56 protein-coding genes and 2 tRNA genes (1 of these 58 running past the window's edge) are annotated in these 57,671 nt (G+C 64.4%); 30 read left to right on the forward strand and 28 right to left on the reverse strand.

All coding sequences use genetic code 11. The annotated features are described in order from the left end of the window. The 3 genes from ACFI9K_RS21935 to ACFI9K_RS21945 form a co-directional block, all read left to right on the forward strand. Positions 1 to 453 (forward strand): phosphatase PAP2 family protein (locus ACFI9K_RS21935; protein WP_462665461.1); only part of this gene is annotated, 453 nt, incomplete at its 5' end. Further along, on the forward strand, positions 450 to 1,142 hold the full coding sequence (locus tag ACFI9K_RS21940; protein WP_462665462.1) for a DedA family protein: 693 nt from the start codon (positions 450 to 452) through the stop codon (positions 1,140 to 1,142). The genes ACFI9K_RS21935 and ACFI9K_RS21940, both read left to right, overlap by 4 nt. 115 nt (positions 1,143 to 1,257) lie before the next feature. Further along, positions 1,258 to 2,115, forward strand: a complete 858-nt coding sequence (locus ACFI9K_RS21945; RefSeq protein ID WP_462665463.1) for a ZIP family metal transporter — start codon at positions 1,258 to 1,260, stop codon at positions 2,113 to 2,115. 274 nt (positions 2,116 to 2,389) lie between these two features. On the opposite strand, the gene ACFI9K_RS21950 is transcribed toward ACFI9K_RS21945, so the two are convergent. The 7 genes from ACFI9K_RS21950 to ACFI9K_RS21980 form a co-directional block, all read right to left on the reverse strand. Beyond that, a tRNA-Leu gene (locus ACFI9K_RS21950) sits at positions 2,390 to 2,466 on the reverse strand. Positions 2,467 to 2,510: 44 nt separating this feature from the next. After that, a complete protein-coding gene (locus ACFI9K_RS21955; RefSeq protein WP_462665464.1) occupies positions 2,511 to 3,962 on the reverse strand; it encodes a short-chain fatty acid transporter in 1,452 nt (483 codons plus the stop codon). 116 nt (positions 3,963 to 4,078) lie between these two features. After that, complete coding sequence (locus ACFI9K_RS21960; RefSeq protein ID WP_032391668.1) at positions 4,079 to 5,023, reverse strand: Ppx/GppA phosphatase family protein; 945 nt, start codon at positions 5,021 to 5,023, stop codon at positions 4,079 to 4,081. After that, positions 5,020 to 5,550: a DUF501 domain-containing protein gene (locus ACFI9K_RS21965; protein WP_462665465.1), complete on the reverse strand. Its 531-nt coding sequence runs from the start codon at positions 5,548 to 5,550 to the stop codon at positions 5,020 to 5,022. The genes ACFI9K_RS21960 and ACFI9K_RS21965 overlap by 4 nt, the downstream gene beginning before the upstream one ends. Next, positions 5,547 to 6,254 (reverse strand): FtsB family cell division protein, encoded by a 708-nt coding sequence (locus ACFI9K_RS21970; RefSeq protein ID WP_462665466.1) that lies wholly within the window; start codon positions 6,252 to 6,254, stop codon positions 5,547 to 5,549. The genes ACFI9K_RS21965 and ACFI9K_RS21970 overlap by 4 nt, the downstream gene beginning before the upstream one ends. 36 nt (positions 6,255 to 6,290) lie before the next feature. Next, positions 6,291 to 7,577, reverse strand: a complete 1,287-nt coding sequence (gene eno / locus ACFI9K_RS21975) for a phosphopyruvate hydratase (RefSeq protein ID WP_462665467.1) — start codon at positions 7,575 to 7,577, stop codon at positions 6,291 to 6,293. Positions 7,578 to 7,664: 87 nt separating this feature from the next. Continuing rightward, entirely contained in the window at positions 7,665 to 8,387 is a 723-nt protein-coding gene (locus ACFI9K_RS21980; protein ID WP_462665468.1) for a lytic transglycosylase domain-containing protein, read from the reverse strand. 175 nt (positions 8,388 to 8,562) lie between these two features. Here ACFI9K_RS21980 and efeU point away from each other — a divergent pair, with 175 nt between their 5' ends. The 6 genes from efeU (at position 8,563) to ACFI9K_RS22010 (ending at position 15,209) form a co-directional block, all read left to right on the forward strand. After that, positions 8,563 to 9,444 (forward strand): iron uptake transporter permease EfeU, encoded by an 882-nt coding sequence (efeU, locus tag ACFI9K_RS21985; RefSeq protein WP_462665469.1) that lies wholly within the window; start codon positions 8,563 to 8,565, stop codon positions 9,442 to 9,444. A gap of 14 nt (positions 9,445 to 9,458) precedes the next feature. Continuing rightward, positions 9,459 to 10,598, forward strand: coding sequence for an iron uptake system protein EfeO (gene efeO / locus ACFI9K_RS21990; RefSeq protein ID WP_462665470.1), 1,140 nt, complete (start codon positions 9,459 to 9,461; stop codon positions 10,596 to 10,598). Then, a complete protein-coding gene (gene efeB, locus ACFI9K_RS21995) occupies positions 10,579 to 11,829 on the forward strand; it encodes an iron uptake transporter deferrochelatase/peroxidase subunit (RefSeq protein WP_462665471.1) in 1,251 nt (416 codons plus the stop codon). The genes efeO and efeB overlap by 20 nt, the downstream gene beginning before the upstream one ends. A 370-nt stretch (positions 11,830 to 12,199) precedes the next feature. Continuing rightward, entirely contained in the window at positions 12,200 to 13,930 is a 1,731-nt protein-coding gene (locus ACFI9K_RS22000; RefSeq protein WP_462665553.1) for a DEAD/DEAH box helicase, read from the forward strand. Position 13,931: 1 nt separating this feature from the next. Beyond that, positions 13,932 to 14,465 carry an SWIM zinc finger family protein gene (locus tag ACFI9K_RS22005; protein WP_462665472.1) on the forward strand — a complete coding sequence of 178 codons (534 nt, stop codon included), beginning with the start codon at positions 13,932 to 13,934 and terminating at the stop codon, positions 14,463 to 14,465. 102 nt (positions 14,466 to 14,567) lie between these two features. Then, positions 14,568 to 15,209: a dihydrofolate reductase family protein gene (locus ACFI9K_RS22010; RefSeq protein WP_462665473.1), complete on the forward strand. Its 642-nt coding sequence runs from the start codon at positions 14,568 to 14,570 to the stop codon at positions 15,207 to 15,209. Positions 15,210 to 15,224: 15 nt separating this feature from the next. On the opposite strand, the gene ACFI9K_RS22015 is transcribed toward ACFI9K_RS22010, so the two are convergent. The 4 genes from ACFI9K_RS22015 to ACFI9K_RS22030 form a co-directional block, all read right to left on the reverse strand. Continuing rightward, positions 15,225 to 15,575, reverse strand: coding sequence for a hypothetical protein (locus tag ACFI9K_RS22015; protein ID WP_462665474.1), 351 nt, complete (start codon positions 15,573 to 15,575; stop codon positions 15,225 to 15,227). Positions 15,576 to 15,718: 143 nt separating this feature from the next. Further along, the gene (locus tag ACFI9K_RS22020) at positions 15,719 to 16,633 is read right to left on the reverse strand and encodes a nucleoside triphosphate pyrophosphohydrolase (RefSeq protein WP_462665475.1); all 915 of its coding nucleotides are present in this window, start codon (positions 16,631 to 16,633) and stop codon (positions 15,719 to 15,721) included. Positions 16,634 to 16,635: 2 nt separating this feature from the next. Next, positions 16,636 to 20,214: a transcription-repair coupling factor gene (gene mfd, locus ACFI9K_RS22025; protein WP_462665554.1), complete on the reverse strand. Its 3,579-nt coding sequence runs from the start codon at positions 20,212 to 20,214 to the stop codon at positions 16,636 to 16,638. A 215-nt stretch (positions 20,215 to 20,429) separates the two neighbouring features. Then, positions 20,430 to 20,696, reverse strand: a complete 267-nt coding sequence (locus ACFI9K_RS22030) for a hypothetical protein (RefSeq protein ID WP_462665476.1) — start codon at positions 20,694 to 20,696, stop codon at positions 20,430 to 20,432. Here ACFI9K_RS22030 and ACFI9K_RS22035 point away from each other — a divergent pair. Continuing rightward, on the forward strand, positions 20,671 to 20,919 hold the full coding sequence (locus tag ACFI9K_RS22035) for an alpha/beta fold hydrolase (protein WP_462665477.1): 249 nt from the start codon (positions 20,671 to 20,673) through the stop codon (positions 20,917 to 20,919). The two genes, ACFI9K_RS22030 and ACFI9K_RS22035, sit on opposite strands and share 26 nt — an antisense overlap. Before the next feature lies 1 nt (position 20,920). Here the strand turns inward: ACFI9K_RS22035 and ACFI9K_RS22040 are convergent, their stop codons facing one another. Both ACFI9K_RS22040 and ACFI9K_RS22045 read right to left on the reverse strand, forming a co-directional pair. After that, positions 20,921 to 21,565 (reverse strand): ScbR family autoregulator-binding transcription factor, encoded by a 645-nt coding sequence (locus tag ACFI9K_RS22040; RefSeq protein ID WP_462665478.1) that lies wholly within the window; start codon positions 21,563 to 21,565, stop codon positions 20,921 to 20,923. 187 nt (positions 21,566 to 21,752) lie between these two features. Next, positions 21,753 to 22,385: a TetR/AcrR family transcriptional regulator gene (locus tag ACFI9K_RS22045; protein WP_462665479.1), complete on the reverse strand. Its 633-nt coding sequence runs from the start codon at positions 22,383 to 22,385 to the stop codon at positions 21,753 to 21,755. A 243-nt stretch (positions 22,386 to 22,628) separates the two neighbouring features. On the opposite strand from ACFI9K_RS22045, the gene ACFI9K_RS22050 reads away from it, so the two are divergent. From ACFI9K_RS22050 to ACFI9K_RS22090, 9 genes are all read left to right on the forward strand, one after another. Then, positions 22,629 to 22,699 (forward strand) — tRNA-Gln (locus ACFI9K_RS22050). A gap of 53 nt (positions 22,700 to 22,752) precedes the next feature. Beyond that, on the forward strand, positions 22,753 to 24,222 hold the full coding sequence (gene glmU, locus ACFI9K_RS22055; protein WP_462665480.1) for a bifunctional UDP-N-acetylglucosamine diphosphorylase/glucosamine-1-phosphate N-acetyltransferase GlmU: 1,470 nt from the start codon (positions 22,753 to 22,755) through the stop codon (positions 24,220 to 24,222). Then, positions 24,222 to 25,205 (forward strand): ribose-phosphate diphosphokinase, encoded by a 984-nt coding sequence (locus ACFI9K_RS22060; protein WP_222092415.1) that lies wholly within the window; start codon positions 24,222 to 24,224, stop codon positions 25,203 to 25,205. Before glmU ends, ACFI9K_RS22060 begins: the two co-directional genes overlap by 1 nt. A 148-nt stretch (positions 25,206 to 25,353) precedes the next feature. Further along, positions 25,354 to 25,986 (forward strand): hypothetical protein, encoded by a 633-nt coding sequence (locus ACFI9K_RS22065; protein WP_230592568.1) that lies wholly within the window; start codon positions 25,354 to 25,356, stop codon positions 25,984 to 25,986. Between the two features lie 18 nt (positions 25,987 to 26,004). Continuing rightward, positions 26,005 to 27,201, forward strand: a complete 1,197-nt coding sequence (locus ACFI9K_RS22070; RefSeq protein WP_462665481.1) for a sensor histidine kinase — start codon at positions 26,005 to 26,007, stop codon at positions 27,199 to 27,201. Continuing rightward, positions 27,198 to 27,860, forward strand: a complete 663-nt coding sequence (locus tag ACFI9K_RS22075; RefSeq protein WP_462665482.1) for a response regulator — start codon at positions 27,198 to 27,200, stop codon at positions 27,858 to 27,860. The genes ACFI9K_RS22070 and ACFI9K_RS22075 overlap by 4 nt, the downstream gene beginning before the upstream one ends. Positions 27,861 to 27,941: 81 nt before the next feature. Next, the gene (locus ACFI9K_RS22080; protein WP_462665483.1) at positions 27,942 to 28,697 is read left to right on the forward strand and encodes an ABC transporter ATP-binding protein; all 756 of its coding nucleotides are present in this window, start codon (positions 27,942 to 27,944) and stop codon (positions 28,695 to 28,697) included. Then, positions 28,694 to 30,079: an ABC transporter permease gene (locus ACFI9K_RS22085; protein WP_462665484.1), complete on the forward strand. Its 1,386-nt coding sequence runs from the start codon at positions 28,694 to 28,696 to the stop codon at positions 30,077 to 30,079. Before ACFI9K_RS22080 ends, ACFI9K_RS22085 begins: the two co-directional genes overlap by 4 nt. A gap of 188 nt (positions 30,080 to 30,267) precedes the next feature. Then, positions 30,268 to 31,125, forward strand: coding sequence for a DUF559 domain-containing protein (locus ACFI9K_RS22090; protein ID WP_462665485.1), 858 nt, complete (start codon positions 30,268 to 30,270; stop codon positions 31,123 to 31,125). Positions 31,126 to 31,223: 98 nt separating this feature from the next. Here the strand turns inward: ACFI9K_RS22090 and egtD are convergent, their stop codons facing one another. The 4 genes from egtD to egtA are packed head-to-tail and all read right to left on the reverse strand — an operon-like array spanning position 31,224 to position 35,493. Then, positions 31,224 to 32,189, reverse strand: a complete 966-nt coding sequence (gene egtD / locus ACFI9K_RS22095) for an L-histidine N(alpha)-methyltransferase (protein ID WP_462665486.1) — start codon at positions 32,187 to 32,189, stop codon at positions 31,224 to 31,226. After that, a complete protein-coding gene (gene egtC / locus ACFI9K_RS22100; RefSeq protein ID WP_462665487.1) occupies positions 32,186 to 32,935 on the reverse strand; it encodes an ergothioneine biosynthesis protein EgtC in 750 nt (249 codons plus the stop codon). The genes egtD and egtC overlap by 4 nt, the downstream gene beginning before the upstream one ends. After that, entirely contained in the window at positions 32,936 to 34,240 is a 1,305-nt protein-coding gene (egtB, locus tag ACFI9K_RS22105; RefSeq protein WP_462665488.1) for an ergothioneine biosynthesis protein EgtB, read from the reverse strand. Then, on the reverse strand, positions 34,237 to 35,493 hold the full coding sequence (gene egtA / locus ACFI9K_RS22110) for an ergothioneine biosynthesis glutamate--cysteine ligase EgtA (RefSeq protein ID WP_462665489.1): 1,257 nt from the start codon (positions 35,491 to 35,493) through the stop codon (positions 34,237 to 34,239). The genes egtB and egtA overlap by 4 nt, the downstream gene beginning before the upstream one ends. Before the next feature lie 145 nt (positions 35,494 to 35,638). On the opposite strand from egtA, the gene ACFI9K_RS22115 reads away from it, so the two are divergent. After that, positions 35,639 to 36,808 (forward strand): aminotransferase class V-fold PLP-dependent enzyme, encoded by a 1,170-nt coding sequence (locus ACFI9K_RS22115; RefSeq protein WP_462665490.1) that lies wholly within the window; start codon positions 35,639 to 35,641, stop codon positions 36,806 to 36,808. On the opposite strand, the gene ACFI9K_RS22120 is transcribed toward ACFI9K_RS22115, so the two are convergent. Further along, the gene (locus ACFI9K_RS22120) at positions 36,751 to 37,692 is read right to left on the reverse strand and encodes a DMT family transporter (RefSeq protein ID WP_462665491.1); all 942 of its coding nucleotides are present in this window, start codon (positions 37,690 to 37,692) and stop codon (positions 36,751 to 36,753) included. The two genes, ACFI9K_RS22115 and ACFI9K_RS22120, sit on opposite strands and share 58 nt — an antisense overlap. A gap of 74 nt (positions 37,693 to 37,766) precedes the next feature. Between ACFI9K_RS22120 and ACFI9K_RS22125 the strand changes: the two genes are divergently transcribed. The 3 genes from ACFI9K_RS22125 (at position 37,767) to pth (ending at position 39,912) form a co-directional block, all read left to right on the forward strand. Beyond that, positions 37,767 to 38,348, forward strand: coding sequence for a TetR/AcrR family transcriptional regulator (locus tag ACFI9K_RS22125; protein WP_462665492.1), 582 nt, complete (start codon positions 37,767 to 37,769; stop codon positions 38,346 to 38,348). A gap of 210 nt (positions 38,349 to 38,558) precedes the next feature. Then, positions 38,559 to 39,233 carry a 50S ribosomal protein L25/general stress protein Ctc gene (locus ACFI9K_RS22130; RefSeq protein WP_462665493.1) on the forward strand — a complete coding sequence of 225 codons (675 nt, stop codon included), beginning with the start codon at positions 38,559 to 38,561 and terminating at the stop codon, positions 39,231 to 39,233. A 91-nt stretch (positions 39,234 to 39,324) separates the two neighbouring features. Beyond that, a complete protein-coding gene (pth, locus tag ACFI9K_RS22135; protein ID WP_462665494.1) occupies positions 39,325 to 39,912 on the forward strand; it encodes an aminoacyl-tRNA hydrolase in 588 nt (195 codons plus the stop codon). A 91-nt stretch (positions 39,913 to 40,003) separates the two neighbouring features. On the opposite strand, the gene ACFI9K_RS22140 is transcribed toward pth, so the two are convergent. Then, the gene (locus ACFI9K_RS22140) at positions 40,004 to 41,638 is read right to left on the reverse strand and encodes a fatty acyl-AMP ligase (protein ID WP_462665495.1); all 1,635 of its coding nucleotides are present in this window, start codon (positions 41,636 to 41,638) and stop codon (positions 40,004 to 40,006) included. A gap of 217 nt (positions 41,639 to 41,855) precedes the next feature. Between ACFI9K_RS22140 and ACFI9K_RS22145 the strand changes: the two genes are divergently transcribed. Continuing rightward, positions 41,856 to 43,490, forward strand: coding sequence for a peptide chain release factor 3 (locus tag ACFI9K_RS22145; RefSeq protein WP_462665555.1), 1,635 nt, complete (start codon positions 41,856 to 41,858; stop codon positions 43,488 to 43,490). Positions 43,491 to 43,527: 37 nt separating this feature from the next. Then, entirely contained in the window at positions 43,528 to 44,181 is a 654-nt protein-coding gene (gene pnuC / locus ACFI9K_RS22150) for a nicotinamide riboside transporter PnuC (RefSeq protein WP_462665496.1), read from the forward strand. 163 nt (positions 44,182 to 44,344) lie between these two features. On the opposite strand, the gene ACFI9K_RS22155 is transcribed toward pnuC, so the two are convergent. Then, a complete protein-coding gene (locus tag ACFI9K_RS22155; protein ID WP_462665497.1) occupies positions 44,345 to 44,569 on the reverse strand; it encodes a hypothetical protein in 225 nt (74 codons plus the stop codon). Between the two features lie 70 nt (positions 44,570 to 44,639). On the opposite strand from ACFI9K_RS22155, the gene ACFI9K_RS22160 reads away from it, so the two are divergent. Then, complete coding sequence (locus ACFI9K_RS22160; protein ID WP_397520745.1) at positions 44,640 to 44,993, forward strand: hypothetical protein; 354 nt, start codon at positions 44,640 to 44,642, stop codon at positions 44,991 to 44,993. 10 nt (positions 44,994 to 45,003) lie between these two features. Here ACFI9K_RS22160 and ACFI9K_RS22165 read toward each other — a convergent pair whose 3' ends face one another. From ACFI9K_RS22165 to ACFI9K_RS22180, 4 genes are all read right to left on the reverse strand, one after another. Next, positions 45,004 to 46,002, reverse strand: a complete 999-nt coding sequence (locus tag ACFI9K_RS22165) for an enoyl-CoA hydratase/isomerase family protein (RefSeq protein ID WP_462665498.1) — start codon at positions 46,000 to 46,002, stop codon at positions 45,004 to 45,006. Between the two features lie 47 nt (positions 46,003 to 46,049). Then, positions 46,050 to 46,733 (reverse strand): DUF4166 domain-containing protein, encoded by a 684-nt coding sequence (locus ACFI9K_RS22170; protein WP_462665499.1) that lies wholly within the window; start codon positions 46,731 to 46,733, stop codon positions 46,050 to 46,052. A 109-nt stretch (positions 46,734 to 46,842) separates the two neighbouring features. After that, a complete protein-coding gene (locus tag ACFI9K_RS22175) occupies positions 46,843 to 48,639 on the reverse strand; it encodes an ABC-F family ATP-binding cassette domain-containing protein (protein ID WP_462665500.1) in 1,797 nt (598 codons plus the stop codon). Further along, the gene (locus ACFI9K_RS22180; protein ID WP_462665501.1) at positions 48,639 to 49,574 is read right to left on the reverse strand and encodes a 4-(cytidine 5'-diphospho)-2-C-methyl-D-erythritol kinase; all 936 of its coding nucleotides are present in this window, start codon (positions 49,572 to 49,574) and stop codon (positions 48,639 to 48,641) included. Before ACFI9K_RS22180 ends, ACFI9K_RS22175 begins: the two co-directional genes overlap by 1 nt. A 204-nt stretch (positions 49,575 to 49,778) precedes the next feature. On the opposite strand from ACFI9K_RS22180, the gene ACFI9K_RS22185 reads away from it, so the two are divergent. The 3 genes from ACFI9K_RS22185 to ACFI9K_RS22195 are packed head-to-tail and all read left to right on the forward strand — an operon-like array spanning position 49,779 to position 52,201. Continuing rightward, on the forward strand, positions 49,779 to 50,768 hold the full coding sequence (locus ACFI9K_RS22185; RefSeq protein WP_462665502.1) for a helix-turn-helix transcriptional regulator: 990 nt from the start codon (positions 49,779 to 49,781) through the stop codon (positions 50,766 to 50,768). A 12-nt stretch (positions 50,769 to 50,780) separates the two neighbouring features. Beyond that, on the forward strand, positions 50,781 to 51,653 hold the full coding sequence (locus tag ACFI9K_RS22190) for a DNA/RNA non-specific endonuclease (RefSeq protein WP_462665503.1): 873 nt from the start codon (positions 50,781 to 50,783) through the stop codon (positions 51,651 to 51,653). Positions 51,654 to 51,697: 44 nt separating this feature from the next. Further along, positions 51,698 to 52,201, forward strand: a complete 504-nt coding sequence (locus tag ACFI9K_RS22195; RefSeq protein ID WP_462665504.1) for a hypothetical protein — start codon at positions 51,698 to 51,700, stop codon at positions 52,199 to 52,201. Positions 52,202 to 52,204: 3 nt separating this feature from the next. Here ACFI9K_RS22195 and rsmA read toward each other — a convergent pair whose 3' ends face one another. The 3 genes from rsmA to ACFI9K_RS22210 form a co-directional block, all read right to left on the reverse strand. Then, positions 52,205 to 53,107, reverse strand: coding sequence for a 16S rRNA (adenine(1518)-N(6)/adenine(1519)-N(6))-dimethyltransferase RsmA (gene rsmA, locus ACFI9K_RS22200; RefSeq protein ID WP_462665556.1), 903 nt, complete (start codon positions 53,105 to 53,107; stop codon positions 52,205 to 52,207). Then, entirely contained in the window at positions 53,100 to 54,227 is a 1,128-nt protein-coding gene (locus ACFI9K_RS22205; protein ID WP_462665505.1) for a transglycosylase family protein, read from the reverse strand. Before ACFI9K_RS22205 ends, rsmA begins: the two co-directional genes overlap by 8 nt. A gap of 102 nt (positions 54,228 to 54,329) precedes the next feature. Continuing rightward, positions 54,330 to 55,157 carry a TatD family hydrolase gene (locus tag ACFI9K_RS22210; protein WP_462665506.1) on the reverse strand — a complete coding sequence of 276 codons (828 nt, stop codon included), beginning with the start codon at positions 55,155 to 55,157 and terminating at the stop codon, positions 54,330 to 54,332. A gap of 21 nt (positions 55,158 to 55,178) precedes the next feature. Here ACFI9K_RS22210 and metG point away from each other — a divergent pair, with 21 nt between their 5' ends. Beyond that, positions 55,179 to 56,723, forward strand: coding sequence for a methionine--tRNA ligase (metG, locus tag ACFI9K_RS22215; protein WP_462665507.1), 1,545 nt, complete (start codon positions 55,179 to 55,181; stop codon positions 56,721 to 56,723). A gap of 71 nt (positions 56,724 to 56,794) precedes the next feature. Here metG and ACFI9K_RS22220 read toward each other — a convergent pair whose 3' ends face one another. Then, positions 56,795 to 57,671: the 3' portion of a WS/DGAT/MGAT family O-acyltransferase gene (locus ACFI9K_RS22220; protein ID WP_462665508.1), read on the reverse strand. 503 nt of this gene lie beyond the right edge of the window; the window shows 877 of its 1,380 coding nt (coding positions 504-1,380); the start codon falls outside the window, past its right edge; it ends in the stop codon at positions 56,795 to 56,797.

Consider the following 57,671-nt stretch of genomic DNA (forward strand, 5'->3'; position numbering starts at 1 on the left):
CTGGTGTGGAGAACCAAACGCTACGGCCCGGCGCTGGTGATGCTGGCGACCGTCGGCTCGGCATCGATGCTGTGCACGATCGTGAAACTGGTCGTCGGACGCGAGCGGCCGCCGCAGTCGATCCAGCTGATGCTCGAAACCGATTTCTCCTTCCCGTCGGGTCACGTCACCGGGACCGCTGCCCTGGCGATGATGCTCGCCCTCCTCGCAGGCACGCGGCGATCGAGGGCGGTACGGACACTGTTCCTCGGAATCGCCGTCGCGATCGCCGTTGCCGTTGCGTGCACACGGATCTATCTCGGTGTCCACTGGCTCACCGACGTTGTCGCCGGCGCGCTCCTCGCAGCCTGCGCAGTCACCCTCGGCAGCTACGCACTGCACCGGCTCGACACAGGCGGCGGCGCCACCGATGCGACGCCACCTCGCCTGCTCATGAACAGGATCTCGCTGTGACGTCGGGATTGACCGGCGGCGTCCTCGACCCGGGCACGCTCGTCGCGACATTCGGGTTGATCGGGCTGCTCGTCGCCTTGTTCGTCGAGACAGGTCTGCTGATCGGGTTCTTTCTCCCCGGCGACTCTCTGCTCTTCACCGCCGGAGTGCTCGTGGCGCAGGTCGACCCATTCGTTCCATTGTGGGTGATCCTGGTGTCCGCGCCGATTTCAGCCGTACTCGGCGATCAATGTGGCTACCTGATCGGCCGCGCCGCCGGCCCTGCTGTCTTCGATCGACCCGGTGCCAAACGGCTCGGCCCTGCGCAACTCGCCCGCGCGCAGTCGTTCTTCGACACCTACGGTGCACGCACTGTCGTACTCGCAAGGTTCGTGCCCGTCGTCCGGACACTCGCACCCGTCATGGCCGGCGCGTCGGGCATGAGATACCGAACGTTCCTCGTCTACAACATCATCGGAGGGATCGTCTGGGGTGTCGGCGTACCGATGCTCGGCTACCTACTCGGTGGAATCCCGTTCGTGCGCAACCACATCGAGGTCATTCTCATCGGGGTTGTCGTCCTGTCGATACTCCCGATCGCCGTCAACTACCTGCGCTCCCGTTCCAGAGCACGCAGAACAACACCTCGGCACGGGCACCGCCCCGACCCGGATGCGGGCGTTCACCGACCCACACTGAACGAAGGATGACCGCGCACCTCGACAGACCGGGCCGACTCGAGCACCGTTGTTGGTGGACATGTCCGCCGTCGAACGTCCTCGATCTACACCTGCTGCCCCGACGTCCAACAGAAAAGTGACACTCATGACCTCGCTCGACATAGCTGTACTCGGGGCTGTTGCCGGGTTCACCATTTTCCTCGGATTGCCGCTGGGTCGGTTGCGTAACGTGCCGGTAGAGGTGCGGGCATTGCTCAACGCCGTCGCAACCGGCGTGCTGGTATTCCTACTGTGGGATGTTCTGGCACACGCCGCCGAGCCGGTGGAGGCGGCGTTGACCGCCGCTGCGGTGGACGGCACGGGGAGCTGGTGGCGGTTCGGCGGCCTCGCCGTCGTCGTCGCCGCAGGCGTCACGGTCGGGCTGATGGCCCTGGTCTATTACGAACGGTGGATGTCTCGGCCTCGAACTGCCCTGCACGAGCGTGTGCCAGGTCCGGGGGCCGCTGCACTCACCGAGATGACCGATCGACATCTCGATGGGGTGAGTGCTGCCCGTCGATTGGCGCTGCTGATCGCCGTCGGTATCGGTTTGCACAACTTTTCGGAAGGTCTGGCGATCGGGCAGTCCGCTGCCAGCGGGGACATCAGTCTTGCGGTGTTACTCATCGTCGGCTTCGGTCTGCACAACGCGACAGAAGGATTCGGGATCGTAGCGCCGATGGCCGGTCAGTCCAACCGTCCGAGTTGGCCGTTCCTCGCCGCACTCGGATTGATCGGCGGCGGACCGACTCTCGTCGGAACTCTGATCGGACAGTCCTTCGTCAACGACGCCGTCTCCGTCGGATTCCTCGGACTCGCAGCAGGGTCGATTCTGTACGTCGTGATCCAGTTGCTCGCTATTGCGCGCACCCTTGGCCACCGTGAGCTGACCTGCTGGGGCCTGTTGCTGGGACTGTTTCTCGGGTTTGCCACCGACTTCGTCATCGTCGCGGCCGGAGCGTGACCGCCCCACCGGCCCCACGGAGGGCACCTACGCTTGGTGTAAGCCGACGGGAGGGACCGAGTTGTGACAGTGTCGTGACACCGCACGAAACCGAAGCGTCACCTCAAGCCCCTGACCTGCATAGATGCAAATGGATCCGAGAGAAATGACGCAAATCAGCGGATCTGAAATCCGCTGTCTCGGCTGTCCACTCAAATCCGTGGAAGACCGCGCAAGTCCACGCTACCACCGAAAAGCACTGTCCCGGTGCAGAAATCTGGATCCATATGGACTCTGGTGCCCCCAGTCGGACTCGAACCGACACTGTGCGAATTTTAAGTCCGCTGCCTCTGCCAATTGGGCTATAGGGGCCACCGCTGGAGGTTCGCTCCAGCGGTGACGATCATATCGGGCTGCTACTGGGCGGGGATGACCGGCGGCACGAAGTCGAAGGTCATGCCGAGGAGCCACACGAGCAGCAGGACCACCGGGAAGTGAAAAATGAACTGCAGGAACGTGAATCCGATGAGATCTCGTGCTCGCAGCCCCAGAACGGCCAGCAGCGGCAGCATGAAGAACGGGTTGATCAGGTTCGGCAGCGCCTCGGCGACGTTGTAGATCTGGACGGTCCAGCCCAGGTTCATCTGCACGTCCGTCGCCGACTGCATCACGTACGGCGCTTCGACCAGCCATTTGCCGCCGCCGGAGGGGACGAACAAGCCCAATACGACGGTGTAGATCGCGATGACCACAGCGAATCCGCCGCCGCTGCCGATGTCGGTGAAGAAGTTGGCGAGATGCTCGGAGATCGTGACGCCTCCCCTGCCCTCCGCTTTGGTCAGCATGGCGGCCATCGCGGCGTACAGCGGAAACTGCACCAGGATGCCTGCAGTGGCGGGGACTGCCTTGCTGACCGAATCGAGGAAGCGCCGCGGGGTGCCGTGCAACACGAGCCCGAGCATCAGGAACACCAGCAGGTACCCGTTCAGGCTACTGACCACGGACAGCACCGGCAGTGTCAACAACTGAGACACAAGCCATCCCAGCGTCATTGCGCCCACAAAGAGCGGAAGAATGCGACTGTATTCGAGCCACTCCCCCGGTCGACTACGCGGAGCAGGCTCCGACACAGTGTCGTCGAGATCGACATCCATGTCGGCGGCAGTCTTGATCGCTGCACCCTTGGGGGCAGACACGTGGGCGATGACGACTGTCAGCACGATGATGATCGCGCACATCAGCAACGACTGCCACGTAAAGATGGTCGTTCCGAAATCGAGTACACCGGTGACCGAAAGAAGTGTCGCCGGAAGCGATTTCGCAGTAGCTTGGAGCTGAGCAGCCGAGGACGACATTCCCAGCGCCCAGACGGCTCCCAGTCCCATGAATGCCGCAGCCCCGAGTGCTCGGTAGTCGGTTCGCAGATCATCACGGCGCGCGATGGCTCGGGCCAGCAGACCGGCGAACACCAAGCTCAAGCCCCAGTTGAGGAACGAGACCGAGCAAGACAGCAGCGCAACGAAACTGACTGCGCTACTGGAACTCTTGGGCACCTGCGCCAATCGGGTGATCAATCTGGCGACCGGCGGCGAAGTGGCCACGACGTAGCCGGTGAGAACGACCATCGCCATCTGCAGCGTGAAGGCAGTCAAGTCCCAGAACCCGTTACCGAATGCGTCGACCACATTCTGTGGAGACGAGCCGTTGGCAAAGGCAGCAACGGCAACGACCACCACGCCGACGAGAGCGAAGATGTACGCGTCGGGAAACCACTTCTCGGTTCCCTTGGCGAGCGCTTGCGCTACGCGCGCCAGACCTTTCTCGGCCGGGGCCTGCTCGGCGGGTGCCTGCTCGGCGGGTGACGTCATCGGTGGTCCTCACCTCGAAGGGAGCCGTGACGTGGGCCACAGCACCTGTAAGGCTTCACCGAAAGGTGTAGCGATGCAACCTACATCGCCGCAGACCGCATCTGCAGAATTGCAGATCAGATCTTGATCGACATCGCGATGCCGTCGAGGATGTCGTGCTCACTGACCGTCAACGAGCTCACGGCACCGCGTCGCTCGAACTCTTCGGCGAGCACGCTGCATACGATTGCTCCGCCGCCGATGACGTCGACCCGTCCGGGGTGCATGGGGCCCAATGCACTTCGCTGCGTGTGGGTCATGCCGATGAGTCGCTCGCACACCTCGAAGAGCTGATCGAACGGCACCCGCGAGAGGTGCACCGCGTCCGCGTCGTACTCGGGTAGTTCCTTGGCGATGGCCGCGATGGTCGTCATCGTGCCGGCGACACCCACCCAGCTCGACGCGTCGCCGATCGACACGTCCTCGAACGCCTCCGCCAACTTCTCGCGGGCGTACTCACGCGCACCGTTGATCTCGTCTGCGGTGGGAGGATCCGAATGCAGGAACCGCTCGGTCAACCGGACGCAGCCGATGTTCGCCGAGAACGCTGCCTTCACGCCTTTGGCATCGCCCAGTACCAGCTCGGTGGAACCGCCACCCAGATCGACGACCAGGAAAGGCCCTGCAGCAGAGTCGAGTTCACCGACCGCACCGGCGAAGGACAGCCGCGCTTCTTCGTCGCCGGTGATCACCTCGGCCTCGGCCCCGGGAATGACCTTGCCGAGTACCTCACGCACCATCGAGAAGAAGTCCTCTCGATTGGATGCGTCACGGGTGGCGGAGGTGGCGACCATGCGCACCGCGGTGGCTCCGGTCTTGCGAATGATCTCCGCGTACTCCACCAACGCAACACGGGTGCGCTCGATGGCCTCGGGCACGAAGGCTCCGGTCGCGTCGACGCCTTGCCCGAGCCGCACCACGCGCATCTCACGGGCGACGTCGGCGAGCGACTTGCCGTTGTTGTCGGCGACGAGCAGGCGGATGGAGTTGGTGCCGCAATCGATTGCTGCAACCCTGGTCATGATTTCTCCGCACGTAGTTCATCGATGGTCGGCCAATCGGCCGGAATAGCTTTGCCGCGCAACGAATTCTCGGCTGCCAGCGCAACCGACTCGTCGCCGAGCGGGTTGACGCCCGGGCCCTTGGCCAACGAATGGGCGATCAGCACGTGCAGGCACTTGACCCGATCGGGCATGCCGCCGCCGGTGAAGTCCGTTCCGAGAGATTCGATCTCGTTGCGCTCGGCCAGATAGGACTCGTGCGCACGCAGGTAGGCGGTAGCCAGTTCGGGATCGGTACCGAGACGTTCGGTCATCTCCCGCATGACTCCGGCCGATTCCTGTCGACTGGCCTCGGCCGTGAGCCGCGGGTCGGTCAAATAGAACAGGGTGGGAAACGGCGTACCGTCGGGCAGCTTCGGGGCAGTTTTCACCACACCCGGCCTGCCGTCCGGAGATCGATACGCGATCTCGAGTACGCCACGCGGTTCACGTCCGAGCTGCGATGCGACCGCATCGAGATCTTCCTGCGAGACTGCCGAGGAATTCACCCGACGGGTCCTCCTTCTGGTTCTGGCACCGGCGGGGCCGGAGCGGGTTCTGGCTGTACGACGGGCATCGGTGCCGACGTCGGCTCCGCAGGCTCGTCCGATCCCTGCGGCTGAACCGCGGTGTTCCACAGGTCCGAGTACCACGGCCCCGTCGGTGTGGTGTCGTCTGCGAGTTGCTCCGGGGTCTTTCCGTAGTCGCCGGGCAACTGCACCTGGTACGGCGTTTCCCCCGGCATGACGAATCGCAGGCGCTCACGGGCGTCGGCTGCGATGCGGGATGGCTCGTCGAGCTGAGATTTCTGGGTCTGGAGTGTGCGTACGTCGTTCTCCAGTGCGGCGCGCTCGGCCATCACGGACTCGAGCTCGCTGCGTTGCGAGAAGTAGGTGCGCAGCGGAACCGCGAGAGTCAACGCCAGTGCGCACACCACGACACCGAGGACAACTGCTCGGCCGGTGGACAGACCGAAGAACGTCCGCTCGGGCATTTTGGGCCTACGAACGCCCACTCGCCGGGGAGCGGCTTTCCCGCCGACGACCGCGTCGCGCACCTGCTCCGACGGCTCCGGCGGGGTGGCTTGCCGACCGGAGGCGTCCTCGTCTCGAGAGACGCCCCCGGCCTTCGGCCGACCCGAAGAGGAGGAGCGGCCACGGGGTCGGGGATCACGTCCACCTGGACTGGTCCCGGACCTTCCGCGCCGTGCCATCATTGCTCTCCACTTCGTGCGATACGTGCCTGCGTGCTATCCCTCGTAATTGAACCGGGGGAAAGCCAGCTCGCCGGCGTAACGCGCCGCGTCGCCCAGAGCTTCTTCGATTCGCAGCAACTGGTTGTACTTGGCCACGCGCTCGCTTCGAGCGGGGGCACCGGTCTTGATCTGGCCGCTGCCGACGGCAACTGCCAGGTCAGCGATGGTGGTGTCCTCGGTCTCGCCGGACCGGTGGCTCATCATGGTCTTGTAGCCGTTGCGGTGCGCAAGATCGACTGCGTCGAGCGTCTCGGTCAGCGTGCCGATCTGATTGACCTTGACCAACAGCGCGTTGGCCGCGCCCTTGACGATGCCGTCTTCGAGACGCTCGGGGTTGGTGACGAACAGGTCGTCGCCGACGAGCTGAACCTTGTCGCCGATCGACTCGGTGAGCGCAACCCAGCCGTCCCAGTCGTTCTCGTCGAGCGGATCCTCGATGGAAACCAGCGGGTAGGCGTCGACGAGCTCGCCGTAGAAGGCCGACATCTCCTCGGCGGACTTGGTCTCACGCTCGAAGGCGTAGCCGGTGCCCGCGGTGTAGAACTCGGTGGCTGCCACGTCGAGCGCGAGCGCGACGTCCTGGCCGGGCTTGAGGCCGGTCTTACCGATGGCCTCGAGGATCAGGTCGAGAGCTGCCTTGGTGCCGGCGAGATCGGGAGCGAAGCCGCCCTCATCACCGAGTCCGGTGGACAGGCCCTTGGCCTTGAGCACCGACTTCAGTGAGTGGTAGACCTCGGCACCCCAACGCAGCGACTCCTTGAAGTTGGCCGCGCCGATCGGAGCGATCATGAATTCCTGCACGTCGACGCCACTGTCTGCGTGTGCGCCGCCGTTGATGATGTTCATCATCGGCACGGGGAGGATGTGTGCGTTCGGGCCGCCGAGGTAGCGGAAGAGCTCGAGTCCGGTGGACTCCGCAGCGGCCTTCGCGACAGCGAGCGACACACCCAGCAGGGAGTTCGCGCCGAGACGAGACTTGTCGGGGGTGCCGTCGAGATCCAGCAGAGCCTGGTCGACCGTGCGCTGCTCGATGGCGTCGAGGCCGATGACCGCGGGTGCGATCTCGTCGAGCACCGCGTTCACGGCCTTCTCGACGCCCTTGCCGCCGTAGCGGTCTCCGCCGTCACGAAGCTCGACGGCCTCGTGCTCACCGGTGGATGCGCCGGAGGGGACGGCTGCACGGGTCAACGTCCCGTCGTCCAATGCGACCTCGACCTCAACCGTGGGGTTGCCACGGGAATCGAGGATCTCGCGAGCTCCGACCTGCTCAATGATGGCCACGAATGCTTCTCCTAGTAACGGGGACCGGCGGACTGTGCCGGGTGCAAGACTAGCCGCTCCCCCGGCCACCCCGCGATGCACGGAGTTCTACGGCCTGGTGCCCACCGAGTACGCGGCTGCTCGATCGCGCACGTCGCGGAGATACTGACCTGAGAGGTTGTAGGCCATCAACGCACTCTCCCATCCCCGAGCCGTACGCAGATCACCGCCGCGGGCGCAGAGATAACGCGCTGCCGTCAGAGCAGCGTCGTCGATGTTGTCCGGATCTGCGATGCCGTCGCCGTTGGCGTCGACTCCCCACTTCTTCCACGTCTCCGGGATGAACTGCATCGGTCCCATCGCACGATCGAACTCGGCATCGCCGTCCATCGCCCCGCCGTCGGTGTCCGGGATCTCGGCGACTCCCGGTCCGCCGTCGAGCGGAATGCCGCGAATCGGCGGCGTGACGAGACCGTCCGGTTGTACGGAAGATCCCTGGTAGGTGCCGTGCCGACTCTCGATGTAGCCGATACCTGCCAGCGTCGTCCACGCAATTCCGCAGTCCGCATCCGTCTCGGCCATGATCGCGGCGGCGTGCCCGTACGACGCGAGAGCCGTCACCGATATGCCCAACGCTTCGGTCTGCGGTTCGGCCCAGGCAATGAGCAGATCAGCCGTCCGGCCGGGGGCATTGAAGTCGATGATCGGCACTTCGGTTCCCGGGCCCGGCGGGATTCCTTCCGGGATCTCGCGTTGAGGCTCGCCCGCGCTGCACGCCGTGACGGCAAGGAGGACCGACGCGGTGGCGAGCACGCAGATTCGTGAGATCACCTCACCATCCTGCACACGGAAGGTAATAGAAAGCTAAAGGCCGATAAAATCCCTGCTCTCCGTGCATTCTCCCCGGGTTGCAGGGTGTATGTTTCTGTCAACCTTCACGCATGAGGGTCGCCTACCCTTCGCGAGGCAAGGCGTACCAATGTTCGATGCAACAGGAGCACCATCCGTGTCCGTACTGGCTGCCGCAGGATCTGCGCCATCGATCGCCACCCAGATGTTCGGCAGCGGTCTGATCGGTCTCCGCGAGGGGCTCGAAACGGGAATCGTCGTCATGATTCTCGTGGCGTTCCTCGTCAAAGCGCATCGGCGCGACGCTTTGAAATGGGTGTGGCTGGGAGTGGGCCTCGCCGTCGCCATGGTTGCGGCGATCTTCTTCGTCATCCACTACGGCACCTCCACGGTCACCGGACTGACCGCCGAAATCATCGCGGGCGCGGCCTCACTGGTCGCCGTGCTCATCGTGACCGCCATGGTGCTCTGGATGCGCACCGCCGCGAAGAACATCTCCGGCGAACTGCGGGCGAACATGGAGAAAGCACTGACCGTCGGTCCTGCTGCAGTGCTCACGCTCTCGTTCTTCGCCGTCGGACGTGAAGGCGTCGAGACCGCACTGCTCATGGTCGGCTACGCCGAGAACACCAACGGCAGCCTCTGGCCGCTGCTCGGTCTCCTGCTCGGCATCGTCGTCGCCGCAATATTGACGGTGTTCCTGTACTTCGGTGCCGTCCGCATCAACTTCGCCGTGTTCTTCAAGTACACCGGCATCTTCCTCATCGTGGTTGCCGCCGGAATCCTCGCCTACGGCATCCGAGCGCTGCAGATCGGCGGAGTTCTGCCCGGCGGCAGCGCTGTCGCCTTCGACATCAGCGCTCACTTCGACGCCTCGAGTTGGTACGGCACCGTGCTCGGCGGCATCTTCAACTTCCGCCCCGAACCCACTGTGTTCCAAGCGATCGCCTGGGTGCTCTACATCGTCGTCGTGTTGTTCCTCTTCCTCCGCCCGGTCCGCGTTCCCGCGGCTCCCGAGCCCGTACTGCAGAACTCCTGAAAGGCACCACCATCATGCGTCGTTCCACCTACGCTCTGGCCGCGGTCGCGGTTCTGCCCGTAGTACTTGCCGGATGCACCGAGAAGTCCTCCACCGAGGCCGCTGCGGGCGATATCGCCGTCACCGCAACCGAGTCCTCCTGCGACGTGAGCGCAACCGAGGGCACCACCGGTAACTCGACCTTCCAGATCACCAACAACGGCAGCAAGGTCACCGAGTTCTACGTCTACGGCGAGGGCGACCGCGTCATGGGTGAGGTCGAGAACATCGGCCCCGGCCTGACGCGTCAGCTCATCGTCGCGCTGCCCGACCCCGGCATCTACCAAACTGCTTGCAAGGCAGGCATGGTGGGCGACGGCATCCGCGCCGACTACGTCGTCACCGGCGACTCTGTCCGCACCGCGGGTGAGGACGGGCTCCTCACCGAGGCCGCGTCCGGCTACAAGCGGTACGTCGTCAGCCAGATCGACGCATTGCAGGAGACCACGGCATCGTTCGTCGCCGCCGTCAAGAGCGGCGACGTCGCCGCCGCCAAGACCCAGTTTCCCATCGCGCGTAGCTATTACGAGCGCATCGAGCCCGTGGCCGAGAGCTTCCCCGACGATCTAGATCCGCGCATCGACCTGCGTGAGCCCGACGTCGAGCCCGGTGCCGAGTGGACCGGATTCCACCGCATCGAGAAAGACCTGTGGGCGCAGGGATTGCAGCCGGACACCAATGCGATGGCCGATCAGCTCGAGGCCGACATCACCGAACTCGCAGACAAGATCAAGGCCGACGATTTCACCATCGACCCCATCCAGGTTGCCGGTGGCGCACAGGGATTGCTCGACGAGGTCGCCAAGACCAAGATCAGCGGTGAAGAGGACTTCTTCTCGCACACCGACCTGTGGGATTTTCAGGCCAACGTCGACGGCTCGCAGGCAGCCATCGCCGCAGTGCGTCCCATCCTCGACGAGCGCAACGCCGAATTGGGCACCGCGATCGACGCACGCTTCGCAGAACTCGACGCCGAACTCGCCAAGTACCGCAGCGGCGACGGCTTCGTCTTCTACGACACCGTCACCGAACCCCAGCGCCAGGAACTCTCGAACAAGATCGACGCGTTGTCCGCCGAAGTGAGTCAGGTGCAGGGTGTCGTTGCCGGACAGTAAGACCGGGCACTTCTCCCGGCGGCGCCTCTTCGGTGCCGTCGGGACCGGTGCTGCACTCGTCGGAGCCGGAGCCCTGGCGGGGCATGCGACCGCCTCCGGAGCCGAGGCCCCCGCGTCGGACGTCGTCGAATTTCGCGGCGACCACCAAGCCGGGATCGTCACCCCGGCGCAGGATCGTATGCACTTCGTCGCATTCGACATCACCACCGACTCTCGCGACGATTTCATTGCGCTGCTGAAGAAGTGGACGCTGATGGCCGAGCGACTCACCAAGGGTGAGGAGACGTTCGACGGTGGCGCGGTCGACGGTGGTCAGTACAACCCGCCGTCGGATACCGGCGAAGCACTCGGCCTGGCGGCGTCGTCGCTGACGTTGACGATCGGATTCGGTCCGTCGATGTTCGACCGATTCGATCTGGCCGCGAAAAAGCCTGCATCGCTTGCCGATCTACAGCATTTTCCGGCCGACAACCTCGATCCTCGACGCTCCGGCGGCGACCTCTGCATCCAGGCCTGCGCCGACGATCCCCAGGTGGCCGTCCACGCGATTCGCAATCTCGCTCGCGTCGGGTTCGGCACTGTCTCGGTGAAATGGTCGCAACTGGGCTTCGGACGCACGTCGTCCACCTCGACCACCCAGGCAACACCGCGAAACCTGTTCGGTTTCAAGGACGGAACGGCCAACCTCAAGGCCGAGGATCCGTCGATGCTGGACGAGAACGTGTGGGTTGCTTCCGATGACGATCAGGACTGGATGGCCGGCGGTTCCTACCTCGTGGCACGCCGCATCCGCATGCTCATCGAATCGTGGGACCGCACCACGCTGAAAGAACAAGAGCGAGTGATCGGGCGCAGCAAGGGAACCGGCGCACCGCTCGGCCAGAAGGACGAATTCGACGCACTCGATTTCGAGTCACAGGGCCCCGAAGGCACCTTCATCGACAAGACCGCACACGTGCGTCTGGCGTCGAAAGAAAACCTCGGCGGCGTTCAACTCCTACGTCGGGGATACAACTTCACCGACGGCTCCGACGGCTTCGGACACCTCGACGCCGGACTGTTCTTCATCGCCTACTGCCGCGATCCGCTGACCCAATTCGTCCCGATGCAATTGGCACTGTCCCGCAAGGACGCACTGAACGAATACATCCAACACGTCGGCTCTGCGGTGTTCGCCTGCCCACCCGGCGTCGGAGAATCCGAATACTGGGGTTCGACCCTGTTCGAGTAGGCCCGCCCGACCACCCCCGCCCGCGTCAATGGAGCGCCCCCCTGGTTGGGATCAATGCGCCTCTGTTGCACTCTGACCGACTGAAACCCACATTGATCCCGAACCGAGGGACGAGGGCGGTTGTCTGGACGCAAGCTGGTCGGCCCCGAGTCCAGCCGAGAACACCACACTTTCAGAATGTCAACTTTCGAGTGAAGGTCACAAATTCCGTTATTTGACAACAATTTTCGGAAGTTTTTCGAGTTTGACAGAATTGCGCGGTCTGCTTAAGTTCTAGCGGTTCGGATTCGTCGCCGACTGCTTCTCGAAGGGATTCATGCCCCTCCCCCAGACTGCCGATACTCACGCGACCTACCTCGTCGATCGTCACATGTTTGCCCTGTGGACCTGGACGTCCGGCACAGTCGGAGCTCCACCGCCCGTCGGCGATGCCCAGATCATCCCGCTGGTGGTTCCGACATCGGACCTTTCCGGTTTCGAGGTATCCGACGTCGCCTGCGCACTCATCGAGTCCAATCGACTGGCCGACGTCGCCGTCGACTCTCCCGGTTCCACGGTCGATGTGTGGCGGACGCTCCTGGCGGGCGGCGATTGTGCCGTGCCGATCGCCGGTCATGCGATTCCCGACGCCACCGGTAGAGCGGTGACGTCGGCACAGCACGCCGTAGCCGTTTTTCGTCGTACGACGGCCGCTGCCGCCGAACTGCACACCGCGCTGGACGCCGAACTTCGGCCCTACCAGGTGCGCGGCGTGAGTTGGCTCCGGGAGACCGTCGCAGCACACGGCGGTGCGGTCCTCGCCGACGAGATGGGGCTCGGCAAGACGCTGCAGGCGATCGGCTACCTCGTCGGGCGCGCGGACGAGGGCCCACAGGTGGTGGTGAGCCCCACGTCCTTGGTCGGAAACTGGGCACACGAGATCGCTCGATTCGCACCGGACCTGTCCGCGGTGATCTGGCGCGGCGGGCCTGTGCCGGACGTGGGCGAGAGAACGATAGTCCTCACCGGCTATCCGACGTTGCGCATGCACGGTACACAACTCGCTGATCATCGTTGGGCTACAGCAGTGTTCGACGAGGCCCAGGTGCTCAAGAATCCGCGCACCCAGATCGCGAAGGCCGCACGAGTCATCGATTCCGACGCGACCATTGCGATGACCGGGACGCCCGTCGAGAATCATCTCGAGGAATTCTGGGCGTTGCTCAATCTCGTCGCACCACACTTGTTCGGGAACAAGACGCAGTTCCGGCGTCGATTCATCAAGCCGATAGCGGACGGATCCGGTGCCGCCGCTGTTCGGCTACGCGCGGCCACCGAACCGGTTGTCCTGATGCGAAAGAAGTCTCAGGTCGCCGGATCTCTTCCGCCGAAGATCCACGCCGATCTGATCTGCGATCTCACCGAGGAACAGCAGCGGCTGTACGACCGAGTCCTCGATCAAGCGATCGACGACGGTTTCGGTGATGGCGTACAGCGCCAGGCCCGAGTGCTGGCGGCGCTGACAGCTCTCAAACAGGTCTGCAATCACCCGGCCCTGATCACCGGTGATACCGAAGAGCTGTCCGGGCGGTCGGGCAAACTCGATCTGTGCACCGACATCGTGGCCAACAATCTCGACACCGATTCGCCCACACTGATTTTCACCCAATACAGGAAAACCGGCGAGCTTCTCGTCCGGCACTTCGATGAGCAGTTCGAGAAGTCGGTACCGTTCTTCCACGGTGGATTGAATCAGGAACAACGTGCGGAGATGGTCCGTCGCTTCCAGACCGACGACGGACCGGGGGTGCTGATCCTCAGCCTGAAAGCCGGCGGCACCGGACTCACACTGACTCGCGCGGCCGACGTCATTCATTTCGACCGGTGGTGGAATCCAGCCGCCGAGGCGCAGGCCTCGGATCGAGTCCATCGCATCGGGCAGACCCGCACCGTCACCATCACCACGCTGACCACCGACACCACCATCGAGGAGCACATCGCAGCCATGCACTCGCGGAAATCGACGCTGTCCGATGTCGCCGACATGTCCGGCGTTGCCGAACTGGCCAAAATGAACGACGACCGACTCGTCGAAACCCTGCGCCGCAAGCGAACTCGCTGACATGGCAGACGACGACTTCGGCTACACAGCATGGGGCCGCGATTGGGTCCGGCTCGCCCAGCCGCTGCGGGTGACCCGCCCCGACCCACGGCTGCCGCGCGCCCGCGCGCTCGCCAAGGGCGGAAAAGTGGAGGTGACGATCGGTGCCGGCAGTATCCGAGGAACCGTCGCACACGGGCGTACAACTCCCGAGGTGTCGATCGACGTGGCACCGATTTCCGAACTGGCTTCGAGCACCATCGGAGTCCATTCTCGGACCGTGCTCACCGACGAGATGTACCGCGCCTGCACCGAACTGGGTCATTCACCCGTACCGGTGCTGACCCGTGTCGAGTGCACGTGCCCCGACAACTCCGGTCGATGTATTCATGTCCTCGCCGTCTTCTACTACATGGCACGGCGTATCGACGACGAGCCACGCCTCGCCCTCGATGTCCTCACCACGTCCGACAGCGGCGACGAATCCGCGGCAGTCCCGCAGCGGTGGACTGCACTCGACGCGCTCGATCCGGCCGAGTACTTCGCAGTTCGATAATCGACGACATGAGACATCGGACTGATTCCATGCAGCGATGAGTTTGCGCTTACGGTTCGGTCTACACGTCGTACATCGTCGTCATCGATACAGGGAGCACACATGGCACAGCTCGTTCGGGTACAGAACTTCACCATCTCGAGCGATGGGGTTGCTGCGGGGACCGACCAGAGCCTCGAGAACCCATTCGGGCTCGATCATCTGGCACTGATGAAGTGGTTCTTCGGCACCGCCAGCTTTCCTGGAAACGCCGGTTCGAGCGGTAACCGCGGTCTCGACGACTACTTCGCCCGCGACTTCGCCAACAACATCGGTGCCGAAATCATGGGCCGACACAAGTTCGGACCACAACGCGGACCGTGGGCCGACCATGAATGGCAGGGCTGGTGGGGCGAGGAGCCGCCGTTCCACACTCCCGTCTTCGTACTCACCCACCACCAGCGGCCATCGATCACCCTGTCCGACACAACATTCCACTTCGTCGACGGTGAACCCGCCGAGGTGCTGAAGCAAGCAAAGAATGCAGCCGACGGCAAGGACGTGCGCCTCGGCGGTGGCGTCACCAGCATTCGAGAATTCCTCGACGCCGATCTCGTCGACACCATGCACATCGCTGTCGCGCCCATCGAGTTCGGTTCCGGCCTGAAGCTGTGGGATTCGCCCGACGAGTTGAACGACAGATTCGAGCACGAGACCGTCCCCAGCACCAGTGGTGTGACTCATCACCTGTTCTGGCGCAAGTAGCAGCAAGCTCTCGGTTCAGGGCGTGAAGGCGATGGATGCCGCGAACAGAAACAGTGGGCCGAGCGCAACGAGCGCGAGAAGTACGAGAGTCCCGAGGATGGCTCGAACCGAACTCGATCGACGCATCCCGAGGACCGTCGTGACGAAGCTGGCGAACCACGCCAGCACGGCGAAACCCGCCCCGAACCGCAACGCGGTCCGCGCCGAAGGGTCGTAGTCGTAACCCATCAAATAATCAGTCGCTACGGGACTGTCGAGTACCGCGAAGCCGGCGACGCCCGCCACCAGTAACATCACGACGCCGAGTGCCGTCCAACCGCCGGTCCATGTCTTGTCGGATTCGCGTTCGATCAGGTTCGTTGTCATGACCGTTAGCCTGGCCGACCGGGCACCACGCTGACATGAGTAGCGCTACTCATGTCAGCTGAGCAATCCCCCGCCGCGTGGATGGCGCACTGCATACGTCTCGGCGGTGCAATGGTTCATTGACGCGTTCGGGTGGAACGGAACTAGCCCCGCAGACCCCAGTGCTCGATCCAATCCAGCGCAGACATCTCTCCCGGCGCGATGCCGGCATTGCGGGCCGATGCTTCCGCGTTGCGGATCAGGGATGCAAAATCCAGTACCCGACGCCGCAGCGCGTCCTCGGCACTTTCCCCACCGTGTGAGTGATCGACCCCGATGTGTACGACGCGGAGGCCGTCGGGGACAAGTTCGTCGGGTAGGCCCGCCTTGGTGGCTCGTCCGATCACCTTCTGGGCCAGTGCGAGCGACGGCTGCGACAGCGCGATCCCGTCGATGCACGATCCCCGCGCCTTCTCCGAGGCCTTCTGCTCTTCCCAGGCCCGCTCCTGCTCGACGATGTCGATCGGTCCGCCGTCCTGGCGAGTGAGGTGCGGGCTGCGGTGGGTCAATTTGGCGACCAGTCCCGCGGCGACGTCGTCGATGTCGAACGCGTTCTCAGCGGCGTTCTGCGCGATTCGGGAGTGAAAGAGCACCTGCAGCAACAAGTCTCCGAGTTCCTCGCGGAGATCGTTCAGGTTTCCTGCGGCGATGGCGTCGAGGAGTTCGTAGGTCTCTTCCAACAGGTAGCCGCGCAGCGACTCGTGGGTCTGCTGAGCCTCCCAGCCACCGACGGTGTGCAATCGATCCATCAGGTGCACCGCTGCGATGATGTCGTCACCGGGCAACTTCTCGGCGGCGATGATGCGTTCTCCGCGAGCAATCCGGTCCTGGACGTCGGGGTTCAACCGATCGGTGCTGACCAGGACGGGGTCGACGGCGTCGGGCGCAGCGGTACCGGAAAACAGCCACCGCACCCGCACCGGTACCTCTTCGGTGAATTGCACCGCACCACCGAGGAATTCGACAGCATCGACGGGTACCTGGGTCGGACGAACGGGGTCGAGCAGAACTACCGTCACCGCTACACCCCCACTGTTTGCTCCAACAAGACGGACCGAGATGGCTTCCCGTCCAAGGATAGGATGAGATCGGCGATGAACTGCACCAATTCGACGTCGCGTACGCGCGCCGCCCCTACGCCGCCGCCCTCGACCCGCGGTAGCGGCAACTGCACCACGCCGGTGGTGGCCCGGTAGGTGGCGCTGGGATAGAGCCGCTTGAGGCGAATCTGCTTGGAGTCGGGCAGATCCATCGGAGCCAATTTGACCTGAGTTCCGGCCACATTGACGTCGGTCAAACCGTACTCCTTGGCGATCAGCCTCAACTTCGCAATCGAAACCAGACGACCGACCTCCTCCGGAAGCGGGCCGTACCGATCGACGAGTTCGTCGATGACGGCGTCGATACCGGCCGAATCGGCTGCCGCAGCAAGTTTTCGGTAGCCCTCGAGACGCAGCCGGTCGCTGGTGACGTAATCGGGTGGGATGTTCGCATCGACGGGCAGGTCGATACGCACTTCCTTGGGTGCCTCGTCCGTGGTGATCGGCTTGCCGTCGGCAGCAGCCCGGTAAGCCTCGACGGCTTCGCCCACGAGCCGCACGTACAGGTCGAATCCGACGCCGGCGACGTGTCCGGACTGCTCCGCACCCAGAACGTTTCCGGCACCGCGGATCTCGAGGTCTTTCATCGCGACGGCCATACCGGCACCGAGGTCCGAGTTCTGCGAGATGGTCGCCAGACGGTCGTAGGCGGTCTCGGTGAGCGGCTTCTCCGGTGGATACAGGAAGTAGGCGTAACCACGCTCACGGCTACGCCCCACGCGACCGCGCAGCTGGTGCAACTGCGACAAGCCGAGCGAATCGGATCGTTCGACGATCAGCGTGTTGGCATTGGAGATGTCGAGACCGGTCTCGATGATGGTGGTGCACACCAGCACGTCGGTCTCACGTTGCCAGAACCCTTGCACGGTCCGTTCGAGTGTCTCCTCGTTCATCTGACCGTGCGCGGTCGCCACCCGTGCCTCGGGAACGAGATCGCGAATCTTCTTCGCGGCCTTGTCGATCGAGCTCACTCGGTTGTGCACGAAGAACACCTGGCCGTCGCGCAGCAGCTCACGCCGGATGGCCGCCGCAACCTGCTTGTCGTTGTACGCCCCGACGTACGTGAGCACCGGGTGCCGCTCTTCGGGCGGGGTGAGGATGGTCGACATCTCGCGGATGCCGGCCAGGCTCATCTCCAGCGTTCGCGGAATCGGGGTGGCGGACATGGTGAGTACGTCCACGTGCGTTCGGAGCGACTTGATGTGCTCCTTGTGCTCGACGCCGAAGCGCTGTTCCTCGTCGACGATGACCAGACCCAGGTCCTTCCAGGCGACTCCGGTCTGCAGCAACCTGTGCGTGCCGACGACGATATCGACCGTGCCGTCGGCCAACCCGGCCATGACCTCTTTGGATTCGGACCCGTGCGTGAAGCGAGAGAGTCCCTTGACCGTCACCGGGAACGACGCCATGCGCGCGGTGAAGGTCTGCAGATGCTGTTGCGCCAGAAGGGTTGTCGGAACGAGGACGGCAACCTGCTTGCCATCCTGAACCGCCTTGAACGCCGCACGTACTGCGATCTCGGTCTTGCCGTATCCGACGTCGCCGAGAATGACGCGGTCCATCGGAACCGCCTTCTCCATGTCGGCCTTGACGTCGGTGATGGCGGTCATCTGGTCGACCGTCTCGGTGAATCCGAACGCATCTTCCATCTCGAGTTGCCACGGGGTGTCGGGTCCGAAGGCGTGTCCGGGTGCGGCTTGCCGAGCCGCGTACAGCTGCACCAGCTCGCCGGCGATCTCGCGAACTGCCTTGCGCGCCTTGCGTTTGGTGTTGGCCCAGTCGGATCCACCGAGCTTGCTCAGTGCCGGCAGCTCGCCGCCGACGTAGCGCGAGAGCTGATCGAGTGAGTCCATCGGTACGAAGAGGCGATCTCCGGGATGGCCGCGCTTGCTCGGTGCGTACTCGACGACGAGGTATTCGCGTCGGGCACCGCCGATGGTGCGCTCGACCATTTCGACGAACCGGCCGATGCCGTGCTGATCGTGCACGACGCTGTCGCCGGCGACCAGTGCGAGCGGATCGACCTGATTGCGACGCTTCGCCGGGAGTTTGCGGCCCTCCCCCGCCGCAGCGACGCGGTTGCCGGTCAGATCACCTTCGGTGACGACGACGAGCTTGGCATCGGGGAATACCAGGCCGTCGTGCAGCGATCCGCAGAGGACATTGACGACGTCCGAGACCGGAACGGCACCGGAATCGAGTTGCGCTGCTGGAACTTCGGCCTCTGCGAGGCGTTCGATGATGCGGGCGGCGGTGCCGGCACCGGCGACGGAAATGACGGCCAGTCCCCCGGTGGCGATATGCGCACGCAGTGTCGCGAACAAGGCCGTCAGCGCTTCCTCGGACCCTCGCACCTCCGGGACCGAATCGACGGCGAGTTCTACTTCTTCACCGTTTCCGGACGCCAGCGGGCTGATGGTCCACCACGGCCGACCGTGCACCTGAGCCGACTCGCGAACCTGCCGCAGAGACCGATACGCCGAGGCACCGAGATCGAGGGACGCACCTTCGAGGCTGGACGTGTCGAGGGTCGACGTGTCCAGTGGCGCAGCTCCGCCGATCGACGCGGCCGTCCACGACGCTTCCAGGAACTCCTGTCCCGTGCGGACCAGATCCGTTGCGCGCGTGCGGATTCGCTCGGGGTCGCAGAGCAGTACGTGGGTTCCTGCCGGGAGCGTATCGGCGAGCAGTTGCAATTCGCCCGGCTGCAGCAGCGGAAGCAGCGCTTCCATTCCCTCCACGGGCACTCCGGCGGACAGCTTGTCCAGCATCTCCACCAGTGCGGTATCACCGGCGTTGTCCGCCGCGAGCACCGCAGCTCGGTCGCGGACCTCCTGGGTGAGAAGCAGCTCCCGGCATGGCGGCGCGATGACGAGTTCGACCTCGTGGTCGGGCAGTGACCGCTGGTCGGAGACGGCGAAAGCACGAAGCTCGGTGATCTCGTCGCCCCAGAACTCCACGCGGACCGGGTGATCTGCCGTCGGCGAGAAGAGGTCGAGAATGCCGCCGCGGACGGCGAACTCGCCGCGCTTGCCCACCATGTCCACACGCAGGTAGCCGAATTCGACGAGACGATGGATCAGCCCGTCGAAGTCGATGTCCAGCCCGACCTTCAGCGTCACGGGCTCGATCTCACCGAGGCCCGGTGCCATCGGCTGTACCAGCGAACGCACGGTGGTGACGATGACGCGTATCGGGTCGCCGTAATCGGCGTCGTCGGGGCGAGCCAGCCTGCGGAGCACGTCGAGGCGCTTGCCGACGGTATCGGCGCTGGGCGAGAGGCGTTCGTGCGGCAGTGTCTCCCAGGACGGGAACATCACGACACCGTCGCCGAGTATCTGGCCGAGTTCGTTCGTCAGATCGTCCGCTTCACGTCCTGTGGCGGTGACGATCAGGAGCTGGGTGTGCTGCGCGATGGCAGCGGCGACGAAGGGCCGGACCGAGTGGGGCCCGATGAGAGTGTGCTCGGCGGTGCCGATCGCGTCGGCAACGGCCACCATCGACGAATCCGTCAGCGCGACGCTGGCCAGACCCGACAGTTGCAGCGCCGCGTCGGGAACGATCGGGGCGGGCCCGGATGGCGAAACGACAGGCAGAGAATCGGAAGACAACAGCAATGCTCCTACAAGCGAGTCGAGGCGACGGCTGCGCATGCACAGTCACTGGCAAGTCTATGGGAGTACGCCGACACCCCGGCGGGCGGGAGACACGCGGCTCAGCTCAGAGCTGCGTCGAGCATCGCTGCAAGTGACTCGCCGGCAGCAGCCGAGTCGTAGTCCGCGTCGTGCAGGCATTCGCTGACGATCGCGTCGATCGCGCCGCCGGTGATGATGGCGAGGGTTCGTGAATCGACATCGTCCGTCCCACGTGCACGGACGGATGCGTCGATGATGTCGGCCAGAGGCCGCCATCGCTGCTCCGGCGTGTGTCCGGGCGTGGAGTACCCCAGCGCCTCGATGAGTCTGAAACTGCCGCAGCCCACTCGGATCACCGAGGAACGCCTCGCGGCACTGGACGTGCCGCTACTGGCCGTTATCGCGGGAAAGTCCGTGATGCACGATGCCGAAGACGCCGTTGCCACGGCAGAACGGGCGCTTCCCGACGGCACAGTGCGGCTCTATCCCGACGCCTCGCACGCCGTCAACGGCGAATATCCGGATCTTCTGCGACGCGATATAGCGGACTTCGTTGCGAGCAACTCGTGAATTACGGGCCGAAGCGAATGACCCGACGAGCCGCGAACTCGCGGAAATAGTCCAGCTTGTTGCCCGGAACCAACGCCGGCAGCAGGTAATACCAGAGGCGCTCCATGCGAGAAGGCAGCTCTTCGGTGGTGGAGGTGGCGACCGCAACCATGTGGACACCGGTGAGGATCTCGAGCACGAGCGAACCGATGGTCTTCGAGTCCGAGTTGGGGTCGATGTCGCCCTGCGCGATGGCCTTGGCGGCAAGTCTGTCGAACGACTCGCTCCACCCGGCCATGACGTTGCCCTCGGTGCCCCGGTAGTCACCGATCTGATGGCTCAGGCGCAGCATGGCCGAGACCATGGGATCGCTGACCGACAGGTCGACGACGATGTAGGAGATGCCGATCGCCGCTTCGAGGGCGGGAATGCGGCCGTCGTTGAACTGCGAGCAGGCCGTGGTCAGACGGGCGTTGCCCTCGTCGATGACCGCGCGTGCCAGTTCTTCCTTGGAGCCGAAATGGAAGTACAGCGCACCTTTGGTGACCTGAGACTGAGAGATGATCTCGCTGAGGCTCGCGTTCGCGTACCCGAGGCGCAGGAATACATTTGCTGCGCCCGCGAGCACGGTGTCGCGAGTTATTTCAGCGCGGGCCTGCCTGACCATAGGATCCGCCTTCGCAATTCTGTACTGCCACCGCGCAAATTACGCCCGAACGGTACCACTGAGCGGCTTCACGTCTCATGTCAACATCATCGGTTCGATTGAGCACCACGCCGCGAGTGACGGAGCTCTCACGTACGACAAAGGGGACGATACCCCCTCTTTCCTCGCGAAGAGAGCGAACGGGTCCTCATTCCTCGGTCAATCGAGGGTCGGCCTCCAGATTCGTCAGCCCGTTCCAGCACAGGTTGACCACGTGCGCGGCCACCACCTCTTTGGACGGAGTGCGCACGTCCAGCCACCACTGCGCCGTCATCGACACCATTCCGACCAGAGCCTGGGCGTACATCGGGGCGAACTCGGGATGGAGGCCACGGCGCGAAAAGTCTCCGGCCAGCATGTGTCCGACGCGTCCGATGGCCTCGTTGAGCAGGGACGAGTACTTTCCGTCCTCGGCAGAGGCAGGAGAATCGCGAACGAGAATGCGGAAACCGTCGGTCCGGTCCTCGATGTACGTCAACAGCGCGAGCGCCACACGTTCGACGCGAATGCGCGACCGATTGAGGTCCAAGGATTTGGTGATCATGCCCATCAACGTCGACATCTCACGATCGACGATGACGGCATAAAGGCCTTCTTTACCGCCGAAGTGTTCGTACACCACCGGCTTGGACACACTGGCGCGTCCGGCGATCTCCTCGACGGACGCGGCCTCGTAGCCCCGTTCGGCGAACAGGGTCCGTCCCACCTCGATCAACTGCTCGCGACGTTGAGTCCCGGTCATCCGAATCCGGGGTGAGCGTTCTTGCTCCGAGGCTGACATGGAAACCGCTTCCGTTGACCGACCGTGCGCGTCCTGACGCCGGAGTCGGCGACCACCTCACCCTAGCGATGCCCGATCTATCCAGTTCGCACCCGTGCAGGAACGACCTGACCGGTCTGTTATGAGTCGCGGTTCGACTCACCACTGCCTCTCATGCGAGGATCGTTGCGCTCAGTGGGAGCGCAGCGGCTAACGAAGGCGTCGTTCGATTCGTAGGCCACTGTCGTCACTGCTGGTCGATTATCCGCCGTGGTGTAATGGCAGCACCTCTGATTTTGGTTCAGATAGTTCAGGTTCGAGTCCTGGCGGCGGAGCGAGCAAGACCATTCGTGCATTACCGTTTCGCGTCATCGCCCCGAGGAGCTCAATGCCTGTGCAGACCGCCGTGGTCGTTCTCGCTGCGGGTGCAGGTACCCGAATGCGGTCCAAGACTCCGAAGGTTCTGCACCCCCTGGCCGGTCGCACGATGCTCGCGCACGCCCTGCACGCGGCCGCCGACCTCGGACCCGACCACCTGGTGACCGTCGTCGGACACGATCGCGAACGAGTGTCGGCCGCCGTGCACGATCTTGCAGCCACCCTCGGCCGCACCATCCATACCGCCGTTCAGGATCAGCAGTTGGGTACCGGACATGCGGTGCAGTGCGGATTGGCCGCGCTTCCGGACGACTTCGAGGGCACGATCCTCGTCACCGCGGCCGACGTACCTCTCCTGGACGGTCACACCCTCAAAGCGCTGCTCGACGAGCACCTCAGCGCTCCTCGCCCGGCGGCGGCGACGGTACTGACCTTCCTCCCCGCGGACGCCAACGGTTACGGCCGCATCGTGCGCACGGACGACGGCGAGGTCGCCGAGATCGTCGAGCACGCCGACGCATCCCCCGAGCAGGTATTGATCGGCGAGGTCAACTCCGGCGTCTACGCATTCGACGCCGTCGCGCTACGCACGGCACTGGGCAAGCTCAGCACCGCCAATGCCCAACACGAGCTGTACCTGACCGACGTCGTCAAGATCAGCAAGGCCGACGGCAAAGCCGTGTACGGCACCCAGCTGGCCGATCCGGACCTGGTGGTGGGGGTCAACGATCGCGTTCAACTGGCGCACGTCACGTCTGTGCTCAATCGCCACATCATCGAGCGGCACATGCGCGCAGGCGTCACCGTCGTCGATCCGGCGACCACCTGGATCGACATCGACGTCACCCTGGGCGCGGACGTGCGCATCGAACCCGGCGTCCAACTCCACGGCAAGACGCACATCGCCGACGACGCGGTCGTCGGACCGGACTCGACCCTGCGTGACGTCGAGATCGGCGAACGCGCGTCGGTGGTCCGCACTCACGCCGAGCAGACCGTCATCGGACCCGATGCGACGGTCGGGCCGTTCACCTATCTGCGTCCCGGCACTGTCCTGGGCACCGGCGGCAAGCTCGGTGCCTACGTCGAGACGAAGAACGCGACGATCGGCAATCACACCAAGGTCCCGCACCTCACGTACGTCGGCGATGCCACGATCGGCGAATACAGCAACATCGGTTGCTCCAACGTCTTCGCCAACTACGACGGTGTCAACAAGAGCCGCACGGAAATCGGATCCCATGTACGGACCGGTTCCGACTCGACGTTCGTCGCTCCCGTTCACGTGGGCGACGGCGCTTACACCGGTGCAGGAACGGTGGTTCGGGACGATGTTCCTCCCGGCGCACTGGCCGTCTCCGGCGGTAAGCAACGCAATATCGAAGGCTGGGTCATCGACAACAGGCCCGGAACCGAAGCTGCGCAGGCAGCGGCGCTCGCAGATCGTGATCGGCACGAACAAAAGGACGGCGAACAGTAGTGAGCACCCCCAATTGGATCGACAACCAGAAGAACCTGATGTTGTTCTCTGGTCGAGCACATCCGGAGTTGGCCGAGCAGGTCGCGAAGGAGCTCGGAATCGAGATCACCCCGCAGACGGCACGTGACTTCGCCAACGGCGAGATCTTCGTGCGCTTCGAGGAGTCGGTCCGCGGATCGGACGCATTCGTGCTGCAGTCGCACCCGTTCCCGCTCAACACCTGGCTGATGGAACAGCTCATCATGATCGACGCCCTCAAGCGTGGATCGGCCAAGCGCATCACCGCGATCCTCCCGTTCTACCCGTACGCCCGCCAGGACAAGAAGCACCGCGGCCGTGAGCCCATCTCCGCGCGCCTCGTCGCCGATCTGCTCAAGACCGCAGGTGCCGACCGCATCATCACCGTCGATTTGCACACCGATCAGATCCAGGGCTTCTTCGACGGCCCCGTCGATCACATGCACGCGCACAGCCAGCTCGCCGATCACATCCGCGGCAAGTACAGCCTCGAACACATCACCGTCGTCTCCCCCGACTCCGGCCGCGTCCGCGTCGCCGAGAAGTGGGCCGACTCCTTCGGCGGCGCACCGCTGGCCTTCATCCACAAGACACGTGATCCGTTGGTGCCGAACCAGGTCAAGTCCAACCGCGTTGTCGGCGAGGTCGAAGGCCGCACGTGCATTCTCATCGACGACATGATCGACACCGGTGGCACCATCGCGGGAGCCGTCAAGGTCCTCAAGGAAGCCGGAGCGGGCGACGTCGTCATCGCCGCCACTCACGGCGTCCTGTCCGACCCGGCTGCCGAGCGCCTCGCCAACTGCGGTGCCAAGGAAGTCGTCGTCACCAACACCCTGCCGATCAGCGACGAGAAGCGCTTCGACACGCTCACCGAACTCTCGATCGCACCCCTGCTGGCTCGCACCATCCGCGAGGTCTTCGAAAACGGCTCCGTCACAAGCTTGTTCAACGGCAGCGCGTAACAGCTAGTCTGTTTTGCTCGATCCGAAGCCCGCTCCACCCGCTCCCCACCTGTACTGCATGAACTACGTCACGTCCGTGGCCGGAATATGCAGCTCGCAAGACGGGGGTGTGTGGGGCGGGTTTCGTTGTCACCTAAGATGACTCGTCGTGATCGACGCACACTCTCTCAACGGCCCGGCTGGAACTACTACCGTCAGAATTGCTCGATGGACGCCGGGCGGGTGCGTCTGGTGCGGCAGCACCGACAGTGTCGAAACCTTCCGCAACGAGCCGCGCTGCGGCCTGTGCCGCGAGAAGGAAGCCGTCATCGACGAGGCCAAGCACTTCATCGGTATGTACGGTCTGCGGCCTCTGGGCGGAACCCTGGCATCCGAGGACGACGAAGAGCGCGAGTACCGCGTCACCGCCCGCGATGCGCGCGAGGTTCTCAACCGCATCCGGCTCGAGAAGCTCCCCGACCCGGCGGCCGTGCGCAAGGCGTTGCGTCCCAGGGCCGCTGCCGCGGTGAACGCTCCGGCGTCTCCGTCATCGACGTCCGCCCCGGCGAAGGCACCGACGAAGAAGTCGCAGGCCGGCGTCACCGGAATCGATGCGATCGAATTGCAGTCCCGCGTGGAGAAGTTGCTCGGCCAACTCACCTCCGTCGACGAGCAGATCAGCGCGCTCGACGGTGTACAGGGCCTGCCCGCGCGCGCTCGCATGAAAGATCTGGAACGTCAGCGGACCACCGTGCTGACGACATTGGCCGCGCTCGAGAAGGCTCGTCGCCGCACCAACTGATCCACGTAGTCTGATCGAGTGCTGCGCAAGCGTTCGATCTCACGGCTGGTGCTCGATGTCACCTATGCGGTCGTCTTCGTCCTGCTGCTGCTCGCGTCCACTCTGAACGGGGTCGCCGGTACCGCCGGTGCAGGCGTTCTGGTCGGGTTCGGCGTTGCCTTGGCCATCCGGCGTCGATCACCACGATGGTCCTTGGCGCTCGCCTGGGTACTGGCCGTCGTACAGATGGTCGGCGGAGTGCTGCCCCTGTCGGCAAATGCGGCAATCTTCGCAATTCTGTACTGCTCGGCTGCCTACGGCGACAACGTGGTTCGACGACTCGGCCTTGTTTCTGCCGTCGTCGGCGGGGTGATCGCGGCGTTGTACCTGGTCTACGTCAACGGTAACCCGTTCGGCCCGCCCAGCGACCAAGGGTTCGAAGGGCCGGGCCTGGCTCAGTTCGCCGTGATGCTCGCGGCACTGTGGGCGATGCTCGGGCTGTCCTGGGCTCTCGGTCGACTGGCCTATGCGCGGCGAACCGCCATCGAATCCGCGCACGCGCGCGAGCTCGCCGAGGTGTACCAGGCGCGAGCCGAGCAAGAGGTGGCAATCGAGCAGGAACGCAACCGAATTGCGCGGGATATGCACGACATCGTGGCGCATTCCCTCGCCGTGGTGATCGCTCAGGCCGACGGAGCGCGCTACGTGCGTGCCGTGGACCCAGCCGCCGTGGACACCGCACTGACGACGATCTCCGACACTGCCCGCGAGGCACTCTCCGACGTTCGAGTGCTGCTGGGGCAACTCCGCCACAGCCAAGGCGATCTACCGACCCCCGGCCCGGGTGATCTCGAGCGCCTGTTCGACCAGATGCGCGCCACCGGCCTGAACATCGATTCCTCGATCGGCACCGGGGAGATGTCGTTGGGTGCCGGAGCATATTTGGCGCTGTATCGCATCGCGCAGGAATCGCTGACCAACGCGCTGCGCCACGGCAATCCGAACGAACCGGTGACCGTCGCCATCGAATCCGATTCTGCCGGCGTCGAACTGACGGTACGCAACAGCGTGGATCCAGGACGCCCCGCTGCGGAATCTTCCGGTCATGGAGTGGCCGGCATGAAAGAACGCGCCAGTCTGTCCGGCGGCACGTGCACTGCGACCAGCGACGGCTCCTCGTGGACCGTATCGGCGTGGTTGCCTGCCGCCACCCCCTCGACGAAGGGCACCACGTGAGTTCCGATCGCATCAAAGTTGCGTTGGTAGACGATCAGCAGCTGTTCCGAGCGGGCATTCGCATGCTCATCTCCTCGCAGACCGATCTGGAATTCGTCGGGGAGGCGGGCAACGGACGAGAAGCCGTCGACCTCGCCGCGTCGGCGACTCCCGACGTGATGCTGATGGATATCCGCATGCCGGTGCTCGACGGTATCGCCGCCACCGAGCAGATTCTGGCGGCCTCCGGGAATCCTCCCCGCATTCTGGTGCTCACGACGTTCGATCTGGACGAGAGCGCAGCGCGGGCCATCCGTTCGGGGGCAAGCGGATTCGTACTCAAAGACGCGGATCCGGAGTTTCTGCTCGCCGCGATCCGCACGGTTCATGCCGGAAACTCGGTGATCGCCGCGTCCGCGACGACCGGGTTGCTGGCCCACTTCACTCCTACGCCTCCGGTTCCGACGGTGCCGGCGGCGTTCGAGACACTCACTGCGCGGGAGAAGGAGCTCTTCCGGCTCACAGCCCGAGGGTTGAGCAACTCCGAGATCGCCGAGCTGGAGTACTTGAGCGAGGCCACGGTGAAGACCCACATCAGCCGCATCTTCGCCAAGCTCCACCTGCGCGATCGAGTGCAGCTGGTGGTCTACGCATTCGAGCACGGGCTCACTGGGGACTGACGCCGAAGTCATCCTGTAGATGTACGAGGCGAATACTCGCGCCTGACTATTTCGGCTCGGCAGATTCATAGCGTTGCGGGCATGACGACAACAGTTCCCCTGGTTGCCAGAGCACACCAGGTCAGCAAGCATTTCGGCGACTCGTCCAATCCGGTGAGTGCGCTCGACAACGTATCGCTCGACATTCACAGCGGCCAATTCACCGCCATCATGGGCCCGTCCGGCTCCGGCAAATCGACGCTCATGCACGTGATGGCGGGATTGGACAGCGCCAGCTCGGGTCATCTGATGCTGGCCGGTGCGGACATCACCTCGGCGAACGACGACGCTCTGACGACGTTGCGGCGCAAGCAGGTCGGCTTCATCTTCCAGTCCTTCAACCTCGTTCCCACACTCGATGTTCGGGGCAACATCCTGCTGCCCTTCGAGCTCGACGGCCGCGCGCCCAGTGAACAGGAGCGGGCCTGGATCGAGCAGCTGATCGACACTCTCGGACTGCGTGGCCGAGTGAACCACCGTCCACATCAGCTATCGGGTGGGCAGCAGCAGCGAGTGGCCATCGCCCGAGCGCTGGGTACCCGGCCGCACCTCATCTTTGCCGACGAGCCCACCGGAAACCTCGATTCCCGCTCCGGCCGTGAGGTTCTCGGGCTCCTCGCCGCAGCGGTGCGCGAGTACGGGCAGTCGATCGTCATGGTCACCCACGATCCGATCGCGGCCGGCTACGCCGATCGCATCGTCTTCCTCGCCGACGGCCGAATCGTGAACGAACTGGGACGTTCGAGCCCGGAGCAGATTTCGAGCTACATGCTGGGAATGGAAGGTGCAGTCCGATGAGTGCACTGACTTCTGCTCAGGCGTCGAAAGAGCACGGTGCCAGCATCCTGGTGACGTCGCTCGCGTCGTTCTTCGGTGTCGTGTTGATTCAGGCGACGGCGTTTCTCGTCGACATCTTCGGCGATCGGCTCGGCGACAGTGCCGCCACCAACGCGCTCTACAGCGTGGCGTTGGTGTTCATCGGCGTCTCGTTGTGCGTGGCGGCGGTGGTCACTTCCAACACGTTTGCCACGATCGTCGCGGGCCGCACCCGCACCATCGCCCTCCTGCGGCTGCTGGGAGCCCGCTCTCGTGACCTGCGTCGGTCGGTGGCGCGGGAGGGCTTCGTCGTCGGATTGTTCGGTGGCGCAATCGGAATGGTTCTCGGCGTCGGGGCGAGTCATCTGGCCCGCGCCGTTGCGGTCTCGGCCGGTCAGTTGCCGGATGCGCAGTACACCTCCGTGCAACCGTTGGTCGTTCTGCCGGTGGTGATCGTGGTGCTGACCACCACCGTCGCGTCGTACGTGGGATCCCGCAAAGTTCTGGACGTCACACCCGTTCAGGCAACCGGAGGTGCCGTCGACACGGGAGTGGAGGCCCCGCGCTCGCGTCGTGTCCGCACTGCTCTGTCGATAGTGCTCGTCGCCGGCGGAGTGATTCTGCTGGGTCTCGGAGTCCTGATCGGGATGGTGAACCCGGGCGGCCTCATGGTGGCGTTCCTCGGCGGTGTGGCGTCGTTCACCGGAGTCATGGTCGGGGCGTATCGCATCCTGCCCGCGACGCTACGACTGGTGGGCAGGATGTCGGGCCGCAGCCCTGCAGCACGGTTGGCCTCCGCCAACGCGATTCGCTACCCGGATCGCAGCACCCGCACCGCGGTGGGCCTGCTGATCGGGGTGACGTTGGTGACCACGTTCGCGGTCGCGATGTACAGCTACCGGACGATGCTCGTCACCGAATACGACGAGGCCACCGTCGGCCAGGTCCTCACCGTGACAGTGGGCATCATGACCGGACTCATCGGCTTCTCGGCCGTCATCGCGGCGGTCGGCATGGCGAACAACCTGCTGCTGAGCATTCTGCAGCGCACCCGTGAGATCGGCCTGCTGCGCGCACTCGGATTCACGCGCAAGCAGATTCGAGCAATGATCGTCTCGGAAAGTACGCAGATGGTGATCGCGTCCATGGGCTTCGGCCTGATCCTGGGCATCGTGTACGGCTGGGCCGCAGCACAATCACTGCTGGGCTCGCTCGATTCCCGCGGGCTCACCGCACCGACCCTGCCGTGGGCGGTCATAGTCGGAACAGTGTTGTGCGGTGGACTCCTCGCCCTCGGTGCATCGTTGACCCCGGCGCGACGTGCCAATCAAATTTCACCGGTACTCGCGTTGGCGGACGCCTGATCTCGAGGCTTCGCGCGGGGCAGGGTTGCACGCTACCGACGCCGATCGACTTCAATACCGTCGATCGGCGAACGTAGTGTGCACCGGTGCCCGCTCCGTAGGGCAGTCCTGTGGATAACGTCGTCGAGTTATCCACAATTGCGAAATTGCCACTGTTGCGCGGGCTCGTCAGCCGCAACGGTGTAGCAATGGGGGTTTACACAGTGCAGCAATTGCTGGCGCAGGGAATCAGCACCAGCACAATTTCGAGGCGGTCGCAGTCGGGTGAGCTGGTGCGACTGCTGCCGAAGGTCTACGCGACGGAGAAGCCGGACTATTTCGGACTGTGCCTCGGGGCCACCCTGTGGAGACCGGAGGCCGCACTGAGTCACGAAAGTGCGGCCTGGTTGTGGGGACTGATTCAGTACGAACCACGTCTGGTGGAAGTCACTGTCGGTCCGACCGGCCAGTCGAGGTCGGTGCCCTGGATCCGCGTTCACCGCCGAGTTCTCGGCGACATCACCACACGACGCGGCATGCGCGTGGTGTCACTGGAGCAAACGTTCGTCGATGTCGCGACCTGTCTGTCGACGCCCGATCTCGAAAAGTTCTTCGACAACGCCATAGACAGTCATCTGCCGTGGCGTCGGGTCGCTGAACTGTGTGGCACGGCAAAGGGCATGGACGGGATGGCTGCAGTGCGCAAGCAGCTTCGAACCTGTTGCCCGAGAACTCTCTCCGAGCCGGAACGGCTGGTGGCGCGAGCGTTGAAAGCTCGGCACTTCGCAATGGAGATCAATGCGCGCGTAGGTAAGTTCTACGGCGACCTGGTGGACTTTCGGGCACGAGTCATCGTCGAAATCGATGGCCGAGAGTTTCACACTGATCCCGCAACGTTCAACAACGATCGTCGACGGCAGAACGAGTTGGTACTCGACGGTTGGTTGGTGCTGCGATACTCGGCGGCGACAGCGCTTGCCGAACTCGATCGCGTCGTGGACGAGATCATCACGGTGGTGCGTCGTCGCCGGAAGTCGATTGCCGCAACGGGCCGTCGACTCCCGTGAATACGCGGCGAAGCGGGCAGGGTTGCACGCTATCGACGCCGATCGACGGGATTCCGTCGATCGGCGAACGTAGTGTGCAACGGTGCCCGCTCTGACGCTCAGACCCGTCCGGCAAGAATCAGCGCGAAGCGTGACTGCTCGTCGGACCAGAGATGCTGGACGTCGAAGCCCGCAACCTTCAGCTCGGCGGTGATGCCGTCGGGACGGAACTTCGCGGAGATCTCCGTTCGCAGATCCTCGCCGGCCTCGAAGTGCACGTGCAGATCGAGGTCCTTCAGGTAGACGTCCTGCGCAGTGGTGGCGCGCAGCCGCATTTCGATCCACTCGTCTTCGGCGTTCCATAGAGCCACATGCTCGAAGGCGTCGGGGTCGAAGTCTGCACCGAGACGAGAATTGAGCACCGACAACACATTTCGGTTGAACTTCGCCGTCACTCCGGCCGCGTCGTCGTATGCGGGGACGAGGACGTCCGGATCGATGACCAATCCCACTCCGAGCAGCAAGAACTCGCCGGGGTCGAGAGCGTCGGCTACCGCCGCCAGGAATTCCTCACGCTCCTGCGGGATCAGGTTGCCCAGAGTTCCACCGAGGAAGGCGATGGTCCGACCCGTACCCGAGGGAAGATTGTGCAGAGTGTCGGTGAAATCGCTGACGATGCCGTGCAGTTCCAGCGCGGGAAACTCCTGCGAGAGTTGCTCGACGGCACCCTCGAGCGCTGTACTGGAAACATCCTGCGGTACATACGTTTTCAAGGAACCGTGCTCGACCCCGGCCGCGAGCAGGATCTTCGTCTTCTCCGAGGAGCCGGAGCCCAACTCGATCAACATCGACGATTCGGTGGCCTCGGCGATATCGAGAGCATGCTCCTCGATCAGTGCCCGCTCGGTTCGCGTCGGGTAGTACTCCGGCAGCACGGTGATCTGCTCGAACAACTCACTCCCCAGAGCGTCGTAGAAGTACTTGGGCGAGAGCCACTTCGGTTCGGACGTCAATCCGTCCCGCACGTCCTTGCGTAATTCGTCCACCAGTGCAGTGTCTGCGAGGTGTACCTCGACCGTGCTCATGTGTGCTCCTGTTCGTCGAGATGGGAAACGGTGAATGTCGACGCTGTGGCGACGATCAGACTTCGATCGTCGATGGGCGTCCAGTCGGAGTCGTCATCGGTGGGTTCGGACGCGATAGTGACCGAATCCTCGGCCTGCAGTACCGACAACGAGTGATGAACAGCAGTGGCATACATGCTGGTGCCATCCGAGAGCAGAAAGTTCAGGCGGGCCTTGGGCGAGGTAGCGAGAACCTCGCTCACGAGCGTGCGCAGTGCCGACTCCGGATCGAGCGTGCGCAGCAGGTGGCGCAACACGATCCACAGCGCTGCCGCATCGGTCGGGGCCGGCAGCATCAGCGCGTCGACCGGTGACACCCGGGACCACAACTCGGCCACCGTGTCCGGCCAGCCGAACACGACGCCGTTGTGACTGAAGGCCCAATGATCGTCGGTGAACGGGGCGCAGGCGCTGCGTTCGACCGGCATCCCCACCGTGGCCGATCGCACTGCCGCGATCACCGACGTCGACTGCACTTGCGGCAGCGCATCATCGACTGCGGGGTCGGTCCAGATGGGCATCGGGTTGCGGTAGCTGCGAACGGTCTGCTCGTCCCACCATGCAACACCGAACCCGTCGGCATTGATGGTGCCGCCGGCGCGCATGTCCTTCGGCGCGAACGATTGAGTGCGTAGCGAATTGGGCCCCCGAGTCAACAATGACCCAACCGAGGTGGACGCTCCCAGATATCCCAGATGACGGCACATTCAGCTGTGCTCGACGTCGCGGGCCAACCGGAACCCACTGAAGATCTGCCGGCGGATCGGATGGTCCCAGTTGCGGAAAGTACCCCTACACGCCACCTCGTCGGTGCCGAACGAACCGCCGCGCAACACCTTGTAGTCGCCCCGCAAGAACACCTCGGAGTATTCGGCGTACGGGAAGGCCTCGAATCCCGGATAGGGCTCGAAGTCCGACGAGGTCCATTCCCACACGTCGCCGATCAACTGATGCACCCCGGCCGGGGACGCCCCTTGCGGATAGGCACCGACATCGGCCGGTTCGAGGTGCCGCTGGTTCAGATTGGCGTGCGCTGCAGTGGGTTCGGCGTCGCCCCACGGATAGGCGCGGCTGCTACGGGTCTCGGCATCGAAGCGCGCTGCCTTCTCCCACTCGGCCTCCGTCGGCAGGCGCTTGCCCGCCCAGCGGGCGTAGGCGTCGGCCTCGAACCAGCACACGTGCACCACGGGCTGCTGCGGACGCACCGGTCGGCGAACCCCGAAGCTCCGACGCCACCACGTGCCGTCGGAATCGCGTTCCCAGAATTGCGGGGCGGTGAGCTGGGCGTCGACGCGATGCGCCCACCCCTTCTCGGTCCACAACTCCGGACGCTCGTAACCGCCGTCGGTGATGAAGTCGATGAACTGCGCGTTGGTGATCGGGGCTCGGTCGATCGCAAATGTCGGCACGTGCACCGGGTGGGCCGGCCGCTCGTTGTCCAGTGCCCACGGATCGAGCGAGGTGCCCATCGAGAACGATCCACCGGCGATGACGGCCTCACCCATCACCGGTGCCGACGACGCAGGCGGTGCCGGGGCCGCCAGAACGGCGGGCCCGGAGCGCAACTGGTGTGTCGCGAGCATGGTCTCGTCGTGTTGCTGCTCGTGCTGCGCGATCATGCCGAATGCGAATCCGTGCTTCTCGACCGGCCTACCCTCGAACGTACTGCGGTCCAGCACGTCCCAGGCCTTGTCGCGCACGGTCTGCACGTAGACGCGCGCTTCCTCCGGGGTGAGCAACGGAAGTGAGGTGCGCGACGACCGAGTGTGCTTGAACGCGTCGTACAACTCGTCGATGTCGGGTCGCACAGGGTCCCGACCACCCACATCGCGAACCAGCCAGAGTTCTTCCTGACTTCCGATGTGCGCGAGATCCCAGACCAACGGGCTCATCAGCGGCGAATGTTGCGCCATCAGTTCGGTTTCGTCCACGCAGTCGGTGAGCGCTGCACTGCGGGCGCGACTGCGGGTGAGGACCGTTTCGATCTTGTTCCTGAGCTGTTCGGCGCTCACACCGATTCCTTTCGGTTTCGAAAATCCGGGGACGCCGTATCGAACTCACTCGGGGGCTCGCCGGCTCGACATCGGCGAGCACCTGCAGACAGGTAGTCGGCGTACTCACCGCCGCACTCGGCTGCGAGGAGAAGCAATTCGACTGCAGTCGAACGGAGATCGTCGTCGCCGAGCCCGAGGCGCGCCGCGTCGAGCCAGCGATCGGCCGTCCCTGCTGCGATTTCGGTAGCGCGAGACACCAGCTCCGGCGTCGACAACAGCGCCCCGAACGCCGCTGCAGGAATGACCCACTGCCCCGCCGGTTGGGCGTCGAGATAACGGATCTCGAGGTGACCGCAGGCCCGCACCCGAGGGAACAGGGTGGTCAGGTGATAGTCGAGGTCACCGTATGTGGGCGCACGTCCGACCACGTCAGGATCGTCGAGCCACTGCGCGAACGTCGTACCCACAGGCGCTTCCCAATTCTCAGCGGCACCCTGAATGCAGAGCAGCGGAACGTCGAGAGCCCACCGCGCGTAGTCGGCCACAGGGTCTCCCGTAGCCACATCTGCGGGGCTGCTGGAATCCGTTCTGCTGGAGTCCAGTTCGAGCCACGTTCGCATTCTCTGAGACGCCCACGCGCCTTCGGGAGCTCCCTTCAGCTCCGGGGAGCGAGCGAACGCCGCCACGAACGCCGGGCCGATGGCGTGCAGCATTCGCCAGCGCGCGGCGACCTCGCCGCGATCACGACCGGCGTCGACGCTCACCTGAGCGGCAGCAGTGTTGCACATCATCAATTTGCCGTAGGGCCCGATAGTGGTGAACCGGTTCTCCATCGCGCAGTATCTCGGCAGCACGAGCAGCCGTTCGGGATCACGCTCGGTATCGGCCGGAACGGCGAGGATATCGATGCCGGAGTTACGGAGCATCTCACGCAGCATCCGGGCATCGGCGTCGAGCACGGTTGCGAGATCGGAAACGGATGTACAAGGCGAACTGGACAATTCGACTTGGCCGCCGGGTTCGACGGTGACGGCACTTCCGCCCGGCAACGTCAGGGCGGGTGAATCTGGGGCGATACTGCGCGGGGAGTGATCACCGAGCGCAGTTGCCAGCGAAGAGAGACTGGGACGCGATCCGTCGTCGAAGGCGGTGAGCCACTCGAGTTCGGCACCGATCAGCGCCGGTGGACCCAGCTTGAAACACACTTTCGACACGTACGCCTCGGCCGCTGGGCGACTGCTCAGCTCGAGGGACTTCTCGTTGGACGACACTTTTCCTTCTTTCCGCACTCACCACGTTCTTCGCTACCGAACGTACCCAGCTGCGGGGATCGAAAACGCCGTGATCCCGCGTCGCAAACGAGGCTACCGATTGTGCAACCCTGATGCCGAGAGTTCGTGACAGGAAGGACGACCGATGCTCGATCAGGACCGCATCCGCCGCGACACCCCCGGTGCGTCGGAGCAGGTGTTTCTCGACAGCGCCGGCTCCTCGTTGCCTCCTACCGTCGTCCTCGAGACCGCGATCTCACATCTGCGTCGAGAAGCGGACATCGGCGGATATTCGGCCGCAGCCGAACGCCAGCACGACCTGGCCGCGGTGAAGACCTCGATCGGCACCTTGATCGGAGCGCCGGCGTCGAGCATCGCACTGAGCGATTCCGCGACACGGGCCTGGACCGACTTCTTCTACTCGGTGCCGCTCTTCCCCGGTGATCGAATCCTGTTGGGCGAGGCGGAATACGCCAGCAACGCGATCGCGGCTCTGCATCGCGCCGAGGTCACTGGAGCGATCGTCGAGGTGATTCCCAGCGACGAGTCGGGACAGATGGACGTCGACGCGTTGGCAACCATGCTCGACGATCGCGTGAAGCTGGTATCGGTGGTGCACGCACCCACCAACGGTGGCCTGATCAACCCCGCCCGAGCCGTCGCCGATCTCGCTCACCGGCACGGCGCTCTGGTGCTACTGGACGCCTGCCAGTCCATCGGGCAGATGCGCGTCGACGTCGAGGAACTCGGTGTCGACGCACTCTCGGCCACCGGACGCAAATGGCTCCGCGGCCCACGCGGAACCGGATTTCTGTACCTGCGTCCAGGATTGGCGTCGACGCTGCATCCGCCGGCCTTGGACCTGCACAGCGCGGAATGGGTCGACCGAAACACCTACCGAATGGCCGACGACGCCACCCGCTTCGAGTTCTGGGAATGCGACGTCGCCGCCAGGCTCGCGCTCGGTGCTGCCGTCGACTACCTGCTCGAACTCGGTATGGACAATGTGGAACAAGCCGTCGTCGAACGTGCCGAATATCTGCGCGCCGGGCTTCGAAAGATCCCCGGGGTGACCGTGCACGACCTCGGCGACCGCAAGAACGGCATCGTCTCGTTCACCGTCGACGACGAGGGCCCCGAGGCTGTCCGGGACAGGCTCGCACGCCGGCGCGTGGCAGTGCGAGTGAGCTACCGAAGCTCGACACAACTGGACATGGCGGGCCGGGGACTCGATTCCGTGGTGCGCGCCTCTCCGCACTACTTCGTCACCTTCGCCGAGCTGGACACGATGCTCGCTGCGCTCGCCGGTGAGTGACCGGCTCTCCGGTCGTTCCGTGTGGCACTGCCGCTCACATAGGCCGCCACCCCGACCGCTGAGACCACGAGTCCACCGACTCCGATCCAGGTGATCGCATCGCCGAACATGAGCCAGGCCCAGATCATGGTCGTCGGCGGTGTCAGGTAGAGCAGCACGCTGGCACGCGTCGGACCGTTGCGACGCACGACGAACAGGTACGCGCCGTATGCGCCGAATGTCGAGAGCACCACGGTCCATGCGACGGCCGCCCCGAACGCCACCGTCATCGGCGGTGCGGCATCTCCGGCCAGCACGCTCCAGGCCATGAAACCGAGTGCGCTGAAGGAGCATTGAATGGCCATCGACAGTGCAATCGGCTCCTTGGGTGCCAGGACTCTCTGTCCGATCGTTCCTATCGACAGCGCCAGCATCCCTGCGGCCGGTAGCAAGTAGACGGGCCAGCCGAGCCCGGCCCCGGACATGTCCCCCACCACGACCAGCGCTACCCCGGCGATGCCGACGACGAGTCCCAGACTCTGCATCGGTCTTACGCGTTCACCGAAGATTCTGCTCGACGCGAGCGCAACCAGCAGTGGCTGCAGGGCGGCGATCAACGCGGCGACGCCCGGCGGCACGCCCATACCGATGCCCGTGATGGTGGCACCGAGGTACAGGAATTGGCAGAACAGGCCCAGAACGGCATGGATTCGGACTGCGTGCCAGCTCGGTTTCAGTCGTCGATAGCGGCACCAGGCGACCAACAGCACCGCAGCGGCTACATAGCGCCAGGCCAACAGGGTGTGGGCGGGAGCTTCGGCCGTGCCGAGTTCGGCTCCGATGAATCCTGAGCTCCACAGCACCACCAGAGCTGTGCCGGCCAGAACGTCGATGCGTAATGTCATGAACGCGATGTAAACATACAGGTCTGTATACTCGCAGTGCACCTGCTTCTCACCAGCGCTTATGGAAGGTAACCATGCTCGACGAGCGTTTGACCCCCGCCGGAGAACGCATCCTCACCGTCGCCAGCGAGTTGTTCTACGCCCGCGGGATCCGGGCCGTCGGCGTCGACCTCATCGCCGAGGAAGCGGGCACCACCAAGAAGACCCTGTACGACCGCTTCGGCTCCAAGGACGGTCTGGTGCAGCGCTACCTCACTCGCCGTTTCGGCCTGTGGTGCGAGCACGTCAGCAATTATGTCGAATCCCTCGCTCCCGGCGACGCCCGAATTCTCGGGGTGTACGACGCGCTCGAATCATGGATGCGCGACAACCATCGCGGCTGTGGATTCGTCAACGCCTTCGCCGAGTTCGGCGGTACCGACAGCCCGGTCCTCGAGATCATCGAGGCCGAAAAAGAGTGGACCAGAACGCAGTTCGCGCGTCTGGCCGCCGATGCCGGCTACGCCGACGCCGACCAACTGGGAACACGATTGTCGGTGCTGCACGAGGGAGCGGTGGTGATGGGAACCGCCGGCGGCCGTGATGACGCGATCACCGTCGCGCGTGGCATCGCTGCCGAGTTGCTCGCCGCGCTCGACGTGCACGCACGTTCGTAGCAGGGCCGAACTTCCGTGCATATGACGTGGTCGTGTATTGTCTTCCAGGTTGTCTCGGCGAGGGTAGATCCACGATTTCAGGATCCACCGTTATCGACGCGGCTCGGCCCCGTTGGCCGCGCTCGTTCGTGTCCGCCCCGACGAGCTTGACCGCCCGACGAAGTACGCCGCACGAACCACAGATCACAGTTATCAGGAGCATGTAGCACCATGGCATCGAAGGTAAACAATCTCACCGCTCAGGTCCGCACCGAATTCGGCAAGGGCGCTGCTCGCCGTGCACGTCGCGACGGCCTCGTTCCCGCTGTCCTCTACGGACACGCCACCGATCCCCAGCACCTCGCACTGGACGCTCGCGCGTTCGCAGCCGTGCTGCGTAACGACGGCACCAACGCCGTGCTGACCCTCGACATCGCCGGCAAGTCGCAGCTGGCCCTCACCAAGTCGATCGTCGTGCACCCGATCCGTCGCAGCATCGAGCACGCCGACCTCCTCGTCCTGAAGAAGGGCGAGCGCGTCACCGTCGAGGTCAACGTCATCGTCGAAGGCGATGCCGCACCGGGCACCCTGGTCGTCACCGACGCCACGTACATCGAGATCGAGGCCGACGCGCTGGAGATCCCCGAGAACTTCGTCATCTCCGTCGAGGACAACCAGATCGACACCCAGTACTACGCAAAGGACGTCGAGCTGCCCGACGGCGTCACCCTGATCTCCGACCCCGAGCAGCTGCTCGTCAACGTCACCGAGGCACCGTCCGAGGAAGAGCTCGAGGCGGACGGCGAAGGCACCGAGCCGATTTCCGAGGAAGGCGAAGCCGAGACTCAGGAAGAGGCCGAGAGCCACGAGGATTCGGACGAGGACAGCAAGGACAGCGACAGCTGATCTCGCTCCACGAACCGCGTACGACGCGCTGCTCCCACACCCGGGTGCAGCGCGTCGTTCGTTTCGAAGACGTGATGAGACAATGACGAACGTGAGTGTTGACCTCGAAGCGCCGGCCTTGATCGTCGGCCTCGGCAATCCCGGCCCGCAGTACGAAAAGACCCGCCACAACGTCGGTTTCATGGTCGCCGACGCTCTGGCCGGACGCGTCGGCTCGGCGTTCTCCTCGCACAAGAAATCCAATTCCGACATAGTGCAGGCACGTCTGGGTCGACGTTCGGTGGTCATCGCCAAACCGCGCACGTTCATGAACCTGTCCGGCCAGCCGGTGGCGGCCTTGGCTCGGTTCTTCTCCGTCGACGCGGCGAACATCGTCGTTGTGCACGACGAACTGGACATCGATTTCGGCGCTCTACGACTCAAACTCGGCGGCGGCGAGGGCGGCCACAACGGGCTCCGCTCGATCTCCCAACATCTGAGCACCAAGGACTATCTTCGGGTGCGCGTCGGCGTCGGACGCCCACCCGGACGGATGGATCCGGCGTCGTTCGTGCTCAAGCCCTTCTCGGCCGCCGAACGCAAGGACCTCGGCGTCGTCGTCGAAGAGGCAGCGGACGCCGCCGAACTTCTGCTCTCGGCCGGGCTCGAGTCAGCACAGAACAGCGTGCACCCGCGCTGAACCGAGCGCCCCTGTTACGAGGTGCGCGCCCGTTCTCGCTGCCGAGCGCACGCGCGCACCCCACAAAAAGGGTGTGAGGTCCCGGCTCAGCTCAGCTCAGCAGCGACGCCGAATTGGCCCGCCGCAACTTGCCGCTCGACGTCTTCGGAATGCTGCCCGGTCCCAGTACCGCAACGGTTCGCGGCCGCACCCCCACCTCCGAATGCACGGCGTGGATCACCTCGCGCTCGATGCGTTTGACCTCGTCCGGCTTGTCGATATCGTTGGTTTCGACTGCTACAGCGAAGCTTTCACGCTTGTCGCCTGCATCGAGCCGGATGGCGACGGCGTTGCCGGGCCGCACCCCTGCGACGGTTCCCGCCGCCCGCTCGATGTCGGTGGGATAGATATTGCGGCCGCCCATGATGATGACGTCCTTGATGCGTCCGCAGACGACCACCAAGTCTTCCTCGGTGATGTAGCCGACGTCGCCCGTGTCGAGCCAGCCGTCGGCGTCGAGCGGCGAGACCGGCCCCTCGACGGTGATGTACCCGGGGGTGACGGCCTTGCCTCGCACCTCGATGATGCCGACACCGCGGGCGGTGAGCACCTGCCCCTCCTTGTCGACGACACGCCCTTCGAGCCCCGGCACGAATTTGCCGAGCGTGGCCAGGGATCGGGTGTTGCCGCGGCTGGCCGGAACTGCGCGGCCCAGAGTCTCGAGCAGATCCGCGTCGACGACGTCGATCACCTGACCGCGATCGGGATCCGGAATCGATACTGCCAGAGTCGTTTCCGCCATGCCGTACACCGGGGCGAGCGCCGACGGGTTCAGTTTGTACCGGGCACCTGCATCTGCGAGGGCGATCATCGTGTCCGGATCGACCGGCTCGGCCCCGTTCCAGGCGTAGCGCAGCGTCGACAGATCCAGGTCCAGATCGTCCTCGGCCTGACGTAAGCGACGAGCGAGCAGTGAGTACGCGAAGTTCGGTGCTGCCGTGACGGTTCCGCGGTACTTGTGAATGAGTTTGGCCCACAGCAACGGCGAGCGGAGGAAGTCCAGCGGAGTGATGCTGACGACCTCGGCACCGACCTGCATCGGCACCGAGAGAAAACCCACCATCCCCATGTCGTGGAACAGCGGCAGCCAACTGACCATCACGTCGGACTCGACGTCGAACTCGATGCGGTCGATCATGGCGTACGCGTTGACGTAGAAGTTCTCGTGCGTGATCCGCACCGCCTTCGGCGACCCGGTCGATCCGGACGTGAGCTGCTGCAACGCGATATCGGACTCGGCAGTCGGCACCGGGTCGATATCGCGACCGGTCTTCATGTCCTCGATCTTCAACACGGTGATACCGCGCTCCTCGAGCACCGGGGCGGCGATGTCGAACGGTGCTCCGAGTATCACCGCCTTGGCCTCGATCATCGTCACGACGGTCTCGGTGTCCGTGCCCCATACGGCGAGGTCGGTCCGCGGGGTCGGCTGATGCAGCATCGTCACCGATGCCCCACGCATCCACGTCGCCTGGCACGCGGGAGCGATGTCCACCGGCTGACCGGCCAGGATGCCGATCGCATCACCGTGCCCGACGCCCGCGTCGGCCAAGGCACCTGCCATCCGACGCGCCTGCTCGTGGATGTCGCCCCACGACTGTCGCAGCGCCTCGTCGGGCTCGCCGGTGACCAGACCTCGCTTGCTGGTGCTCGCGGTCTCGAACATTTCCTCGGTGAACTTGCTCAACGCGCGTCTCCTCGTGACGTGAGTCCCGCCCCACCGAACACAGTAGGCAGTCCTTCCCTGCCCGCGAAGCACAACAGGCCGCGTATCCTGAGAATTCGAACGCAGCTTTTCTGCCGGTCACCGTTCCGGTGCCGCCTTCTACGAGAATGAGGTTTTCGTGAGCACCCCGTCCAGTACCCCCGACGTCGACGCAGCGCTCGAAGGGTCCGGACCGGCAGTGCTGGAGGAATCCGTCCCCTCCCGAAGCCCGGCCAAGGAACTCGAGACAGAGGTCGCGAGGCGTCGAACATTCGCCGTTATCTCGCACCCCGACGCCGGAAAGTCGACGCTCACCGAAGCACTCGCACTGCATGCCCGCGTCATCTCCGAGGCCGGAGCCATCCACGGCAAAGCCGGCCGTCGCTCCACCGTCTCGGACTGGATGGAGATGGAGAAGGCACGCGGTATCTCGGTGAGTTCGACTGCGCTGCAGTTCAATTACAACACCTCACCCGATGCCGAGATCACCAATGTCATCAACTTGGTCGACACTCCGGGCCACGCCGACTTCTCCGAGGACACCTACCGCGTACTGACGGCCGTCGACGCGGCCGTGATGCTCATCGACGCCGCGAAGGGCCTCGAACCCCAAACGCTCAAGCTGTTTCAGGTGTGTCGCCAGTTCGGTATCCCGGTCATCACCGTGATCAACAAGTGGGACCGCCCGGGCCAGTCGCCGCTGGAGCTGCTCGACGAGATCGAGTCGCGGATCGGTCTGACCCCGACGCCGCTGTACTGGCCCGTCGGCATTGCCGGTGATTTCCGCGGATTGCTCGACGTGCAGGACGGTAGCTACATCCGCTTCACCCGTACCGCGGGTGGTGCGACCATCGCGCCGGAGGAATTCATGTCGGCCGAGGCGGCCGCCGCACGCGAGGGCGTCGACTGGGACACCGCCGTCGAGGAGAGCGATCTGCTGATCTCGAGCGGCCAGCAGCACGATCAGGAAATGTTCCTGGCCGGCCAGACGTCGCCGGTGATCTTCGGCTCGGCGATGCTGAACTTCGGTGTCCGGCAGATTCTCGACACCTTGGTGGCCCTCGCCCCCGCACCGGGACCCCGTGAGGACATCACGGGCGGCGTGCGCGAGGTGACCGACCCGTTCAGCGCCGTCGTGTTCAAGGTTCAGGCAGGAATGGACACCGCCCACCGGGATCGACTCGCATTCATGCGCGTGGTGTCGGGCGTATTCGAGCGCGGCATGGTGGTCACGCACGCTCAGACCAAGAAGCCGTTCACCACCAAGTACGCCCTCACGGTCTTCGGTCGCGACCGCACGACAGTCGAGAACGCCTACCCAGGAGACATCGTCGGCCTCGTCAACGCAACCGCGCTGGCACCGGGCCACACCCTGTACTCGGACAAGAAGGTCGAATTTCCGCCGATCCCGTCGTTCGCACCCGAGCACTTCTCGGCCCTGCGCGTCGACAGCGCCGACAAATACAAGAAGTTCCGCCGCGCCGTCGAGCAGCTCGATTCCGAAGGCGTGGTTCAGGTGTTGCGCAACGACATTCGCGGTGACGCGTCGCCGGTACTCGCTGCCGTCGGCCCGATGCAGTTCGAGGTGGTCACCGCACGCATGAAGACCGAGTTCGGCGTCGATGCTCGGATGGAACCTCTCGGTTACTCCTTGGCTCGGCGGACCGACGCGGCATCAGCGGTCGAACTCGGCCGCCAGCGCGGCGTCGAGATCTTCACCCGTACCGACGGCGCACTGCTGGCGTTGGTCAGCGACAAGTGGCGCCTGCAGTACATCCAGAAGGAAATGCCCGAGTTGACCCTCGAGCCGCTCGTCGCCGCGGGCGATCAGTAGTGCTGTCGGTCATTCCGCAGGCTCCACTCCTGTCCCTGTGCTGATCGAGCTGCTCGACGCCGAATTGAGTGTGTTCGGCCACCCCGTGCTGTGGCGTGAGGTGGTCGGCAACGGCTTCGGGTTGCTCTCGGCGATCGGTGGAATGCGACGCGTCGTATGGGCGTGGCCGGTGGGCATCATCGGAAATGCGTTGTTGTTCACCGTCTTTCTGGGCGGGGTGTTCCACACACCGCAGGCACTCGATCTCTACGGCCAGGCCGGGCGCCAGCTGATGTTCATCGCCGTCAGCGTCTACGGACTGGTTCGCTGGATGCGAGATTCTCAGCGATCGGGGGCCGCGGTGCTCCCGCGGTGGGGTACAGCGCGAGAACGGACGGCGATGCTCGTGGTTGCGGTCGTCGGCACGGTGGTGTTCGCGCAGCTGTTCGGCTATCTCGGCTCGTTCGGCAAATGGGCCGACGCCTGGATCTTCACCGGATCGATGCTCGCCACCTTCGGAATGGCGCGCGGCCTCACCGAATTCTGGTTGATCTGGATCGCGGTGGACGTGGTGGGCATACCACTGCTCGTCGTCGCCGGGTTCTATCCGTCAGCGGCCCTCTACCTCGTGTACGCGGGGTTCGTCGCCTGGGGATTTGCCGTGTGGTTAAGGATCCAGAACAAATACATCGGTCAAAAAATGGCGTCTTAAACAATCGTGATGCTACTCTCACAGGGTCCGAACAAACTTAGAGTACGTTTTGACGTGCTTTACGCCGAGTGACTCGTCCTGATCGATATCCGATCGTGACATCTCGGCGCGGAACCACCTGGGAACACGATGAAGTGGAAGACGACATGACAAAGGGAACGAACTACCCATTGGCCGGGATCAAGGTCGGTGGCGCTCCTGCGCATCGTTTGGCGACGCCGCCGAAGTCCGATTCCACCTCACTCACCAGTGTCCGCACCGATTCTTCGGCGGCAGCGCCCGCCGAGAAGGCGGTCGAGGCCGCAATCACCGAGAAATCGGCAGCAGCGGCCACGCCCACCGAGAAGGCGTCCGCAACTACGCCTGCAGCAGCAACGTCGTCCGTCACGGAGTCAGCGACCCCCCGCGCGGATCGACGTCGTCCAGAGAAGCCCGCCACGGAATCGAACGAGGTTGAAGTGACTACAAGCGATCAGATCTCAGAACACGGCCTGCCCACCAACGGCCGCTCCACGTCGCACGGATCGACCGCCGGCTCCACGCCGTCGCTCGGCCGCGGCCAGGCACCCGACCGTCGTACGGCCATGGGCGTCGCCTCGGTCCGCATCGCAGGTCGGTTGACCCAGAACGAGCTGGGCAGCCGCACCGGTGACATCCGCACCCCCGACACCTCCGTCGGCCCCGACGAGCTGCTGCAGCTTCTCGGTGAGTACCTCGTCTCGGGTGGCCTGCAGAACCCCGAGATCCACGTGCGTTCCAACGGCCAGACCATCGTGCTGGACCTGCAGAACCCCGCCAAGGGTTACCGCTGACCCCAGTCGGTCACAACAGCTGTTGGAAGGCCTCTGGTCGCACCATCTCGAGCACCAGAGGCTTCCACTGCGGTGACCGATCCTTGTCGACCAACACCGCTCGAACACCCTCGGCGAAGTCCGGTTCGGTGATGATCCAGGTCGCCATTCGCAACTCGCGGTCCAGGCATTCCCTCAACGTGCTGTCTTCTCCGCGCGTAATCAACGCGTCGGTGGCCATGAGAGCCGTCGGAGAGAGCGTCGCCAGCTGAGTCTTGGTCGAACGCGACCAGGGTGTATCGCAGTCGAGCGCGTCGATGATGTCGACGAGGGAATCCTCCTCGAACACCGCTGCCACCGCCTCGGCGTCGAACGACAACTCCGTCGTCGACGGTGCCGTGGTGTGGCGGTCCAGCGCTTCCTGAACATCGGTGCCGGCGAGAATATCGGCCTTCAACTCGTCCACTGCCTCGCTCGGGCAGAAGTGTGTGGCCAATCCGAGTGCGAGCGCATCCTCTCCCGTGATGCGCGTGCCGGTCAGCGCCAAGTACCGCCCGACTCGACCGGGCAGCCGCGACAGAAAATAGCTCGACCCCACATCCGGCACGAAGCCGATGGCCGTCTCCGGCATGGCGAGAACAGCATTCTCTGTCACGATGCGGATGCTGCCGTGAATCGAGATACCCAGACCACCACCGAAAGCCGCCGCCTCGATCACGGCGATGTACGGCTTGGGGTAGTTCGCAATCAGTTCGTCGAGATCGTATTCCGCCGCGAAGTACCGCGGACCGGCATCGTGGTCGCCGTCGACGACGGCCTGCCGAATCGCTTTGATATCGCCGCCCGCGCAGAACGCCCGCGGTGAGCTGCTGGTGACCAGAACCGACGCGACCGCAGGGTCGTCCCGCCACGCATCGAGAGCCGCTCGGATGCCGTCGATCATGGCACCGTTCAACGAGTTCAGGGCTTCAGGCCTGTTGAGGACGATATGCCCGACACTGCCGGAAACCTCGGCTTCGACAACGGCCACAGTTGACTCCTTCGCGCGCAAATCGTTCGACGCGTAAGGGTATCGCGCTACTCCCGAGACTCGACCGATCGCGGACGCGCGTCCCCGGGGATGTCGGCAGGCCCACACGGACGCTCCTCCGCGGTGAACCACCCGCGATAGAGAAACAGCTGTCCGAGTACCGGGCTCTTGACCTGGATTTCGATGCGATGGCGTTCTTCGGCGGCGTCCCACCATTCCCGGCCGATCGTCACCGCCGACGCGACCTTGGGCAACTTCGGTGCTAACGGGCCGAGCAGAAATCGCGGTACTTCGCTCTCGAGGATCAGTCCGCCGTCGTCGTCGACCTCGCACCGGGTGTGCACCACCATGTCGGACGAGAATCCCAGGTAGTCCAGGGCATAGTCGTTGGACTCGGCCGAGGACACCATCACCGAGTTCATCCCCTGCGGACGACCGGCGAAGGCGAAACGACGTACGAAAGACATTGTCTCGCGGCCCAATTCGTCGACATACGCGTAGTTGGCAATGGTGAACGGCACGTCCGTACCGACACCCGCGGGAAAGAGTCCGCGCTTGCGTCCCGCCCACAGCAACGGCGGCGGCACCAGCCGAGAATGCGTCATCTTCTCCATCACACCCACCCCGAATTGGGCGCGGTGGTCCGAGGACTGCAATCCGAAGCGCCACTGAACCTTGGGATGCAGACGGGAGAAATCCGAACCGAGTACTTCCGCGACCACCGATGTCATACCTTCAGTATGCGCTGCGCTCATGGGAGCGAAACTTCGTAGCCTGCTACGAGCCAGGAGTGGAGCCTGCGGAACGACCCACCACTCAGCCACTCACATGCCGCAGGCTCTACTCCAGCTCCGCAGCCAACTCCATCCAGCGCTCCTCGGCGACATCCTTGTCCGCGAGCACTTGCTTGAGTTCGGTGTCGAGGGCAACGAGCTTGTCCGGGGCCGTTGCTGCTTCGGAAAGTTCGGCGTGCAATTCGGTCTCCCGCTTGGACAGCCGAATGACGAGCTTCTCGAGCTTGCTGAGCTCCTTGCGAGCAGCACGCTCGGAGGCGGCGTCACGGGTTGCCTTGCGCGGTGCTCCACCGGTGGTCAACGAGTCCGGCGTCGCGTCGGCAGCCAGGATGGCACGCCTGCGCAGGTAATCCTCGATGCCGCCGGGCAGGTTGGTGAGTTTGCCGTCGCCGAACAGTGCCCACGTCGAGTCACAGATGCGCTCGATCAGGTACCGGTCGTGACTGATGACGACGAGCGTTCCCGCCCAGCCGTCCAGGATGTCCTCGAGCTGCTGCAGGGTGTCGATGTCCAGGTCGTTGGTGGGCTCGTCGAGCAATAGCACGTTGGGCTCGGCCATCAACACTCGCGTCAGTTGCAGGCGGCGGCGTTCGCCACCGGACAGATCTCCGACCGGCGTGCGCTGGCGAGCGGGGGTGAAGCCCAGCCTCTCCGCGAGCTGCCCAGCAGAAATCTCTTTGTCGCCCAACGTTATTCGCTCGGCCACTTCCTTGACCGCGTCGAGAACACGGAGCTTCTTGGGTAGGTCGTCCAATTCCTGCTTGAGCCAACCGATCTTGACGGTCTGGCCCTGAATGCGCTTGCCCGACGCGGGCTGCAGTTCACCGGCGAGCGTGCGGAGCATCGTCGTCTTGCCCGAGCCGTTGACGCCGACGAGACCGACGCGCTCGCCGGGAGCCAGACGCCACGTGAAGTCCTTGACCAGTTCACGGCCGTCGGGAGTTTCCAGGCGCGCGTCCTCCAGCTCGATGACGACCTTGCCCAGCCGGCGCTGTGCGAAGGAAGACAGTGCGACGGAGTCACGAGGCGGCGGTACATCGGCGATCAATGCCTCAGCGGCTTCGATGCGGTACTTGGGCTTGGACGTTCGGGCGGGAGCGCCGCGGCGCAGCCAGGCCAATTCCTTGCGGGCGAGGTTGCGACGCCGCTCCTCGGATGCGTCGGCCTGACGGGATCGTTCGGCACGCGCGAAGACCCAGTCGTTGTAGCCACCCTCGTAGGTTTCGATACGCCCCCCGACGACCTCCCACGTCTGATTGGCGACGGTATCGAGGAACCACCGATCGTGAGTCACGACCACCAGCGCACTGCGACGCGACACCAGGTGCGCAGCGAGCCATTGCACGCCTTCGACGTCCAGGTGGTTGGTGGGCTCGTCGAGGACGAGCAGATCCAGGTCTTGCACGAGTGCAGCAGCCAGCGCGACGCGACGCCGCTCGCCGCCGGACAGGTTGTCGATCGACGCGTCGAGCCCGGAACTGCCGGCCGGTCCGAGATCTGCGATGCCGATGCCCGTCAGGATGTTGCGCACCCGAGAATCGCCGGCCCACTCGTGTTCGGCCATGCCCAGTGGGTCGAGCACCACCTGGCCGACGGTCGACCCCGGAGGCAACACCCCACGCTGGGTGACGACGGCCATCCGGAGGCCGTTGACGCGGCTGACGCGTCCGGAATCCGGCGGTTCGATGCCTGCGAGGACCTCGAGCGTGGTGGTCTTTCCTCCGCCGTTGAGACCGACCATGCCGATGCGTTCGCCCTCCTGCACGCCGAGGGAGACGCCGTCGAGCAAAGGTTTGACGCCGAAGGACTTGCTGACGTTTTCGAGATTGACGAGATTGACCATCAGGAAAAACCAATCGATTCGTTGGTGACGACACGAGCACCGGGAACCGGTCCACTCGCAACACGGACGGTGCGGCACACGCCGGCACCGGACAGTTCGGCACTCACCGACACCGCCGCGTCGGCGTCGGCGCACAGAAACGCACATGTGGGGCCGGAGCCCGAGACGATGCCCGCCAAGGCCCCGGCCGTGACGCCCGCTCGCAGGGTGCGACGCAGCTGCGGCATCAACGACACCGCGGCAGCCTGCAGATCGTTACCGAGCAACGGAGCAAGCGCACGCGCATCCCCGGACGTCAGAGCGTGCATCAGATCCTCGGTGCCGCCGAGGCGAGGGGGATTGCCCTTGGCCCGCAATTCGTCGAGCTCGTTGTACACCGCGGGCGTCTGCAGACCTCCCTTGGCCAACGCCAGGACCCAGTGAAAACTGTTGCGCGAGAGCACCGGAAGCAACTTCTCACCGCGTCCGGTTCCCACGGCGGTGCCGCCGTGCAACGAGAACGGCACGTCGCTGCCGAGCTCGGCCGCGACTTCGTCGAGCTCGTCGCGAGACAGATCCAGATGCCACAAGGCATTGAGCGCAACCAGAGTCGCGGCCGCATCGGCACTTCCGCCCGCCATGCCGCCGGCTACTGGAATGCCCTTGTCGATGGTGATCTCCACCAACGGTTCGCGGCCCACTCGACGCCCCAGCAATTCGGCCGCTTTCCAGACCAGATTGCGTGAGTCGGTGGGAACCACCTTCGCGTCGTCCCCGCGCACCCGAACCGCGAGCGAGGTAGCCGGAATCACCGACAGTTCGTCCGAGAGCGAGAGCGCCTGAAACACCGTCGTCAACTCGTGAAAGCCGTCGGGACGCAGGTCACCGACCGAAAGATGCAAATTCACCTTCGACGGGGCCCGAACGACAACGGGAGTGGGAACGACAGACAGCACGAGTAACCACAGTAGTGGAGAAACAGCGGTCGAGTTCACCACCAGGCGGCCCAGCTCGGGGTACGCGACGTAGCGCCCGAGAGGAGTCAATCTGACGTTCGGTGGCCTTTGTGGGGGTCAATGTCACATTTGGTGGACTTGGGCGGCGGTATCGGGTGGGTAAAGCGGACCGAAGTTGTCCGCATTGGGTGGCATGGTGTGCATATGAAGGAGACCTCGGCTCGGCTGTTGCGGTTGCTGTCGCTGCTCCAGACCCGTCGCGACTGGGCGGGTGCGGAGCTGGCGGAGCGGCTCGATGTCACTCCGCGGACGCTGCGGCGCGACGTGGACAAGCTTCGCGATATCGGATATCCGGTCAATGCGACGCCGGGCGTCGGTGGCGGGTATCAGCTCGGCTCCGGTGCCGAGATGCCGCCGCTGCTTCTCGACGACGACGAGGCACTGGCGGTGGCGTTCGGGTTGCAATCGGCCGCCGGTGGGTCGGTGGCGGGTATCGGCGAGGCGTCGCTGCGAGCCCTGACGAAACTGCGGCAGGTGATGCCGTCGCGCATTCGGCATCGGCTCGACGCTCTGCGGATCGACGTGGTGGAGCAGACACCGCGGTCTGCGGTGGACGCGGCCGTGTTGTCGACGGTGGCTGCGGTGTGTCACGGGCACGAGCGACTGCGCTTCGACTACCGCAAGCACGACGGCTCGGAATCCCGCCGCGAAGTGGAGCCGTACAGCCTGGTGCGGGCGGGCGCGCGGTGGTACCTACTGGGTTGGGATGTGCTGCGGCAGGATTGGCGGTCGTATCGGGTGGATCGACTGACTCCGAAGATTCCCACCGGGCCGCGGTTCACTCCGCGGGAATTGCCTGCGGGCGGCGCAGCGGCGTTCGTCTCGAAGGGAATCGACCGGGCGTTCACCCAGGTTCAGGCGCGGATACGGTTGCACGCTCCGATCGAGAGAATTGCCCCGATGATCGACGAGCAGTGGGGCACACTCGAATCCATCGACGACGCCTCGTGCGCGCTGGTCCTCTCGGGTGACTCGTTACCGTCCATCGCCCGATGGCTTGCGGCCTTCGACACCGATTTCACTGTGATCGACCCGCCGGAACTGCGAGAGGAATGCCGCGTGGTCGCCGAGCGGCACGCACGATTGAACGAGCGCTACCTGGCGGCGGTTCACTCTCCGGTAACCGAGACGTGAGTCAATGGACCGATGACGACACCACTCGGTTTCGACCCGAAGTTCCTGTCCGACATCGACGTTCCGTTGCCCGACCGCGCCGGTCTGGTGGTGCTGCCGTACACGCACTTCTCGGTGTCCATCGATCCCGAGCGACGCCTCGCCGCGGTGACCGGCGTGAACATCGACGGAGCGAGCCTGAAAGATGTGGAACGCGGCGACGATTGGCGATTGGACGACCGGCTGCCCGCATCTCAGCAGGCAGGCAGCGAGTTGTACTCGAACAACGACCTCGACCGTGGGCATCTGGTTCGTCGGCGAGATCCGGTGTGGGGTGAGCTGTCGGTGGCCAGGCGCGCCAACGAAGACACCTTCCACTACACGGTGTGTGCTCCGCAGACCGCCACGTTGAACCAGTCGAAGACACTGTGGCTGGGGCTCGAGGACTACGTGTTGGGCCACGCCGAGCAATACGGGCAAAGACTCTCGGTGTTCAGCGGCTGCATCTTCGACGCGGCAGATCCCGTCTACCGAGGTGTTGCCATCCCGCGTCGATTCTTCAAAATCGCTGTCTGGTCTCAAAATTCGGCTCCGGCCTGCACCGGATACGTTCTGGATCAGTCGCCGTCTCTCGACCCGATTCTCGACAAGCCGCTGAGACTGGAGACCGATCCCCCACCTCTCGGCCCGTACCGGACGTACCAGGTTCCTGTCGCCGACATCGCGTCGGCCACCGGTCTCGAACTGGACCTGCTGATCGACGCCGATCGGTACGCACCGGTGGCCGCGGCCCGTGCCGAAGCGTCGAGGTGGACCGAACTGACGCGACTGTCCGACATCCACCTGCGAACGAACCAACTGGTTCGATACGAAATCGTGACGCTGAACCGCACCGAATGCCAATAGCATTGCTCAGCATCTGACGGAACGTCGACGAACAGGGGTTCGACATGCGTAGACGATGGACGACGGCACTGGCAGCGATGGCGATGGCGGTGGCAGCGCTGTTCGTCTCGAGCGGCACGGCGGCGGCCGCACCGCATTCCCATGTCGCGACGGTATCGATCCCGAGCGCGTATCCCTGGGAAGCGCCGTACACGCTCGAGGTAACCGGGTACAGCGGCCTCCGGTCCGATTTCGGCGGGCCGTATCACGCATTCCTGGCGATCACCGCGCAGCCGCCGACCACCGACCCGATCTACAGCGAGATGTGGCGCTTCCTGGGGTTCGCGTCGCACACCGAGGTGCAATGGCGGAACACGACGACCGGCGCATCGGGCGTCGCTCACGAGGACCGGAACGCAAGGTACCCGTGGGGCGAGGCGTACATCGATACCGGCCTCGGGTGGGTGGAGTACACGATCTCGGTGACCTCCGGTGCACTGATTCAACAGCTCAACCCGCAGCGAGTCACCTCGTCCGGCGCACTCGAAGTGACCATGAATCCGTTCTGACGGTCAGGCCTCGGTAGCAGCCAAACGGACGAAAGCTGCGGCATCGATCGTCTCGCCCCGCGCTGTCGGATCGATTCCGGCTTCTCGTAGTCGGCGCTCCGCGGCCACCGGTGAGCCGGCCCAGCCGGCGAGGGCGGCCCGTAAGGTCTTGCGGCGCTGGGCGAATGCGGCATCGATGACGGCGAACACGGACTTGCGGTGGGCAGTATCGGTAGGCCACGGCGGCTCGGCGTAGCGGTCGATGCGCACCAGCCCCGATTCCACTTTGGGAACCGGCCAGAACACCGAACGACCCACTGCGCCTGCTCTTTTGACGTCGCCGAAGAATCTGGCCTTGACGCTCGGGATGCCGTAGATCTTGCTACCCGGTACCGCCGCGAGACGATCGGCGACCTCGGCTTGGACCATCACCACGGCCACCCGAAGACTGGGCAGTTCCGAGAACAGGTGGATCAGCACCGGAACTGCGACGTTGTACGGCAGATTGGCCACCAAGGCGGTCGGCTTTCCCACGATGTCCGCGGCACGAATGCGCAGAGCGTCCGCCTCGATCACCGTCAACCGATCGGCCAGCGTGGGGGCGCGGTCGGCCACCGTGACCGGCAACCGCGTCGCGAGCTTGGGATCGATCTCGACCGCGACAACGGCGTCGGCCACATCGAGCAGCGCGAGGGTCAGCGATCCGAGACCAGGGCCTACTTCGAGGACGGTGTCATCGGGTCCGACGCCGGCCAAGGCAACGATGCGTCGCACGGTGTTGGCGTCGTGCACGAAGTTCTGGCCGAGTTGTTTGGTCGGCCGCACGTCGAGTTCGGCGGCGAGCGAGCGGACCTCGGCGGGACCGAGGAGAGCCGCAGCTCCCCTCACATGTTCGGACACGGTGCGGAACTCTACGGGACTAGCGATAACCCAGACGCGAGGTGCAGGCAGGCCATGCGCCCCAGCCCTGGGATTTCTGCGTCACCGATGCGATGGCGATTTGCTCTTCACGGGTGGCGAGGTCAGCGCGCGGTGCGTATTTGAGGCCGCCCTGACGCTCCCAGGTGTTCTGGTCGAATTGCACGCCGCCGAAGAAGCCGTTGCCGGTGTTGATGGCCCAATTGCCGGTCGCCTCACACTGCGCCAGCGCGTCCCAGATCGCGCCGTTCTCGACCGGGGGCACCTCGGTGCCGGGCTTGGCTCCGACGCGGACAGTTTTCGGCTGCGCCGGCACGGTGACCTTTTCGTCGACCTTCTCGCGGCCCGCCTCCACTCCGTTGACCATGTTGATCTTCCAGGTGATGTCGGAGACGCCGGGAGCGCCGGGATTCTCGACGACCGTCTTGCTCATGTTCATCGTCGGATCCTCGATGCGCTGCTCTGGAGCATCGGTGTCGGTGGTCTCGGTCTTGGTGACGGTCCGGTCGCGGGTGACGACGATCTCGGCACCGTCGGTGACGGTGGCGTCGGGATCCGGGGACACGGTGTCGGCCTCTTCCAACGGCTTACCTGCTGCTTCGAGAAATTCGCGCACAGTCGGTGCGGCGAGCGTCATCGGCGTTGCCGGACTTCCTCCGTCGACGAGTGAGACCTGCTTGGGCAGGGCCACGTCCAACTCGGTGCCGTCGAGGGGCAGCCGCTCGGAGCGCGACGCCGACACGTGCACGTCCTCGGCGAGACCGGTCTGCTGCAGAGCCTCGTCGACGGTCAGTGCGGTGGTCCAGATCTCCTCCGGCTTGCCGTCCACGTTCAGCGTGATCTCACGCGCGCGGCGCAACACCACGGTGTCGCCGTCGCTCAGACCCGAGTCGGGTGCGGGAACGACCAGATCCTTGTCCGACGGCGCGTAGCCAGCGTCCACGAGGGCGCTGTTGACGTCGGTCTTCATCGTGCTCAGCGAGATCATGTCGCCGTCGACGTCGATGGTCACGGTCTTGTGACGGCTCACCGCCATCACGCCGCCGGCGACCAGCGTCATCAACAGGGCCGCGATGACCAGGTAGAGCGTGGTCGAACGGGCAGAGTTGAGGCGAGTGAAAGTCGACAAGTTTCGTATTCCTGGCGGTTGCGTGCGTGAGTCGGGTGCCGAAACGCCCGAGTTCGATCACGGTACGGTAACGAATTAGCCTCCCTCCCGCAACCCAAGGAGCTACAGCCCGTACACCCGCTCGGCATTCGCAGTGGCGTGCGCTGCCAGCTCGCCGGGATCCTGACCGCGGACGTCCGCCAACGCCCGCGCCGTGTACGGCAGGCAGTACGGCTCGTTCGGTGCACCGCGAAACGGATGCGGGGTGAGAAACGGTGCATCGGTTTCCACCAGCACCAGCTCGTCGGGCACCAGCACCGCAGCCTCACGCAGCGCATGCGCGTTCTTGAAACTGACCGTGCCCGAGAAACTGAGAACGTAGCCGGCGTCTACGCAGGCCTTGGCGGTCTCTGGTCCGCCGGAGAAGCAGTGGAAGATCACTGTCTCCGGAGCGCCCTCGGCGACCAGAACGGCCAGCAGATCCTCGTCCGCCTCGCGGTTGTGAATCATCAGCGGCTTGCCGAGGCGTTTCGCGAGGTCGATGTGCCAGCGAAATCCCTCGTGCTGCTCGGTGACCGTCGCACAGCCGTCGAGCTTGCCGGGCCAGTAGTAGTCCAGACCCGTCTCGCCGATGGCCACCACCCGCGGATCAGCCGCCAGCCGTTCGATCTCGGCCTTGGCTGCGTCGTCGAGCGCGTTCGCGCGGGTGGGATGAATCGCGACCGCCGCCCATACCCGCCGATCCCAGGAGGCAGCGTCGACGGCGAAGCGTGCGGCATCGAGGTCGTCGGCGATCGTCACCACTCGCGTCACACCGACCGATTCCGCCCGGTCGACGATTGCGGCAACACTCGCCGCGTCGGTCGCACCGCACGCATCGAGGTGGGTGTGCGCGTCGACGAGGGTGCCGACGGCATCGGGCAGCGGTGGCGCGGGACGTTCTCTACTCACGCTGGATAGAGTAGGCGCACCATGACTGCGCCAGCTGATGCCTCACGGCCACCCTTCTACGTCACCACGGCAATCGCGTACCCCAACGGTGCACCCCACATCGGGCACGCCTACGAGTACATCGCCACCGACGCCATCGCGCGCTTCAAGCGCCTCGACGGCTACGACGTGCGTTTTCTGACGGGAACCGACGAGCACGGGCTCAAGATGCAACAGACCGCTCAGACCGAGGGCATCGACGTCCGAGAGCTGGCGGCGCGCAATTCCGACGCTTTCCAGACTGCACAGGATCTGTTGAAGATCTCGTACGGACGCTTCATCCGCACCACCGACGCCGACCATCACGCCGCGAGTCAGGAACTGTGGCGACGGATGGAGGAGAACGGCGACATCTATCTCGATGCGTTCTCCGGTTGGTATTCGGTGCGCGACGAGGCGTTCTACACCGAGGCCGAGACCACCCTGAACGAGGACGGCTCCCGCACCGCGACGGAGACCAACACTCCCGTCGAGTGGACCGAGGAACCGTCGTACTTCTTCCGGCTCTCGCAGTATCAGGACAAACTGCTCGAAATGTACGACGCGGCACCGGATTTCATTTCGCCGAACACGCGCCGCAACGAGATCGTCAACTTCGTCAAGGGCGGTCTCCGCGATCTGTCGATCTCGCGCACCACGTTCGACTGGGGTGTGCCGGTGCCCGGCGATCCCGCGCACGTGATGTACGTCTGGGTCGACGCGTTGACCAACTACCTCACCGGCGCAGGATTCCCCGAGACAGACTCGGAGGAATATCGGAAGTTCTGGCCCGCCGATCTGCACGTCATCGGCAAGGACATCACGCGTTTCCACACGGTCTACTGGCCGGCGTTCCTGATGTCCGCAGGCATCGAACTACCCAAGCGGGTGTTCGTACACGGATTCTTGAACGTCAAGGGCGAGAAGATGTCCAAGTCGCTGGGCAACGTGTTGGATCCGCAGTCGTTGGTGGAGAACTACGGCCTCGACCCCGTGCGCTTCTTCTTCCTGCGCGAAGTCTCGTTCGGGCAGGACGGCAGCTACAGCCACGAGGCGATCGTCGCCCGCGTCAACGCCGATCTGTCCAACGAACTGGGCAACCTCGCGCAGCGTTCGTTGACCATGGTGGCGAAGAACCTCGAAGGACAGCTACCCACACCGGGCGAGTTCACCGCCGAGGACGAGGCGATGCTGGCTCGCGCGGACGCACTGCTCGAGATCTGCCGCCGCGAATTCGAGGTGCAGGCACTGCATTCCGCGCTCGAGGCGATCTGGTCGGTACTCGGCGAGACCAACCGCTACTTCTCGCTGCAGCAACCGTGGGTGCTGCGCAAGACCGACCCCGATCGCATGGCCACCGTGCTGTACGTGACGATCGAGGTGCTGCGCATCGTGAGCATCCTGGCTCAGCCCGTGATGCCCGATTCCGCGTCACGCATCCTCGACCTGCTCGGGGCCTCGAATCGCGAATTCACCGACATCGCAACACGTTCGGTGCCCGGCAATGCTCTCCCGACCCCGACGCCGGTGTTCCCCAAGTACGAGTAGAGCGCTCCGCGCTTGTGAGTGGAACCTCGTAGTGGGCTACGAGGTTCCACTCACATGCGGCGAAGCCGCTCTCACAACGTCTTCTCGAGCTCCTCCAACGTGTTCTCCAGATGGGTGAGCATGCGCTGCAGATGCGGCACACTGCGTCGACACCCGATGAGCCCGAAGTTCAACGAATCGCCGTTGCTGGCGACAGTGATGTTGAGTGCCTGCCCGTCGGCCACGATCGATGCCGGGTAGATGCCGTCGAGTTTCGCGCCGTTCCAGTACAGATCCTCCTTGGACCCCGGCACGTTGGAGATGATGACGTTGAACGGTGGCGGGGTGTAATCGACGAATCCCGGCACCGGTCCGAACAGTAACGGGGCCATGGTGATTGCGCCGACAGCAAGAGCCTCGAGGGTGTTCAGCTCGCTCATCATCTGCTTGCCCTTGACGGTCGAGTCCTTGATGCGCTCGAGCCGCAGCAGGGGGTCGGATTCGTCGGTTCCCAGATTGCACAGGATGACCGTCACCGAGTTTCCGGCGTCCTTGTCGTCGTCTTCCTTGCGCAGCGACACCGGCACCATCGCGATCAAGGGTTCCTCGGGCAACGCGTTCTGATCGATGAGGTAGGCGCGCAGTGCTCCGGCGCACATCGCGAGCACCATGTCGTTGAGCGTGGCGTCGAGCGCCGTACCCACTGTGCGAATGCGCTCGATCGACCAGCTCTCGGCGGCGAATCGGCGGGCTCCACCGATCGGCACGTTGAACATCGTCCTCGGCGCTTGCAACGGCAGCTGCGCCCCTTCTTTCTTCAACGCGCGCAACCCGATTCGAGCGGATGCCGGCGCGAAATCCACCAGATCGCCGGCAATCTTGCGACCCAACGAGAGCCCGCTACCGAGCTGTGCCAACCGCCCGGGCTGCTCGGAGTCGACCTGCTTGGTGCGCTTGCGGAACAACGAC

The organism is Rhodococcus sp. PSi06 (assembly GCF_054960675.1).

Coding starts and splice junctions, on each gene's coding strand:
- ACFI9K_RS21945 (WP_462665463.1), top strand. CDS start 1,258: ATGACCTCGCTCGACATAGCTGTACTCGGGGCTGTTGCCGGGTTCACC.
- ACFI9K_RS21955 (WP_462665464.1), bottom strand. CDS start 3,962: ATGACGTCACCCGCCGAGCAGGCACCCGCCGAGCAGGCCCCGGCCGAG.
- ACFI9K_RS21960 (WP_032391668.1), bottom strand. CDS start 5,023: ATGACCAGGGTTGCAGCAATCGATTGCGGCACCAACTCCATCCGCCTG.
- ACFI9K_RS21970 (WP_462665466.1), bottom strand. CDS start 6,254: ATGGCACGGCGCGGAAGGTCCGGGACCAGTCCAGGTGGACGTGATCCC.
- efeO (WP_462665470.1), top strand. CDS start 9,459: ATGCGTCGTTCCACCTACGCTCTGGCCGCGGTCGCGGTTCTGCCCGTA.
- ACFI9K_RS22000 (WP_462665553.1), top strand. CDS start 12,200: ATGTTTGCCCTGTGGACCTGGACGTCCGGCACAGTCGGAGCTCCACCG.
- ACFI9K_RS22005 (WP_462665472.1), top strand. CDS start 13,932: ATGGCAGACGACGACTTCGGCTACACAGCATGGGGCCGCGATTGGGTC.
- ACFI9K_RS22010 (WP_462665473.1), top strand. CDS start 14,568: ATGGCACAGCTCGTTCGGGTACAGAACTTCACCATCTCGAGCGATGGG.
- ACFI9K_RS22015 (WP_462665474.1), bottom strand. CDS start 15,575: ATGACAACGAACCTGATCGAACGCGAATCCGACAAGACATGGACCGGC.
- mfd (WP_462665554.1), bottom strand. CDS start 20,214: ATGGTGGCCGTTGCCGACGCGATCGGCACCGCCGAGCACACTCTCATC.
- ACFI9K_RS22035 (WP_462665477.1), top strand. CDS start 20,671: ATGAGTCTGAAACTGCCGCAGCCCACTCGGATCACCGAGGAACGCCTC.
- ACFI9K_RS22040 (WP_462665478.1), bottom strand. CDS start 21,565: ATGGTCAGGCAGGCCCGCGCTGAAATAACTCGCGACACCGTGCTCGCG.
- ACFI9K_RS22045 (WP_462665479.1), bottom strand. CDS start 22,385: ATGTCAGCCTCGGAGCAAGAACGCTCACCCCGGATTCGGATGACCGGG.
- glmU (WP_462665480.1), top strand. CDS start 22,753: ATGCCTGTGCAGACCGCCGTGGTCGTTCTCGCTGCGGGTGCAGGTACC.
- ACFI9K_RS22080 (WP_462665483.1), top strand. CDS start 27,942: ATGACGACAACAGTTCCCCTGGTTGCCAGAGCACACCAGGTCAGCAAG.
- ACFI9K_RS22085 (WP_462665484.1), top strand. CDS start 28,694: ATGAGTGCACTGACTTCTGCTCAGGCGTCGAAAGAGCACGGTGCCAGC.
- ACFI9K_RS22090 (WP_462665485.1), top strand. CDS start 30,268: ATGGGGGTTTACACAGTGCAGCAATTGCTGGCGCAGGGAATCAGCACC.
- egtD (WP_462665486.1), bottom strand. CDS start 32,189: ATGAGCACGGTCGAGGTACACCTCGCAGACACTGCACTGGTGGACGAA.
- egtC (WP_462665487.1), bottom strand. CDS start 32,935: ATGTGCCGTCATCTGGGATATCTGGGAGCGTCCACCTCGGTTGGGTCA.
- ACFI9K_RS22115 (WP_462665490.1), top strand. CDS start 35,639: ATGCTCGATCAGGACCGCATCCGCCGCGACACCCCCGGTGCGTCGGAG.
- ACFI9K_RS22120 (WP_462665491.1), bottom strand. CDS start 37,692: ATGACATTACGCATCGACGTTCTGGCCGGCACAGCTCTGGTGGTGCTG.
- ACFI9K_RS22125 (WP_462665492.1), top strand. CDS start 37,767: ATGCTCGACGAGCGTTTGACCCCCGCCGGAGAACGCATCCTCACCGTC.
- ACFI9K_RS22130 (WP_462665493.1), top strand. CDS start 38,559: ATGGCATCGAAGGTAAACAATCTCACCGCTCAGGTCCGCACCGAATTC.
- ACFI9K_RS22170 (WP_462665499.1), bottom strand. CDS start 46,733: ATGACATCGGTGGTCGCGGAAGTACTCGGTTCGGATTTCTCCCGTCTG.
- ACFI9K_RS22175 (WP_462665500.1), bottom strand. CDS start 48,639: ATGGTCAATCTCGTCAATCTCGAAAACGTCAGCAAGTCCTTCGGCGTC.
- ACFI9K_RS22185 (WP_462665502.1), top strand. CDS start 49,779: ATGAAGGAGACCTCGGCTCGGCTGTTGCGGTTGCTGTCGCTGCTCCAG.
- ACFI9K_RS22190 (WP_462665503.1), top strand. CDS start 50,781: ATGACGACACCACTCGGTTTCGACCCGAAGTTCCTGTCCGACATCGAC.
- ACFI9K_RS22195 (WP_462665504.1), top strand. CDS start 51,698: ATGCGTAGACGATGGACGACGGCACTGGCAGCGATGGCGATGGCGGTG.
- metG (WP_462665507.1), top strand. CDS start 55,179: ATGACTGCGCCAGCTGATGCCTCACGGCCACCCTTCTACGTCACCACG.